The sequence below is a fragment of the Nocardia sp. NPDC004340 genome (genome assembly GCF_053602575.1).
Window position 1 is genome coordinate 171,973 of record NZ_JBSGDW010000002.1, and the last position, 55,708, is coordinate 227,680.

At 69.1% G+C, this 55,708-nt stretch carries 61 protein-coding genes (2 of these 61 running past the window's edge); 31 read left to right on the forward strand and 30 right to left on the reverse strand.

Annotated features, from left to right (window positions below):
* Positions 1 to 227, reverse strand: the beginning of a protein-coding gene (locus ACWEOI_RS08215) for an NAD(P)-binding domain-containing protein (protein ID WP_433667966.1). It extends 1,294 nt beyond the left edge of the window; the window shows 227 of its 1,521 coding nt (coding positions 1-227); its start codon is at positions 225 to 227; its stop codon lies beyond the left edge, outside the window.
* A 113-nt stretch (positions 228 to 340) separates the two neighbouring features.
* Here ACWEOI_RS08215 and ACWEOI_RS08220 point away from each other — a divergent pair, with 113 nt between their 5' ends.
* Complete coding sequence (locus ACWEOI_RS08220; RefSeq protein WP_433667967.1) at positions 341 to 985, forward strand: TetR family transcriptional regulator; 645 nt, start codon at positions 341 to 343, stop codon at positions 983 to 985.
* Positions 986 to 1,030: 45 nt separating this feature from the next.
* On the opposite strand, the gene ACWEOI_RS08225 is transcribed toward ACWEOI_RS08220, so the two are convergent.
* On the reverse strand, positions 1,031 to 1,777 hold the full coding sequence (locus ACWEOI_RS08225; protein ID WP_452359255.1) for a Crp/Fnr family transcriptional regulator: 747 nt from the start codon (positions 1,775 to 1,777) through the stop codon (positions 1,031 to 1,033).
* Between the two features lie 102 nt (positions 1,778 to 1,879).
* On the reverse strand, positions 1,880 to 2,785 hold the full coding sequence (locus ACWEOI_RS08230; protein WP_452359256.1) for a glycine betaine ABC transporter substrate-binding protein: 906 nt from the start codon (positions 2,783 to 2,785) through the stop codon (positions 1,880 to 1,882).
* Between the two features lie 404 nt (positions 2,786 to 3,189).
* On the opposite strand from ACWEOI_RS08230, the gene ACWEOI_RS08235 reads away from it, so the two are divergent.
* The 8 genes from ACWEOI_RS08235 (at position 3,190) to ACWEOI_RS08270 (ending at position 9,581) form a co-directional block, all read left to right on the forward strand.
* Positions 3,190 to 4,086, forward strand: coding sequence for an ABC transporter substrate-binding protein (locus ACWEOI_RS08235; protein WP_452359567.1), 897 nt, complete (start codon positions 3,190 to 3,192; stop codon positions 4,084 to 4,086).
* 16 nt (positions 4,087 to 4,102) lie between these two features.
* Positions 4,103 to 5,248: an ABC transporter ATP-binding protein gene (locus ACWEOI_RS08240; protein WP_452359257.1), complete on the forward strand. Its 1,146-nt coding sequence runs from the start codon at positions 4,103 to 4,105 to the stop codon at positions 5,246 to 5,248.
* Positions 5,245 to 5,886, forward strand: coding sequence for an ABC transporter permease (locus ACWEOI_RS08245; RefSeq protein WP_452359258.1), 642 nt, complete (start codon positions 5,245 to 5,247; stop codon positions 5,884 to 5,886). The genes ACWEOI_RS08240 and ACWEOI_RS08245 overlap by 4 nt, the downstream gene beginning before the upstream one ends.
* Entirely contained in the window at positions 5,883 to 6,593 is a 711-nt protein-coding gene (locus ACWEOI_RS08250) for an ABC transporter permease (protein ID WP_452359568.1), read from the forward strand. Before ACWEOI_RS08245 ends, ACWEOI_RS08250 begins: the two co-directional genes overlap by 4 nt.
* A 50-nt stretch (positions 6,594 to 6,643) precedes the next feature.
* Positions 6,644 to 7,066, forward strand: coding sequence for a CBS domain-containing protein (locus ACWEOI_RS08255; protein ID WP_433667976.1), 423 nt, complete (start codon positions 6,644 to 6,646; stop codon positions 7,064 to 7,066).
* 61 nt (positions 7,067 to 7,127) lie between these two features.
* Complete coding sequence (locus tag ACWEOI_RS08260) at positions 7,128 to 7,799, forward strand: response regulator transcription factor (RefSeq protein ID WP_452359259.1); 672 nt, start codon at positions 7,128 to 7,130, stop codon at positions 7,797 to 7,799.
* Positions 7,796 to 9,154, forward strand: a complete 1,359-nt coding sequence (locus ACWEOI_RS08265) for a sensor histidine kinase (protein ID WP_452359260.1) — start codon at positions 7,796 to 7,798, stop codon at positions 9,152 to 9,154. Before ACWEOI_RS08260 ends, ACWEOI_RS08265 begins: the two co-directional genes overlap by 4 nt.
* A gap of 91 nt (positions 9,155 to 9,245) precedes the next feature.
* Positions 9,246 to 9,581 carry a hemophore-related protein gene (locus ACWEOI_RS08270; protein WP_357087298.1) on the forward strand — a complete coding sequence of 112 codons (336 nt, stop codon included), beginning with the start codon at positions 9,246 to 9,248 and terminating at the stop codon, positions 9,579 to 9,581.
* Positions 9,582 to 9,641: 60 nt separating this feature from the next.
* Here the strand turns inward: ACWEOI_RS08270 and ACWEOI_RS08275 are convergent, their stop codons facing one another.
* The gene (locus ACWEOI_RS08275) at positions 9,642 to 10,433 is read right to left on the reverse strand and encodes a hypothetical protein (RefSeq protein ID WP_452359261.1); all 792 of its coding nucleotides are present in this window, start codon (positions 10,431 to 10,433) and stop codon (positions 9,642 to 9,644) included.
* A 118-nt stretch (positions 10,434 to 10,551) separates the two neighbouring features.
* On the opposite strand from ACWEOI_RS08275, the gene ACWEOI_RS08280 reads away from it, so the two are divergent.
* Entirely contained in the window at positions 10,552 to 11,196 is a 645-nt protein-coding gene (locus ACWEOI_RS08280) for a TetR/AcrR family transcriptional regulator C-terminal ligand-binding domain-containing protein (protein WP_433667985.1), read from the forward strand.
* Positions 11,197 to 11,522: 326 nt separating this feature from the next.
* A complete protein-coding gene (locus ACWEOI_RS08285) occupies positions 11,523 to 12,389 on the forward strand; it encodes an Ig-like domain-containing protein (protein WP_433667987.1) in 867 nt (288 codons plus the stop codon).
* 22 nt (positions 12,390 to 12,411) lie between these two features.
* Here the strand turns inward: ACWEOI_RS08285 and ACWEOI_RS08290 are convergent, their stop codons facing one another.
* From ACWEOI_RS08290 to ACWEOI_RS08315, 6 genes are all read right to left on the reverse strand, one after another.
* Positions 12,412 to 13,056 carry a response regulator gene (locus ACWEOI_RS08290; RefSeq protein ID WP_433667988.1) on the reverse strand — a complete coding sequence of 215 codons (645 nt, stop codon included), beginning with the start codon at positions 13,054 to 13,056 and terminating at the stop codon, positions 12,412 to 12,414.
* Positions 13,053 to 14,213 carry a sensor histidine kinase gene (locus ACWEOI_RS08295; RefSeq protein WP_452359262.1) on the reverse strand — a complete coding sequence of 387 codons (1,161 nt, stop codon included), beginning with the start codon at positions 14,211 to 14,213 and terminating at the stop codon, positions 13,053 to 13,055. The genes ACWEOI_RS08290 and ACWEOI_RS08295 overlap by 4 nt, the downstream gene beginning before the upstream one ends.
* A 126-nt stretch (positions 14,214 to 14,339) precedes the next feature.
* Complete coding sequence (locus ACWEOI_RS08300; RefSeq protein WP_452359263.1) at positions 14,340 to 15,557, reverse strand: NAD(P)-dependent malic enzyme; 1,218 nt, start codon at positions 15,555 to 15,557, stop codon at positions 14,340 to 14,342.
* A 468-nt stretch (positions 15,558 to 16,025) separates the two neighbouring features.
* On the reverse strand, positions 16,026 to 17,582 hold the full coding sequence (locus ACWEOI_RS08305) for an FAD-binding protein (RefSeq protein WP_433667993.1): 1,557 nt from the start codon (positions 17,580 to 17,582) through the stop codon (positions 16,026 to 16,028).
* Between the two features lie 51 nt (positions 17,583 to 17,633).
* Positions 17,634 to 17,900 carry a hypothetical protein gene (locus ACWEOI_RS08310; protein WP_357091388.1) on the reverse strand — a complete coding sequence of 89 codons (267 nt, stop codon included), beginning with the start codon at positions 17,898 to 17,900 and terminating at the stop codon, positions 17,634 to 17,636.
* A complete protein-coding gene (locus tag ACWEOI_RS08315) occupies positions 17,897 to 18,751 on the reverse strand; it encodes a PHP domain-containing protein (RefSeq protein WP_433667995.1) in 855 nt (284 codons plus the stop codon). The genes ACWEOI_RS08310 and ACWEOI_RS08315 overlap by 4 nt, the downstream gene beginning before the upstream one ends.
* A gap of 53 nt (positions 18,752 to 18,804) precedes the next feature.
* Between ACWEOI_RS08315 and corA the strand changes: the two genes are divergently transcribed.
* Positions 18,805 to 19,887, forward strand: a complete 1,083-nt coding sequence (gene corA / locus ACWEOI_RS08320) for a magnesium/cobalt transporter CorA (RefSeq protein WP_452359569.1) — start codon at positions 18,805 to 18,807, stop codon at positions 19,885 to 19,887.
* 87 nt (positions 19,888 to 19,974) lie between these two features.
* Here the strand turns inward: corA and ACWEOI_RS08325 are convergent, their stop codons facing one another.
* From ACWEOI_RS08325 to ACWEOI_RS08335, 3 genes are read right to left on the reverse strand one after another with little or no spacing between them, the layout of a single operon-like run.
* Positions 19,975 to 20,550 carry a suppressor of fused domain protein gene (locus ACWEOI_RS08325; RefSeq protein WP_357283338.1) on the reverse strand — a complete coding sequence of 192 codons (576 nt, stop codon included), beginning with the start codon at positions 20,548 to 20,550 and terminating at the stop codon, positions 19,975 to 19,977.
* Between the two features lie 4 nt (positions 20,551 to 20,554).
* Positions 20,555 to 21,049: a general stress protein gene (locus ACWEOI_RS08330; RefSeq protein ID WP_357091391.1), complete on the reverse strand. Its 495-nt coding sequence runs from the start codon at positions 21,047 to 21,049 to the stop codon at positions 20,555 to 20,557.
* Positions 21,050 to 21,061: 12 nt separating this feature from the next.
* The gene (locus ACWEOI_RS08335) at positions 21,062 to 22,018 is read right to left on the reverse strand and encodes an HpcH/HpaI aldolase/citrate lyase family protein (protein WP_357091393.1); all 957 of its coding nucleotides are present in this window, start codon (positions 22,016 to 22,018) and stop codon (positions 21,062 to 21,064) included.
* A 61-nt stretch (positions 22,019 to 22,079) separates the two neighbouring features.
* On the opposite strand from ACWEOI_RS08335, the gene ACWEOI_RS08340 reads away from it, so the two are divergent.
* The 9 genes from ACWEOI_RS08340 to ACWEOI_RS08380 all read left to right on the forward strand — a co-directional run bounded on the left by ACWEOI_RS08340 (position 22,080) and on the right by ACWEOI_RS08380 (position 30,540).
* Complete coding sequence (locus ACWEOI_RS08340) at positions 22,080 to 23,405, forward strand: magnesium transporter MgtE N-terminal domain-containing protein (RefSeq protein WP_433667996.1); 1,326 nt, start codon at positions 22,080 to 22,082, stop codon at positions 23,403 to 23,405.
* Positions 23,402 to 23,989: a DUF1003 domain-containing protein gene (locus ACWEOI_RS08345; protein ID WP_433667998.1), complete on the forward strand. Its 588-nt coding sequence runs from the start codon at positions 23,402 to 23,404 to the stop codon at positions 23,987 to 23,989. The genes ACWEOI_RS08340 and ACWEOI_RS08345 overlap by 4 nt, the downstream gene beginning before the upstream one ends.
* A 156-nt stretch (positions 23,990 to 24,145) precedes the next feature.
* On the forward strand, positions 24,146 to 25,570 hold the full coding sequence (locus ACWEOI_RS08350) for a lytic transglycosylase (protein WP_452359264.1): 1,425 nt from the start codon (positions 24,146 to 24,148) through the stop codon (positions 25,568 to 25,570).
* A 176-nt stretch (positions 25,571 to 25,746) separates the two neighbouring features.
* Entirely contained in the window at positions 25,747 to 26,613 is an 867-nt protein-coding gene (locus ACWEOI_RS08355; protein ID WP_433668001.1) for a lytic murein transglycosylase, read from the forward strand.
* Between the two features lie 69 nt (positions 26,614 to 26,682).
* On the forward strand, positions 26,683 to 27,819 hold the full coding sequence (locus ACWEOI_RS08360) for a P-loop NTPase (RefSeq protein ID WP_433668003.1): 1,137 nt from the start codon (positions 26,683 to 26,685) through the stop codon (positions 27,817 to 27,819).
* Between the two features lie 83 nt (positions 27,820 to 27,902).
* On the forward strand, positions 27,903 to 28,289 hold the full coding sequence (locus ACWEOI_RS08365) for a DivIVA domain-containing protein (RefSeq protein WP_379275568.1): 387 nt from the start codon (positions 27,903 to 27,905) through the stop codon (positions 28,287 to 28,289).
* The gene (locus tag ACWEOI_RS08370) at positions 28,286 to 28,858 is read left to right on the forward strand and encodes a DNA-3-methyladenine glycosylase I (protein ID WP_433668004.1); all 573 of its coding nucleotides are present in this window, start codon (positions 28,286 to 28,288) and stop codon (positions 28,856 to 28,858) included. The genes ACWEOI_RS08365 and ACWEOI_RS08370 overlap by 4 nt, the downstream gene beginning before the upstream one ends.
* 165 nt (positions 28,859 to 29,023) lie before the next feature.
* Positions 29,024 to 29,191, forward strand: a complete 168-nt coding sequence (locus ACWEOI_RS08375; protein WP_083869218.1) for a DUF3117 domain-containing protein — start codon at positions 29,024 to 29,026, stop codon at positions 29,189 to 29,191.
* 62 nt (positions 29,192 to 29,253) lie between these two features.
* Positions 29,254 to 30,540, forward strand: a complete 1,287-nt coding sequence (locus ACWEOI_RS08380) for a methyltransferase domain-containing protein (RefSeq protein WP_452359265.1) — start codon at positions 29,254 to 29,256, stop codon at positions 30,538 to 30,540.
* A gap of 40 nt (positions 30,541 to 30,580) precedes the next feature.
* Here ACWEOI_RS08380 and ACWEOI_RS08385 read toward each other — a convergent pair whose 3' ends face one another.
* Positions 30,581 to 31,486, reverse strand: a complete 906-nt coding sequence (locus ACWEOI_RS08385; RefSeq protein ID WP_452359266.1) for a LysR family transcriptional regulator — start codon at positions 31,484 to 31,486, stop codon at positions 30,581 to 30,583.
* A gap of 69 nt (positions 31,487 to 31,555) precedes the next feature.
* On the opposite strand from ACWEOI_RS08385, the gene ACWEOI_RS08390 reads away from it, so the two are divergent.
* Positions 31,556 to 32,059 carry a GNAT family N-acetyltransferase gene (locus ACWEOI_RS08390; protein WP_433668008.1) on the forward strand — a complete coding sequence of 168 codons (504 nt, stop codon included), beginning with the start codon at positions 31,556 to 31,558 and terminating at the stop codon, positions 32,057 to 32,059.
* Position 32,060: 1 nt separating this feature from the next.
* Here ACWEOI_RS08390 and glgA read toward each other — a convergent pair whose 3' ends face one another.
* Entirely contained in the window at positions 32,061 to 33,230 is a 1,170-nt protein-coding gene (gene glgA / locus ACWEOI_RS08395) for a glycogen synthase (RefSeq protein WP_452359570.1), read from the reverse strand.
* A 147-nt stretch (positions 33,231 to 33,377) separates the two neighbouring features.
* Here glgA and glgC point away from each other — a divergent pair, with 147 nt between their 5' ends.
* On the forward strand, positions 33,378 to 34,592 hold the full coding sequence (glgC, locus tag ACWEOI_RS08400; RefSeq protein ID WP_433668010.1) for a glucose-1-phosphate adenylyltransferase: 1,215 nt from the start codon (positions 33,378 to 33,380) through the stop codon (positions 34,590 to 34,592).
* A 98-nt stretch (positions 34,593 to 34,690) separates the two neighbouring features.
* Positions 34,691 to 35,881 carry a DUF7373 family lipoprotein gene (locus ACWEOI_RS08405; RefSeq protein WP_433668012.1) on the forward strand — a complete coding sequence of 397 codons (1,191 nt, stop codon included), beginning with the start codon at positions 34,691 to 34,693 and terminating at the stop codon, positions 35,879 to 35,881.
* A 33-nt stretch (positions 35,882 to 35,914) separates the two neighbouring features.
* On the opposite strand, the gene ACWEOI_RS08410 is transcribed toward ACWEOI_RS08405, so the two are convergent.
* The 6 genes from ACWEOI_RS08410 to ACWEOI_RS08435 all read right to left on the reverse strand — a co-directional run bounded on the left by ACWEOI_RS08410 (position 35,915) and on the right by ACWEOI_RS08435 (position 41,074).
* Complete coding sequence (locus ACWEOI_RS08410) at positions 35,915 to 36,397, reverse strand: hypothetical protein (RefSeq protein ID WP_433668014.1); 483 nt, start codon at positions 36,395 to 36,397, stop codon at positions 35,915 to 35,917.
* A 60-nt stretch (positions 36,398 to 36,457) separates the two neighbouring features.
* Positions 36,458 to 36,694, reverse strand: a complete 237-nt coding sequence (locus ACWEOI_RS08415) for a hypothetical protein (RefSeq protein WP_452359267.1) — start codon at positions 36,692 to 36,694, stop codon at positions 36,458 to 36,460.
* Positions 36,695 to 36,909: 215 nt separating this feature from the next.
* Positions 36,910 to 38,571, reverse strand: coding sequence for an ABC transporter permease (locus ACWEOI_RS08420; RefSeq protein ID WP_452359268.1), 1,662 nt, complete (start codon positions 38,569 to 38,571; stop codon positions 36,910 to 36,912).
* Positions 38,568 to 39,503 (reverse strand): ABC transporter ATP-binding protein, encoded by a 936-nt coding sequence (locus tag ACWEOI_RS08425; RefSeq protein WP_452359269.1) that lies wholly within the window; start codon positions 39,501 to 39,503, stop codon positions 38,568 to 38,570. Before ACWEOI_RS08425 ends, ACWEOI_RS08420 begins: the two co-directional genes overlap by 4 nt.
* A gap of 40 nt (positions 39,504 to 39,543) precedes the next feature.
* Entirely contained in the window at positions 39,544 to 40,179 is a 636-nt protein-coding gene (locus tag ACWEOI_RS08430) for a TetR family transcriptional regulator (RefSeq protein WP_433668019.1), read from the reverse strand.
* 247 nt (positions 40,180 to 40,426) lie between these two features.
* A complete protein-coding gene (locus ACWEOI_RS08435; protein ID WP_379273350.1) occupies positions 40,427 to 41,074 on the reverse strand; it encodes an O-methyltransferase in 648 nt (215 codons plus the stop codon).
* Positions 41,075 to 41,310: 236 nt separating this feature from the next.
* Between ACWEOI_RS08435 and sigE the strand changes: the two genes are divergently transcribed.
* Genes sigE through ACWEOI_RS08460 form a run of 5 tightly spaced genes read left to right on the forward strand, consistent with a single transcriptional unit; the run spans position 41,311 to position 45,377 of the window.
* Entirely contained in the window at positions 41,311 to 42,000 is a 690-nt protein-coding gene (gene sigE, locus ACWEOI_RS08440) for an RNA polymerase sigma factor SigE (protein WP_433668021.1), read from the forward strand.
* 55 nt (positions 42,001 to 42,055) lie between these two features.
* Positions 42,056 to 42,460: a hypothetical protein gene (locus ACWEOI_RS08445; RefSeq protein ID WP_357283308.1), complete on the forward strand. Its 405-nt coding sequence runs from the start codon at positions 42,056 to 42,058 to the stop codon at positions 42,458 to 42,460.
* A gap of 10 nt (positions 42,461 to 42,470) precedes the next feature.
* Positions 42,471 to 44,030, forward strand: a complete 1,560-nt coding sequence (locus ACWEOI_RS08450; RefSeq protein WP_433668023.1) for a trypsin-like peptidase domain-containing protein — start codon at positions 42,471 to 42,473, stop codon at positions 44,028 to 44,030.
* 13 nt (positions 44,031 to 44,043) lie between these two features.
* Positions 44,044 to 44,481: a Sec-independent protein translocase protein TatB gene (gene tatB, locus ACWEOI_RS08455; protein ID WP_379273354.1), complete on the forward strand. Its 438-nt coding sequence runs from the start codon at positions 44,044 to 44,046 to the stop codon at positions 44,479 to 44,481.
* Positions 44,482 to 44,540: 59 nt separating this feature from the next.
* Entirely contained in the window at positions 44,541 to 45,377 is an 837-nt protein-coding gene (locus ACWEOI_RS08460; RefSeq protein ID WP_433668025.1) for a hypothetical protein, read from the forward strand.
* Positions 45,378 to 45,411: 34 nt separating this feature from the next.
* Here the strand turns inward: ACWEOI_RS08460 and ACWEOI_RS08465 are convergent, their stop codons facing one another.
* The 6 genes from ACWEOI_RS08465 to dapE all read right to left on the reverse strand — a co-directional run bounded on the left by ACWEOI_RS08465 (position 45,412) and on the right by dapE (position 51,755).
* On the reverse strand, positions 45,412 to 46,335 hold the full coding sequence (locus ACWEOI_RS08465) for a glucosyl-3-phosphoglycerate synthase (RefSeq protein WP_433668027.1): 924 nt from the start codon (positions 46,333 to 46,335) through the stop codon (positions 45,412 to 45,414).
* Positions 46,332 to 47,204 (reverse strand): dihydropteroate synthase, encoded by an 873-nt coding sequence (folP, locus tag ACWEOI_RS08470; protein WP_433668028.1) that lies wholly within the window; start codon positions 47,202 to 47,204, stop codon positions 46,332 to 46,334. Before folP ends, ACWEOI_RS08465 begins: the two co-directional genes overlap by 4 nt.
* Positions 47,205 to 47,365: 161 nt before the next feature.
* Complete coding sequence (locus ACWEOI_RS08475) at positions 47,366 to 49,135, reverse strand: long-chain-acyl-CoA synthetase (protein ID WP_452359270.1); 1,770 nt, start codon at positions 49,133 to 49,135, stop codon at positions 47,366 to 47,368.
* Positions 49,136 to 49,234: 99 nt separating this feature from the next.
* A complete protein-coding gene (locus ACWEOI_RS08480; RefSeq protein WP_452359271.1) occupies positions 49,235 to 49,786 on the reverse strand; it encodes an LOG family protein in 552 nt (183 codons plus the stop codon).
* Positions 49,780 to 50,583 (reverse strand): TIGR00730 family Rossman fold protein, encoded by an 804-nt coding sequence (locus ACWEOI_RS08485; RefSeq protein ID WP_433668034.1) that lies wholly within the window; start codon positions 50,581 to 50,583, stop codon positions 49,780 to 49,782. Before ACWEOI_RS08485 ends, ACWEOI_RS08480 begins: the two co-directional genes overlap by 7 nt.
* Before the next feature lie 65 nt (positions 50,584 to 50,648).
* The gene (dapE, locus tag ACWEOI_RS08490) at positions 50,649 to 51,755 is read right to left on the reverse strand and encodes a succinyl-diaminopimelate desuccinylase (protein ID WP_452359272.1); all 1,107 of its coding nucleotides are present in this window, start codon (positions 51,753 to 51,755) and stop codon (positions 50,649 to 50,651) included.
* A 109-nt stretch (positions 51,756 to 51,864) separates the two neighbouring features.
* Here dapE and dapD point away from each other — a divergent pair, with 109 nt between their 5' ends.
* Complete coding sequence (gene dapD / locus ACWEOI_RS08495) at positions 51,865 to 52,827, forward strand: 2,3,4,5-tetrahydropyridine-2,6-dicarboxylate N-succinyltransferase (protein ID WP_452359273.1); 963 nt, start codon at positions 51,865 to 51,867, stop codon at positions 52,825 to 52,827.
* Positions 52,828 to 52,904: 77 nt separating this feature from the next.
* Here dapD and ACWEOI_RS08500 read toward each other — a convergent pair whose 3' ends face one another.
* From ACWEOI_RS08500 to ACWEOI_RS08510, 3 genes are all read right to left on the reverse strand, one after another.
* Entirely contained in the window at positions 52,905 to 53,216 is a 312-nt protein-coding gene (locus ACWEOI_RS08500; protein WP_433668038.1) for a hypothetical protein, read from the reverse strand.
* A gap of 100 nt (positions 53,217 to 53,316) precedes the next feature.
* Complete coding sequence (locus ACWEOI_RS08505) at positions 53,317 to 53,688, reverse strand: PPOX class F420-dependent oxidoreductase (RefSeq protein WP_357091451.1); 372 nt, start codon at positions 53,686 to 53,688, stop codon at positions 53,317 to 53,319.
* A 34-nt stretch (positions 53,689 to 53,722) separates the two neighbouring features.
* Positions 53,723 to 55,141: an acyl-CoA synthetase gene (locus ACWEOI_RS08510; protein ID WP_452359274.1), complete on the reverse strand. Its 1,419-nt coding sequence runs from the start codon at positions 55,139 to 55,141 to the stop codon at positions 53,723 to 53,725.
* A 147-nt stretch (positions 55,142 to 55,288) separates the two neighbouring features.
* Here ACWEOI_RS08510 and ACWEOI_RS08515 point away from each other — a divergent pair, with 147 nt between their 5' ends.
* Positions 55,289 to 55,708 carry the 5' portion of an oxygenase MpaB family protein gene (locus ACWEOI_RS08515; protein ID WP_452359275.1) on the forward strand. It continues 435 nt past the right edge of the window, so 420 of the gene's 855 nt are visible here — the first part of the coding sequence; the start codon lies at positions 55,289 to 55,291; its stop codon lies beyond the right edge, outside the window.

Genomic DNA, 55,708 nt, shown 5'->3' on the forward strand with positions numbered 1-55,708 from the left:
TACGAGTACAGCTGCGAGGGGACGTCGCAGGCCGCGCCCGGGTAGGTGTTGTCGCGCCAGGTGCCGCCGACATCGCTGCCGCGCTCCAGCACGAGATAGTCGGTGCGCCCCTGCTTGCTCAGCCGGATGGCCAGGCCCAGGCCCGAGAACCCGCTGCCGACGATGATCACGTGGGAGTGCCGGGCAGGCCGGTTGCCGACAGCTTTGTCTGTAACCTTGCGACTCATGTACCCGAGAATATGGTCCTATTGAGTAGGAGTCAATACTCTTATTGAGCAGTAGTCAATATTATTGACTCGAGTTCAGTAATCGTCGACCCTCGTTCAGTACCGTCGGACAAATGACCAAGGAGCGCGCCGTGAGCAGCAGACCGGACAGCCGGGCCAAACGCGTGCGCCTCAGCCCCGCCGAACGCCGCGAGCAGCTGATCACCCTCGGCGCCCGCATGCTGCGCGAGCGCGCCCTCGAGGACGTCTCCATCGGCGAGATCGCCGCCCAGGCCGGCATCTCCCGCGGCCTGCTCTTCCACTACTTCCCCACCAAGCACGACTTCCACCTGGCGATCGTCAATCACGCCAATGCCGAACTCCTGGAACGCACCACCCCCGACCCCACCCTGTCGCTGTTCGACATGCTGCAGGACGCGATCGAGCGCTACATCGCCTACGTCACCGAGAACCGCACCTCGTATCTGGCGCTGCTCCGCGGCCCCGCCAGTGCCAGCCCGGAACTCGTGGCCCTCGTCAACGCCACCCGCATGGCCCTCGTCGACCGCATCCTCGCCGAGGCCCCCATCCCGGCCGACGACCCCGACCGCCCCCGGCTCGGCCTGGCGGTCCGCGGCTGGATCGCCTTCGTCGAGGAGACCACCCTCACCTGGCTCCGCGAGGAACCCATCCCCCGAGAAGCCCTGGTGGACATGCTCGTCACCTCCCTGCCCGCCCTCGCCCTCAACGCAGATCTGGCCGCCGCCCTTCAACAGTGAGCGCCACCGCGGCGGCGAGCATGAGCTCGGCCGCGAACTGAAAAATCAGGTCACCCGGGCGTCTTTCCCGAAAACATCCGTCAACTCGGCTGCCCGCCGCAGGTTTTCGAGATCACGGACGATGACGTGCCGCTTCATCAGGCACACCGAGCCGTCCGCGCCCAGTTCCTTCATCGCCTTGCCCACCGCGTCCACCCGCGCCCCGACCAGATTGCCCAGCTCCTCGTAGGACAGCCGCACGGTGAGCTCCCACCCGGCCTCCACCCGCCGCCCGTACGACTCGACGAACTCGACGAGCAGGCGCGCCAGCCGCACCCGCACCTGATGGTCGCCGAAGTCCAGGCGACGCTGATCCGACCAGGCCAGCCGGTCGGCCAGGGAACGGCACAGCACCAGGGAACCGTCGTGATGGGTTTCCAGGAAGGTCATGAACGCCGTGCCCGGGATGCGGTGCACGATGGTGGGCGTGCACACGGTCGCGGTGTTGGAGCGCAGCGAATCCGGCACCAGCGCACCGAGTTCGCCGATCACGTCCCCGCTGACCCGGATCGCGAGCAGCCGGCCGTCGGCCGTGGTGATCTTCACGCACGCCGATACCGAGCGGTCGCGCGAGCGCAGCAGATACACCATGCTGCCCGGATCGCCCTGCCGCATGAGCACCGTGCCCGGCGGCCCGTACGTCCGCGTCCCGAGCCGGAGTAGCGACCTCCGGGAGCGCAGGCACAGCCGCTCCATGAAAGTGCCTGTGGGCCAGGGCCAATTGCCCAGATGATCGTCGCCAGGTGAGTTCACCGTCGTATCCAGTTCCGTACCGCCGTTGGAAGCTGCCCCCGAACCCTCCACGGTAAGCGACCGAAAGGGTTTGTGGCACAGCGCGGCGGTGGCGGACCCGGATCAGAGGGCGTGGGCGTCGAGCCAGGTGCGGGCCACGGCGGAGGGGATGGCGTTCTGGTCGCGGATCTGGTGGATCATGTCGGCGAGCTCGGTGGTGGTGAGTTCGCCTGCCACGTAGTTGAGTTTGCGGAGCTGAGGGTCGGTGAGAGCCGACTTGCGGAGGATGGGGGCGACCATGGCGGCGCGGAAGGCGTAGTCGGGGTCGGACAGGGCGGTGAGGTCGGCGCCGTCGCCGGGGAGGAAGGCGGCGGGGCCCGGGAGCACGGCCAACTGGATCTCGCCTTCGGAGAGGGCTTTTCGGAGGTCGGCGTGGGTGGTGAAGGTGACCGTGCGGGTGATGGCGCAGTGGTAGGTGGCGCGCAGGGGGGTGAGGACATCGCGGTCGGGGTCGAGGGGGGCGCGCTGGGCGTCCAGCGGGGCGCCGGTGTCGATGCCGACGATGAGGTCGTCGCAGCGGGGGCCGAGGTCCTTCAGGGAGGACGGGAGGGCCGTGGGGTGCGCGGCGGAGGCGACCACGGTGGGGCGCAGGTCGGTGCCGTCGGCGGGGTCGGAGGTGGTGACGCCCTGCGGAAGGGCTTTGGCGAGGGCCGCATTCACCGCGTCCGGCTTGGTGACGGTTGCGGTCGAGTCGAGGGCGGTGAGGATGTCGCCGGTGATGTCGCCGAACAGGGCGAGGTCGCCGGAGTCCAGGGCGGCGAGCAGATCACCGCGGGAACCCACCCGCTCCTCGACGCGGGTGTGCAGACCGGTGCGGGCCAACGCGCCCGCGTAGAGTTCGGCGATCATCCGGGACTGGGGCGAATCCCCTGCTCCCACCGTCACAACCGGACCGGTGTCCGCGCTGCCGCAGGCCACCGCCGTCACCGCGATCGCGGTGACGAGCGCGCCCCGGCCCAGTGTTCGCACGGCACAAACCAATCGGTTGGATCCGGTCCCGGACGTGCGCACGCGAGGCGACGGACGACGGCGGGCGGCGCGACGACCGAGCGCCTGCGAGGGGTGGGAGTCAGTGCCGGACACGCGCAACAGTCTGCCGCGCCGGCCCTCGCGGCGGTGAAACCGGGCCGGACATCGGGCGTGCCGTTTCCGCCGGAAGCGCGAAACCGACCGTAGGTAGGCACCGTTCGCGGGATGAGGCGGGCAATATGGACAGTTAGGTCTGTTCCAGGGGTGGTGACACCCCGCCCGCTGCAGGCATCCCGCTCGGAAGGACGACAGTGCAATCGCTCATCACCACGCGCGCCGATGGCAAGCGCATCTCCCGGACCGTACTTCGAATCCTGGCCGCGTCGGTCGCGCTGGCCGCCGCCATGGCACTGTCCGCCTGTGGCGACAACAAGTCCAATCCGCTCGGTGGGGGCGGCAGCTGCGGCGGCGACGCGAACAAGGTGACCGTCGGGTCCGCCAACTTCCCCGAATCCGAGACCGTGGCCGACGTGTACGCGGAAGCGTTGCGGGCCAACGGGTTCAGCGTCGACACCAAACTCAATATCGGCAGCCGTGAGGCGTACGTGCCCGCGTTGAGGCAGTGCGCCATCGACCTGATCCCGGACTACACCGGCAATCTGCTGCAATACCTGGACAAATCGAGCACCGCCACCACGCCCGACGAAGTGAACACCGCGCTCGCCAAGGCGCTCGGCGATCAGCTCGCCATCGGCACGCCCGCGCCCGGCGAGGACTCCGACGCCGTCGTCGTCACCAAGGCGACCGCCGAGAAATGGAATCTGACCAGCATCGCCGACCTGGCCGCGCACTCGGCCGAGGTGAAACTGGCCGCGCCCGCTGAATTCTCCGAACGGCCGGGCGGGCTACCCGGCCTGAAGAAGAACTACGGACTCGACATCGCCGCCGCCAACTTCGTGCCGATCGCCGACGGCGGCGGCCCCGCCACCGTGAAGGCGCTGACCGACGGCCAGGTCACCGCCGCCGACATCTTCACCACCTCCCCCGCCGTCGCCGCCAACAACCTGGTGGTGCTGACCGACCCCAAGCACAACTTCCCGCCCCAGAACGTGGTGCCGCTCTACAACACCGCCAAGAAGAGCGACAAGCTGACCAAGGTGCTCGACGCGACCTCCGCGAAACTCACCACCGCCGAACTCATCTCGCTCAATACCGCCGTCTCCGGCAGCAGCAAGACCGAACCGGCCGCCGCCGCCCGCCAGTGGGTCGCCGCGCAGGGGCTCGACAAGCCGATCGCATAAGGGGAGGCGGAACACGGTGTCCGACATCGAATTCACCGGCGTCAGCAAGACCTACCCGGACGGCACCACCGCCGTCCACGACCTGAGCCTGCGCATCGAATCCGGGTCGTTCACCGTGTTCGTGGGACCGTCCGGCTGCGGCAAGACCACCTCCATGCGCATGATCAACCGGATGATCAGCCCCAGTGTCGGCGCCATCACCATTGGCGGACAGGACATTTCCCGTGCCGACCCGGTCAAGCTGCGGCTCGGCATCGGGTACGTGATCCAGAGCGCCGGACTGCTGCCGCACCGCACCGTCGTCGACAATGTGGCCACCGTGCCGGTGCTGCGCGGGCAGTCCCGGCGCGCGGCCCGGCAGGCGGCGCTGGAGGTGATGGATCGCGTCGGACTGGATCGCGCTCTGGCGCAACGCTATCCGGCGCAACTGTCCGGCGGCCAGCAGCAGCGCGTCGGCGTCGCCCGGGCGCTGGCCGCCGACCCGCCCATCCTGCTCATGGACGAGCCGTTCAGCGCCGTCGACCCCGTCGTGCGCACCGAACTCCAGAACGAGATGCTGCGGCTGCAGGCCGAACTGCACAAGACCATCGTCTTCGTCACCCACGACATCGACGAGGCCATCAAACTCGGCGACCACATCGCCGTCTTCGGGCCCGGCGGGCGCCTGCAACAGCACGACGTCCCGCAGACCGTACTCGCCCGGCCCGCCACCGATTTCGTGGCCGGATTCGTGGGCCGCGACCGCGGCTACCGCGAACTGTCCTTCCGGCCCGCCGACGCCGTACCCCTGCACGACCTCTCCACCATCTCCCCCGAACAGGTGCCCGGCATCCGGTTGGACGAGGGCGAATGGCGGCTCGTCATCGACGAGGCCAAGAAACCCATGGGCTGGATCGACACCACCGGCGTGGAAGGCGTCCGCGCCGGACGCCCGCTCGCCGACAGCATGGCCTCGGGCGGCTCCCTGTTCCCGCCCGGCGGCGACCTGCGGCAGGCACTCGACGCCACCATCTCCTCCCCCGCGGAAATCGGTGTCGCCGTGGACGATTCCGGCGGCGTGCGCGGCGCCATCTACGCCCGCGACGTGCTCGAACAGCTGCACCGGCAGCGCACGGCCGAGGACGCCGAACGCAATCGGGTCTTCTTCGAGGAGACCCGGTGAGGTACCTGCTGGACAATTTCGGCGAGATCGCCGGATACGCCCGCACCCACCTGTCGCTGGCGCTGCTGCCGCTGGCGCTCGGACTGGTGATCGCGATCCCGGCGGGCGCGCTCGCGCATCGGGCGCGCTGGCTGCGGCGGATCACCACCACCGCGGCCGGGATCGCCTACACGATTCCGTCGCTGGCGTTGTTCGTGATCCTGCCGCCGCTGCTCGGCATCGGGGTCATCGATCCGCTGAATGTCGTTATCGCCCTGACCATCTACTCGGTCGCGCTGCTGGTGACGGCGGTACCGGCGGCGCTGGACTCGGTGTCCGACACCACCCTCGACGCGGCCGACGCCATCGGGTACCCGCGCTGGCGGCGGGTGCTCACCGTCGACTTCCCGCTCGCGCTGCCCGTCTTCCTCGCCAACCTGCGGGTCGTGGCCGTCACCAATATCTCGATGGTGACCGTGGGCGCGCTGATCGGAGTGGGCGGTCTCGGCAAGCTGTTCACGCAGGGGTATCAGCGCGACTATCCGGACGAGATCGTGGCGGGCATCATCGTCGTGCTGGTGCTGGCCTTGATCGTGGACCGGGCGCTGTACCTGCTGGGCAAGGTGGCGACGCCGTGGCTGAAAGGGGCTGCGCGGTGAACCTTTTCGTGGACGCCTGGCACTTCCTCACCGACGGCGCGAACTGGTCCGGGCCCGCCGGGATCGGGCGGCGGCTGCTCGAACACCTCTGGTACAGCCTGCTGGCCGTGGGGCTTTCGGCCGTGATCGCCGTGCCCATCGGACTGCTGATCGGGCACACCCGGCGCGGGTCGGCGCTCATCGTCGGATTCGCGAACTCCATGCGCGCTCTGCCGACCCTGGGCGTGCTCACCTTCGTGGTGCTGCTCATGGGGTTGGGGCTCACCCCGCCGCTGCTGGCGCTGCTCACCGTCGGCATTCCGCCCCTGCTGGCGGGCGCGTACGCGGGCATCGCGAACGTGGACCCCATCGTGGTCGACGCCTCCCGCGCCATGGGCATGAGCGAGCCGCGGGTGCTGCTCCGCGTCGAACTCCCCAACGCGCTGCCGGTGCTGCTCAGCGGCCTGCGCGCGGCCACCCTGCAGGTGGTGGCGACCGCGACCATCGCCGCCTACGTGAACCTGGGCGGGCTGGGCCGGTACATCTTCGACGGGATAAGCCTCTACCGGTACGACAAGGTTCTGGTCGGCGCGATCCTGGTGGCCGCGCTGGCGCTCACCCTGGACGGTCTACTGGCCTTCGTGGTGTGGCTGAGCGCGCCCGGGACCGGACGATTCGGCCAGCTCACCGGCAGGATCCGAAACAGGCGGATTGACCTTCCGGTGTGACTGGGGTCACGATGTCTCCTGGCACACCCATCCGAGACAGGAGGTTCGCAGTGAAGGCTCGCGACATCATGCACCGGAATGCGGAATGCATCCCCGCTGATGAGACGATCGACCGCGCCGCCCAGATGATGCGCAACATGGACGTCGGCGCCCTGCCGATCTGTGACGGCGACCAGATGATCGGCATGCTCACCGACCGCGACATCGTGGTCAACTGCATCGCCATGGGACACGATCCGGGCAAGGTCCGCGCAGGCGACCTGGCCCAGGGCCGGGTGTGGTCGGTGGACGTCGACACCGACCTCGGAACCGTCCTCGACGTCATGGAACAGAACCAGATCAAACGCATGCCCGTTCTCGACATGCGCAAGGGCAACAAGCTCGCGGGCATGATCTGCGAATCCGACCTCGCCAAGAACGTCAGCGACAAGCAGCTCGCCGCGTTCATCAGCGCCGTCGCGGTACCGCACTAAATCCACGGGAAAGCGTCCCGGTTCGCAGCGGATTCACAGGCAGCGACCGGAGAATTACCGCGTGCAACCGGGACGCATTCTTGTCATCGAAGACGCCGAGGCCATTCGCGCCGCGGTCGGAGCCGGGCTCACCGCCGCCGGGCACGACGTGCTCACGCGAGGCGACGGCGCGCTGCTGGAACAGGACCTCACCCGCTACCGGCCCGATGTGGTGGTGCTCGATGTCGGGCTGCCCGGGCGGGACGGGTTCGCGCTCCTGGAATCGGTGCGAGCACGCTCCGCGGCGGGCGTGGTCATGCTCACCGCGCGCGACGGCGTCGAGGACCGGGTCCGGGGGCTGCGCGCCGGATCCGACGACTACCTGGTGAAACCGTTCGACCTCACCGAACTCGTGGCACGCGTGGACGCGCTGCTGCGGCGCATGGGGAAACTCCAGCGCCGCACCGTGATCGGCGACCTCGAGGTGACCGTGGACACCGGCAGCGCGCGCCGGGGCGGACAGGAACTCACGCTCACGGCCACCGAGTTCAAGCTGCTGGCGTACCTCGCGGCGCAACGGGACCGGGTGGTGACCAAGACCCAGATCCTTACGGCCGTGTGGGGATACGACGACTACGACCCGAATCTGGTCGAAGTGCACGTCAGCGCGCTACGACGCAAGCTCGAGGAACACGGGGAACGGCTCGTGCACACGGTGCGCGGACTCGGATACACCCTGCGGGCGCCGAAGTGAGGACCGTCTCGCTGCGTGCGCGGGTAACCCTCACCGCCGCACTGGTTTCCGGCATCGTGCTGGTGCTGGTCGGGGTGAGCGTGCACGCCTTGTTCGGGCTGGTCGTCAACCGCAGCGAGAACGCGGTGCTCGGCGACCGGGCGCAGCTGGCCCGCGAACTCGCGCACAGCGGGGTGACACCGGAGGATCTGGTGTCCCGGGTCGACACCCGGTCCGTGCGGGTGCGGCTCGTGCTCGCCGACGGCCGCACCTTCGGCAGCCTCGATCACCGGATCGCCGAGGACAGCACCACCAAGACTCGCCTCATTCGCCTGAGCGGGTCCGGTGCGATCGACGGCAGCCGACTCACCTTGCAGATCGACACTCCCCTGCTGGCCCGCGTGCAATCACGGCTGGGACTACTGCTGACCGCGGCGACCACGTCCGCCATCGCGATCATCTCGCTCGCACTGTGGTTCGGGATCCGCCGCGCGCTCGAACCGCTCGACGCCATGACGCGGCTGGCCCGCGACATCGCGCACGGTCACCTCGGACGGCGGCTCGAACCGTCCCGCACCGACACCGAATTGGGGCGCACCGCGGCCGCATTCGACGAAATGCTGGACGCGCTGGAAGGGGCGTTGCGTGACACGGCGGCCGCCGAAGCCCGGGCCCGCGCCTCCGAGCAGCAGATCCGCGCGTTCGTCGGGGACGCCGCCCACGAATTGCGCACACCCATCACGGGAGTGCGCTCGCTCGCCGAAGCGGTCCTGCAACAGCCCACCGACACCGATCCCGAGGATCGACAGCGGATGTTGCTCCTCCTGGTTCGCGAAACGCATCGCGCGGGACGGTTGGTCGATGACCTGCTCGACCTGGCGCGCATCGACGCCGGGCTCCAGCTCCGGCGCGAGCCCGTCGATCTGCACGCGCTCGCCGACGCCCAGCTCGACCGCATGCGAATGCTGCATCCGGACACCGAATTCCATCTCACCGGCGATCCGGTCACCGCTTCCGCCGATCCCGAGCGCATCACCCAGATCCTCACCAATCTGCTGACCAACGCCTGCCAGGCCATGCGGGACCACGGCTCGGTCACCATCGACGTGCGCTCCGCTCCGGACCGATCCGCCTCCAGCACAGTCGAACTGACAATCTCCGACACCGGCCCCGGCATTCCCGCCGAAGCCCGCGAACGGATCTTCGACCGCCTGGTCCGCCTCGATTCCGCCCGCGACACCCGCCCCGACGGGTCCGGTCTCGGCCTGGCCATCGCCCGCGGTCTCGCCCGCGCCCACGGCGGCGACCTGGTCTGCGTCGACCCCGAGCCGATCGGCGCGCAGGGCGCGGTCTTCCGCCTCGCTCTCCCCGCCTGAAGATCACCTGAAGAAGCCCGCCGGCTTCAGGGAGGCTTCAGGTTCGGCGGGCAGATTCGACGGCGAACCCACCACACAACCTGGAGTGAGAATGAAACGCACCCTCGCCGTGGCCCTCGCCGGAGCCGCCGGAGCCGCCGCCATCGCCCTCGCGATCCCCGGCACCGCCTCCGCCGACACCCCCACCTGCGGTCCTGCCGCCGCGGCCGCCGCGCGCGCCGACTCCGCACCCAAGGTCGCCGCCTACCTGGCCGCGCATCCCGACGTCGCCGCCGAGATCGCCAAGGTCAAGGCGCTGCCCAAGGATCAGCGGCGGGCGGAGCTGAAGGCGTGGCGCGAGGCCAACCCGCAGCAGGCCCAGGACCTGAAGGCGGCACGCCAGGCTGTCATCGACTATCACAAGGCGTGCGGCAAGCAGCACAAGTAGTCGGTCATCGCGTGTGGGGCCCGGTCGAAACGACCGGGCCCCACACGCGTTCCGTGACCACTAGACCCTCGCGGCCACCGGTGCGGCCGCGATCAGCCAGTTGCCGAACTCCACGGCCAGATGCCACCGATGCTGCCGAATGAACCTCCCTGGCAAGGTCGCCGGAAACTGAACGGTGAGAAGCGCGTTCAGCGTGCCGCCCTGATCGCGGAACTGATGGCGGACGCCGCCGATGACCAGACCGTCATCGAGAACCGCTTGCCCCGCGATCTGAATCGGATACCGCGGGTCGACCGGAACGGTCAGGTCATCGGTCGTTGTGTAGTCGACCAGGAACCGGGTCGGCATGGGCGACCCACCGGTGGTCTCGACGACTTCCTGCCGTCCGTCGGGCAGCCCTCGGAGCAGATAGTGATCCGGGCAGGCGTCGACCATCTCGGCCTCACGGTTGTCGAGGACCAGATTCTCGAACCACGCGGCGAACCGTTCCGCGGAGTAACCCGGGACCTCCAGACGAATCGCGGAGTGCGCCGTCCGACCGCGGCTCATCGCCATCCCAGCGCGAGCGATCCGCTCCGACACGACCAGATCTCGCTCGAGCACTGCGTATAACCCGGCGTGCCCAAGGCGAATCTTCAAGTCCGTCAACGCGATTCGCTGCACGTCGAGGGGCGCACCGCGCAACGCCGCCATCGTGCGATCCGGCAGCAGTTCAGCGAGCGCGCGCTCCCCCAGCCGGGCGGCGAGCTTCCGCAGCACGGCACCGGCCCGCCGTGATTCCCACGCCCGCACCTGATCTCGCGTGATCCGCCGTCCACCCAGGTCCGCACGAATCTCGATGGGCTCGGCCATATCGCGTCCTCTCATCCCCATCCTTAACGCAAGCGAACCTAGCATTAAGCTCCGTTCAGCGGGAAGGCTAAAGCCAGGATTGTTAGCTTTTAACCTCCGAACCTGTTATGAACAGGGCATGGACCAGCCCGGAGACCGCGACCACCCGGAATCAAGCCCCCGCCGCAGGACCGGAGGCCGATCCGCCCGAGTCCGCCAGGCCATCCTCGCGGCCACCCTCGACCAGATCGCCGACCACGGTATCGAGGGCCTGACCATCACCGAGGTCGCCACCCGAGCCGCCGTCGCCGAAACAACCATCTACCGCCGCTGGGGCACCCGCACCGCCCTCATCGCCGACGCCGTCACCGAACTCGCCGCCGAAGCCAACCCCATCCCCGACACCGGCGTCCTCCGGGAAGACCTGCGCCAGTTGGCCCAGCAGATTGCCGACCTGATCTCCCGCCCCGGCATAGCCCGCCTCCTCGGCACCACGGTCGCCCTCTCCCCCGACCCGGAAGTAGCAGCCGCCCGCCACCACTTCTGGACCACCCGCTTCGACCAGAGCGCCGCCATCATCCACCGAGCCATCCGGCGCGGCGACCTCCCTCCCGATACCTCCCCCCGTGAGGTCATCGAAACCCTCTCCGCCCCTCTCTATTTCCGCCTCCTGGTCAGCGACCACCCCCTCGACACCACCTTCGTCGACCGCTGCACGGACCACGCCGTCACCGTCTACACCACCCCGCACAAAACCGAGGTGCAGCGCCCCACACCCCTGTGATATCGCTGTGGTGACCGGAAACGGTTCCGGCACAACAACAAAGTTAGGAACACACATCACCATGGGCGTTCTAGGTGTCCTCTTCACGCTGCTCAGCCAGGCCTTCGGCATCGTGACCAACGGCTCCGCCTACATGAACAGCCAGCACTAGAGGGAGGGGCTGTGCGTCGGCCCCACACCGGGGCCGGCATGCCCACCACCCATCTGACATGGGTTCATTTCGGAATTGGGTCCGTGAAAGTAAACGGCGTGATCTAATTCCGCCAACTCGGGTGAATCCTGCCTTGATGACGATGTCGAGGGCGCCCGGTGCGTGGGAGAAACACATGGTGGACAGAAGTATGCAGCGGGCGGCCGGGTCGGTGGCCGCGTTCGCGGTGGCGGCCGGGTTCGCGGTTGCGGCGATGCCTGGCATGGCCTCGGCCGCGTCCGGGACGGTGACCTGGAACGACGGGAACAGCAAGTTCACCCGGACGGTGTCCAACACCAACCCGATCGCCGGTGAGGTCGTGACCGTGTCGACGAAGTTCGAGCGGACCGGCATCCCGGTGGAGTACATCTACTCGATCAAGGACGCGCACCCGACCTGCCTGACCCCCGTCGCGGGCTCGGCGAAGATGGGCGGCGACCAGGTCTCGATCGACACCTCGGCGCCGGACGCGGTCAGCGCCTCGTTCTCCATCGTGAAATACCCTGTGTACCCGAACATCTCGCCGAAGTCGCAGACCTTCGAGGTGCAGTACACCGTCGGCGTCAACTGCGCCCGCGACACCCCGCTGGCGACCTCCATGAGCTACAGCGGCTCCCTCGGCTCCGGCAACTACACCGACAAGGGCCCGGCCCTCACCGTGTCCAGTGACGCCGTGTCGACCACCGTCCTCACCGACGTGAGCGGCGCCAAGATCAACACCCCGGTCACCCTGGAGGCCACCGTGTCCCCGGCGGCCGCCGGCGGCACCATCCAGTTCAAGGCCGGCGACCAGGTCCTCGGCGACATCCCGGTCAACGCGAACGGCAAGGCCACCATCGTGTGGACCCCGGGCGCGGCGGGCTCGTACACCATCGGCGCGAACTTCTCCGGCCGCACCGGCGTGGCCGCCTCGTCGACCACCAAGGTGGTCACCGTGGCCGACGACACCACCCCCACCCCGACCCCGACGCCCAAGCCGAGCACCGGGTCCTTCGGATTCTGATCACCGCCACGGACTCGGCCGGCTACCGGCCGAGTCCGTGCTGGTGCGCGAACACCACCGCCTGAATACGGTCGCGCACACCGAGTTTCGCGAGCACCCGGGACACGTGCGTCTTGATCGTCTCCTCACCGACACCCAGCGCGGCCGCGATCTCGCCGTTACTGCGCGCATCGGCCAGCAACAGCAACACCTCCCGCTCCCGGGCGGTCAACTGCGCCAACTCGGGCGGCTCCACCGGCGGCGCGATACCGACCGCGAAACGCGTTGCGAGCCTGCGCGTCATGGACGGGTCGATGACCGCGTCCCCACGCACCGCGACCCGGATCGCGGCCACGAGTTCTTCCGGGGGAAGACTTTTCAGCAGGAAACCGCTCGCGCCCGCCGACAGCGCCCGATGCAGATTCGCCTCGCTGTCGTACGTGGTGAGCAACAGCACCCGGGTGCCACCCGCGGCCACGATCGCCTCGGTCGCGGCCAAACCGTCCAGCTTGGGCATGCGGACATCGAGAATCGCCACATCGGGATGCGTGCGCGCGGCCGCCTCGATGGCCGCGCGGCCGTCCCCCACCTCGGCCACGCACTCCAGATCGGGATGAGCGTCCACCACCGCGCGCAGACCGGAACGGAAGACCGCGTGATCGTCGGCGATCAGGACCGTGATGCTCATGCGACTCCGATCGGGACGGAAACCCGGATATCCCAACGGGTTCCGGAGGAATCGGCACCGTGGACCACGGTCCCGTCGAACAGTTCGGCCCGGCGGCGGATGCCGTCCAGACCGCGATGCACATCCGAACCCGGCACCCGGGCGGTGATCGAATTGGTCTCGCGGATCTCCACCGAGCCGGGCCGATAGACGATTTCGACCTCGGCCCGCTCACCACCGTGACGCAGCGCGTTGGTCAGCATCTCCTGCACGACCCGATACAGCATGACGTCCAGCGACTCCGGCAGCACCGGCGCATCCCCCGAGACGGTCACGCGCACAATCAATCCGGCATCCCGCACCCGATGCACCAGATCGTCGATATCGGCCAGCCCGGGCTGTCGCTCACCGTCGTCCTCGCGGCCGTGCAGCAGATCCAGCTGCCGCCGCAGATCCACCATGGCCGCCCGGCTACTGGTCTCCACCGCATTGACCGACCGGGAAGCCGACTCGGAATCACTGCGCGACAAAGCCATTCGCGCCACCCCGGCGTGAATCCCGATCGCGCTCACATGATGCGAGATGACATCGTGCAGATCCCGCGCGATCGCCTCCCGCTCATCGGCCAGCGCCCGATCCAGCGCCACCCGCTGCTCCTGCCGCCGCAACCGCTCCCGCTGCTCCAATTCCGCGATATAGGCCCCGCGCGCCGCCGTGTACCGGCCCACCAGCCACGGCACCACCCCCGCCCCGAGCGCCGAGATCACCAGCCGCACAGGATTGTTCGTGCCCGCCAGCGCCGCCATCGCGTTCACCAACAACCCGCCGCCCGCCAGCAGCGTCACGGTCAGCACCGACACCACCCCGCTCAGCCACGCGCCCGCCTGATACCCGGCCACCAGGAACCCGACATCGAAAACCCTGGCGGTGAGCCCGTAATGGTGCGCGAACACCGCCACCGACACCTTCACCACCACCTGCGCCACCGCCACCGCGGCCGCCGTCGCCGCCGGAGCCGCCAGCGCCAGATCCGCGACCACCGTGGCCACGGTCAGCACGGTGGCCGCCACCGGGGCCAGGCCGAACCCGCCGCACATCACCATCTGCGCGCCGTCCAGCACGGCCGCCACCGCGGCCACCAGCAGCGACTGCCGGGCCAGTGACCTGGTCACATCCATGGCCGCACGGTACCGCCCGGACCCCTCCTCCCCCGTGTGGGGGACGACCGAATCCCGCGCCCGCGAACGCGAAAGGGGCGCCTCGTCGATGACGAAGCGCCCCTTCCGGCTCGGTTCAGCGTGCGATTACGCGACGCCCTCGGCGCGGGCGGCATTGCCCACGGCCTCGGCGACCGCCGGGGCCACGCGCGGGTCCAGCGGGCTCGGGATGATCTTGTCCGCGGACAGCTCACCGGCGACCACATTGAAGATCGCCTCGGCCGCGGCCACCTTCATGCCCTCGGTGATGCGGCGGGCGCCGGCATCCAGCGCGCCCTTGAAGACGCCCGGGAAGGCCAGCACATTGTTGAGCTGGTTCGGGAAGTCGCTGCGGCCGGTGGCCACGATGGACGCGTACTTGGCGGCGACGTCGGGGTGGATCTCCGGGTTCGGGTTCGACATGGCGAACACGATGGACTCCGGCGCCATGGACGCGATGAGCTCCTCGGCGATGGTGCCCGCCGACAGACCCAGGAACACGTCCGCACCCGCGAGCGCCTCGGCCGGACCGCCGGTCACATTGCGCGGGTTGGTGCGCTCGGCCAGCGCGGTCTTGTACTCGTTCAGGTCGCCGCGATCCTTGCTCACGATGCCCTTGGAGTCGAGCACGACGATGTCGGAGACGCTGGCGGCCAGCAGGATGTCGGTGCACGCGACGCCCGCGGCGCCCGCACCCGAGACCACGACCTTCATGCCGGACATGTCACGGCCCTGCACCGCGGCCGCGCCCTTGAGGCCGGCCAGCACCACGATGGCGGTGCCGTGCTGGTCGTCGTGCATGACCGGGCAGTCCAGCGCCTCGACGACGCGCTTCTCGATCTCGAAGCAGCGCGGGGCGGAGATGTCCTCCAGGTTGACCGCGCCGAAGCTGGGGCGCAGGCGGATCAGGGTCTCGACGATCTCGTCGGGGTCCTTGGTGTCCAGCACGAGCGGGATCGAGTCCAGCCCGGCGAACTTCTTGAACAGCGCCGCCTTGCCCTCCATCACCGGCAGCGACGCGCGCGGGCCGATGTCGCCCAGACCCAGCACGGCGGTGCCGTCGGAGACGACCACGACCAGGCGCTCGGCCCAGGTGTAGGTCTTGGCGAGGGACTCGTCCTCGGCGATGCCGAGGCAGACCTTCGCGACGCCCGGGGTGTAGGCGATGGACAGATCCCGCTGGGTCTCCAGCGGTGCGGTGAGTTCGACCGAAAGCTTGCCGCCAAGATGCCCGGCGAAAATTTCTTCCGTGGTGATGTCGGACAGGTTCGCGCCATTGGACGCGGGGGCCTCGGTGGCATTCACTGCTTCAGTCACGGGTGACACGCTTTCACTCCTGATCGGTTCGGACTCAACCGTTTGACGGTTACCGTTCGGTAATAGCTGTTTTTATGGTTTCGGTGCTCATATATATCTTTTCGCCGTGACGGAATGGTCGACGGCGGCACAGATCGTCGAGCGAGAACCGGAGGGGTGTGTCCGGACGAGACAGTCGGGGTGATCCCGGGTGAACCCGCGAGTCGGAGTTCGTGATCACCGAGTGTCCCGGGCCGGGCGGTGGCTGCGGCCGGGATCGGCCCATTCTGCCAGTCGCTGCGACGGGGTGCCAAATCGACCCCGGGTCCGTCGCGTCGCCTCACCATCGTTGAAGAGTAAGTCAGCCGCGTCACGCGCAGGTGAACGGAAACTCGCTGGTGGGAACCCGAACTCGGAGAACTGTCACAACCCGGTCGCGGGGACGGCTGTGAGGTTGTCATGGGGGCTGCACGACCGATCAGTAACCTACCGCCCGGTTCACGCCGGCGCCGCCTCGGCTACCACGGGTTGCGGTCGTACCCACACGGATTCGAGACCGCCGGAGAGCAACCGTACCCGCCAGTCAATTCCCGCACCGGGGTGGTCGGTACGCCGGTGCATTCCCCGGGTCTCGGTTCGAGCGAGCGCCGAATATTTCGTCCAACGCGCCACCGCGAGCAGCGCCGCGGCCTGCCTGGCCCACAGCCGATCGGGACCTTTTCCGCCCAGCGCCAACTCCGCACCCGGCCACAGACCATCCAGTTCGCCGATGCTGTCACGCAGGCTGCCGTCACTCCGCCAGTAGCTGCGCCGCAGGGGCAACGTGTGCTCCTGAACCAGCCCCACCACCGCGCGCGGATCCAGGCGGGACTTGTCCCCCAGACCCACACCCGGCACCGGCCGCGCCTTGCCCAGCTTGCGGCGGGACTCCGCGAAACCGGCCGCACCGGCGCCCGCCCACACCCCGGACGAAATGGACCACGCACCGTTCTGGCCGCCGAAACCGCTGACCGCGCCGGTGATCGGCTCCCGGGTGGTGACATCCCCCGCGCCATAGAGGCCCGCCACGGTGGTGGCGCAATCCGGTCCCACCAGGCGCAATCCACCCGTGCCGCGCACCGTGCCCTCCAGCACCGCGCCCATCGGCACCTGACCGGTCGGGCTCGGGCCCAGCCGCAGCAGCTCCGCGCGAACCGCCTCGGGCAGCTCGTCCAGCGCGGCGTACACCCGGCGGCCATCCGCGATGGCCGCGAAAGCCTGTGCCCGCGAACCACACCCCTGACCCCACAGCACCGACCGCGATTCGTCGTACAGGGTCGCGAAATGCATGACCTGATCCGAGGCGAACACCGCCGACACCGGGCGCCCCCCGAACGGCCACGAATCGGCCACCGGGGCCAGCGAATACGCGTTGGAGAACTCCATGCCCGACAGTTCGGCCCCGGCCTCCGCGCCCATGAGCAGGCCGTCCCCGGTGTCCACGTCGGTGCCCGCGCCGCCGGAGAGGAAGGCGCAGCCTCCGGTGGCCAGCACCACCGCGCGAGCGCGAACGATCCAGTTGGGCGACTCACCGTGCAGCGCCACGCCCGCCGCGCCGGACACCACGCCGTCCTTGTCGGTGATCAGCTGCAATGCCGGATGGTGGTCGAGGATGCGGACCCCCGCGATCACCATGCTGCGCCGCAGCCTGCCCAGATATTTCGCCCCGTCGAGGTAGACCCGCGCCGGGCGCTCGGCGTGTTCGCCCTGGAAGTGGAAGCCGCCGTGCACGAGCTGGCCGACCCGCCGGTGTGTCTCCTCCAGCACCCGGTACATCCAGTCCGGTTCACCCAGCCCGCCGCCGTGCGCGAAGTTCTGCCGCACGGCTTCCTCGCGGGCCGCGCCCGACGGGATGTTCCACAGGGTGACCCCGCCCCGCGCCGTCGGTCCGCTGGATCCACAGCGGGCCTTGTCGACGACCAATACCCGCGCGCCCGCGGCGGCCGCGGCAAGGGCGGCCCAGCATCCGGCCGGGCCACCTCCCAGCACCAGCACATCGGCGTCGAATTCGGTCATATCGACAAATGTTCGACGACAGTTCAACTCACCGCAACTGTTATGCGTATTTCAATTCCACCACTGCGCCCACAGCAGATATCCCGCTATCCCGAAAACAACCAAGCATCCGAAAAAAGCGGCAAAACCTTGACGTCTATCCGCATAAATCTGGGCGGCGACAACCGCGAGTGCGGCGGCCACATGCCATGTCACCGACTCCGCTCCGGGGCCCGGAAAACCGCGCCGAGCACCGATGCTCGCGGCCCCGGCGACCGTGACCGCCAGCACCACCGTGCCCCCGGCGACGATTCCGCTCAGACCCCGGAACACCTTCACGCGGTGATCACCGGAACCCCACTGGCTTTGCCCACAATTTCCTCGAATTGTGTTGGGTCGGTGGTGAATTCGCCGAGCCGAATGGTCTTGTTGGCGCCGTGGTAGTCGGAGGACCCGGTGGTCAGCAGCCCCAGCTCCGCGGCCAGCCCGCGCAGCACCTCACGGTCGGCCTCGTTGTGATCGATGTGGTCGATCTCCAGACCGCCCAGCCCGAACTCGGTCAGCTCACGAATGTGGTCCAGCGCCAGCAGCCGTCCCCGCTTGCGGGCGCGCGGATGCGCCACCACCGACACCCCGCCCGCCGACGCCACCATCTCGACCGCCCGCCGCAACGGCGTGTCGGCCTTCTCGACGTAGTACCGGCCGTGCGGGGCCAGCAGATCCTGGAAGGCGGCGTCCACCGTCGGCACCACGCCCGCGGCCACCAGCGCCCGGGCCAGATGCGGGCGGCCCGCCGACGGGCCCACCGAGGCCATCACTTCGTCCGGATCGATGGGCAGGCCGTCCGCGGCCATCTGCTCGGCCATGGCGCGCAACCGCACCACCCGCTCGGCGCGCAACCGCTCCCGCTCCTGCGCGAAGGACTCGTCGGTCGGATCGAACAGGTAGGCCAGCAGGTGCACCGGCACCGGGTAACCGTCCTCGCCGAGCCCCACACACGACATCTCCATGCCCCGGACCAGCGTCAAACCCGGCGGCAAGGCGTCGACGGCCTCGGCCCAGCCGGAGGTGGTGTCATGGTCGGTGAGGGCCACCACGTCGAGACCGGCGGCGGCAGCCTTCGCGATCAGTTCGGCCGGGGTATCCGTGCCGTCGGACGCGTTGGAATGGGTGTGGAGATCGATGCGCACCCCACCTATCTTGCCTGCGGCGCAAACGATCACCCCGACCCGGGACGATTAGCATCGTTGATGTGTCCTCGATCCCGCCGCTGTCCTCGTTTCACTGGCCCGGACGGTCCGGCGAGCCGGATCCCGCCAAGCCCACCCTGCACAACCAGATCGTCGACTGCGCGGTCTACGTGGACGGCCGACGACTGTGGGAGCACTGCACCTACCGCAACGCCCTCGCCGAAGTTCGTGAGCGCGGCCAAGGCTTCGTCTGGCTGGGGCTGTGGGAACCCAGCATGCAGATGATGACCGACGTCGCGAACACCTTCGGCCTGCACGCCCTGGCCGCCGAGGACGCCGTCCACGCCCGCCAGCGCCCGAAACTCGAACGGTACGACGACATCCTGTTCCTGGTCCTGCGCACCGTGCAGTACCACGAGCACGAACTCAACACCGTCGCCGAGATCGTGGACACCGGCGAGATCATGGTCTTCACCGGACCCGGCTTCGTCATCACCGTGCGGCACGGCGACCACAGCCAACTGGCCGGCGTCCGCAAAGCCCTCGAAGCCGACCCCGCCCAGCTCGCGCTCGGGCCCGGCGCGGTGCTGCACGCGGTCGCCGACCATGTCGTCGACACCTATGTGTCGGTCACCGCCGACATCGAGGAAGACGTGGACGCCATGGAGGAAGAGGTGTTCACCCCCGCCAACAAGCTTCAGATCGAGGCGATCTACCAGCTCAAACGCGAAGTGGTGGAACTACGCCGGGCGGTGAAGCCGCTGGCGTTGCCACTGCAGGTGCTCACCCACGACACCACCCTGCCGCTGCCCAAGGAGATCCGCCGGTACCTGCGCGACGTCACCGACCACCACACCGCGGTCACCGAGCAGATCCTCGACTTCAACGAATCCCTCAGCGCCCTCATCAATGCCGCGCTGGCCAAGGTGAGCGTCCAGCAGAACATGGACATGCGCAAGATCTCCGCGTACGCCGCCATGGCCGCGGTGCCGACCATGATCGCGGGCGTCTACGGCATGAATTTCGATTTCATGCCCGAGCTCCGATCCCATTACGGCTACCCGATCGTGATAGCCGTGATGCTCGTCCTCTGCGGGATCCTCTACGTCAATTTCCATCGGAACAAGTGGCTTTGAGCAACCTCTTGGATTCCCGTGCCCCATCGACCGGTCGACGGGGCACGGCGACGAGGAGGTGGGGGCGGGTGCCGGGAACGGCAGTCGTCAGAGGCTCGCCGCCGGGCGGGCCGGGTCGCGGACGTCGATGCCCGCCTCGGCCCACGCGTCGCGCAGGGCCGCCGCGCCGCGGATGCGCACCCATGCCGCCTCGGTCGCCGTGATCGGCGCGACCGTCAGGAAGCGCACCGGGTCCGCGGGATCGGGCAACACCACCTCCGGGATCTCGCTGTCGCCCAGCAGGACCGCCGTGAACGGCGCGTTGGCCCAGATCGGCTCGCCCAGGTCCAGCAGCGCGTCCGCCTGCAGCACAACGCCTTCGACCGCGGGCGCGGCCACCAGCACGCCGAGGGTCCGGGTCAGCCCCGAACCGGCGCCCGCGCCGCCGCGCAGGGTCAGCACCAGCTCCGCGCGCGGTCCCCGCACGGGATCGGCGAGCGCCGCCGCCGGATCGGTCATCGGATGCCGGGAGCCGCCCAGCGTCGAGTAGTGCACGAACTCGCCGTCCGGGATGCGCAGGATGTCGATGGGCTCCAGACCCAGGAACGTCACCGACGCCGCGTCCGCGGACTCCACCCCGAAGTGACCGAGCACCGCGGCCCGGACCTTGTCCAATACCTCCATCGATTCAGATGGCCAGTCTGGCGAGCATGTCGCGCGCCTGCTCGGCGGTCTTCGGATCGCACAGCACGTCGTAGCGGCCCGCCACCAGCTGCATGGTGGAGGCGAAGTCGCGCTGGCCCCGGGTCGCCGCGTACGGGATGGACGCGGAGATGAGACCGAAGATGATGCCGCCGACCAGGCCGACCACCAGCGGACCGAGGGTGCCGCCGGTGGTGAACATGCTCAGCAGCAAGCCCAGGAACAGGCCCAGCCAGGCGCCCGAAACCATGCCGCCGCCAATAACTTTGCCCCAGGTCAGCCGGTACAGCACGCGCTCGACCTGCATGAGGTCGACACCGACGATGGTCACGCCCTCCACCGGGAACTGGTTGTCGGCCAGATAGTCGACCGACCGCTGCGCCTCCGCGTAGGTTGGGTAGGAGCCGATCGGCCAGCCCGACGGCGGCGTCGGCAGGGCGGGCTGCCGGCCCCGGCTCGCATTCCCCATGGGATTCGTCATGACTCCATCATGCTATTTCGTGCCGACAGGCGCAGGTTCGAAACGCGTGGTCCGCGCCATTCCGGCGGCCCGGCCCTTATCAGCGATCACCTGAGCCATCTTGGCGCTGGCCTCGTCGATCATCTCGTCCCCGAGCATGACCGCGCCGCGCGCGCCGCCCTCGGCGGAGGTGTGGAAGGCGTACGCGTCGAGGATCTCCTCGGCCCGGTCGTAGTCGGCCTGGCGCGGGCTGAAGATCTCGTTGCACGCGGTGATCTGATCCGGGTGCAGCACCCACTTGCCGTCGAATCCCAGGGCCGCCGTGCGGGCGGCATTGCGGCGGAAGCCGTCGATATCGCGGACCGCCAGGTAGGGGCCGTCGATGGCCTGCAGGCCGTGGGCGCGGGCCGCGAGCAGGATCGTCATATAGATGTGGTGGTAGGCGTCGCCGGGCTCGTAGCCCTCGGGCTGCTCGCCCACCACGAGGGTGCGCATATTGATCGAGGCCATGAAGTCGGCCGGGCCGAACACCAGGGTCTGTACCCGCGGGCTCGCGGTGGCGATGGCGTCGATATTGCGCAGGCCCAGGGCGTTCTCGATCTGCGGTTCGATGCCGATCCGCCCGACCGGCAGGCCGTTGGCCTTCTCCAGCTGGGTCAGCAGCAGGTCCAGCGCCTGCACCTGGCCGGCGTCGGTGACCTTGGGCAGCAGGATGGCGTCGAGTTCGGAGCCCGCGCCCTCCACCACCGTGATGACATCGGCATACGTGTACTCGGTGGTCCAGTCGTTGACCCGCACCACGCGGATCTGCGAACCCCAGCCGCCGGAGTTGAGAGCAGCCACGATGTTCGCCCGCGCGGCCGCCTTCGCCGCCGGCGCGACCGCGTCCTCGAGATCCAGGAACACCTCGTCGGCGCCCAGCCCCTTGGCCTTCTCGATCATGCGCGGGTTACTGCCGGGTACGGCCAGCACCGATCGACGCGATGTCATGGGTCACTCCTTCTCGTGGCGCGGCGATTCCGACGCGCTGGACCCACTAGCCTTATCAAACATGGCAGCGACGAAGGTTTTCGCCGCCCGGTTGGCGGGCTTGGTGGTACTGGGACCGGACGGCGAGTCTATCGGCCGCATCCGTGACATCGTGATCTCGATACGGTACGACCGTCAGCAGCCCCGGGTGCTGGGTGTCATCGTCGAACTGCCCACCCGGAAACGGATTTTCGTGCCCATGCTGCGGGTGCAGGCCATCGAACCGGGCTCGATCACCCTCACCACCGGCACCATCAGTGTGCGCCGCTTCGAGCAGCGGCCGGGCGAACTGCTGGCCATCGCGCAGATTCTCGACTCCACCGTGCGTGTCGCCGACCCCGAGCTCGAGCATCTGGCGGGCGTGGACGTGGTGGTGGTCGACCTCGGCATCGAGCAGGGCCGCACCCGCGACTGGGTGGTGTCCCGGGTCGCGGTGCGCGAACGCCGCCGCCTCGGTGTGGGTTTCGGCCGCCGCGGCGCGGTGCACGTGGTCGACTGGGCGCAGGTGCGCGGGCTCACCCAGACCGAACTGAACATGCCCGGCCAGGACGTCACCCAGCTGCTGGGACAGTTCGAGGGCATGCGGGCCGCCGACGTCGCGCACATGCTGCGGGAACTGCCCATGAAGCGCCGCATCGAGGTGTCCGCGGCCTTCGACGACGAACGCCTCGCCGACGTGGTCCAGGAGCTGCCCGAGAACGACCAGGTGGAACTGCTCGAGCAGCTCGGTGTGGAACGCGCCGCCGACCTGCTCGAGGCCATGGACCCCGACGACGCGGCCGACCTGCTGGGCGAGCTGCCCGCGGGCGAGGCGGAATCGCTGCTGGCGCTGATGGATCCGGAGGATTCCGAACCGGTCCGCCGCCTGCTCGAGCACGCGCCCTACACCGCGGGCGGTCTGATGACCCCGGACGCGGTGGTGCTGACCGCCTCCACCACCGTCGCCGAGGCGCTGGCCCGCATCCGAGATCCCGAACTCACCCCGGCGCTGGCCTCCATGGCCTTCGTGGTGCGCCCGCCCACCGCCACCCCGACCGGCCGGTACCTGGGCTGCGTCCACTTCCAGCAACTGCTGCGGGAACCGCCGGCGAACCTGGTCGGCGGCATCGTGGACACCGATCTGGTGCAGCTGCGCCCCGATGCCCCGCTCACCGCGGTCACCCGATATTTCGCCACCTACAACCTGGTGTGCGGACCGGTGGTGGACGCGGAGAATCATCTCCTGGGCGCCGTCAGCGTCGACGACGTGCTCGACCACCTGCTCCCCGAGGACTGGCGTGAGCAGGACGAGGACAATCACGATGTGCACGGGATGCCCGTGATCGAAGGGACGGGAGGCCGCGCATGAGCGAACGGCTCGACAAATCCAGTGCGCGCCAACGCCTGGAGACGCCCCTCGAGAATCGCTTCCGCGGCCTGGACTGGGACGCCGAGGCACTCGCGGTCACCAGCGAGCGGATCGCCCGATTCCTGGGCACCGGACGCTATCTGGTGATCCAGACCGTCCTCGTGGCGGTGTGGATCCTGCTCAACGTGTTCGCGCTGCGGCTGCAGTGGGACCCGTACCCGTTCATCCTGCTGAACCTCGCGTTCTCCACCCAGGCCGCCTACGCCGCGCCGCTGATCCTGCTGGCGCAGAACCGCCAGGACAACCGCGACCGGGTCTCGCTCGAGGAGGATCGGACCCGAGCGGCCCAGACGAAGGCCGACACCGAGTTCCTGGCAAGGGAGCTGGCCGCCCTGCGACTCGCCGTGGGTGAAGTCGCCACGCGCGACTACGTGCGCAGGGAACTGGACGACATCAAGGAAACGCTGGTCAGATTGGAGAAACTGGCCGCCGACGGGGAGATCGTCCAGGCGCGGAAAGCAAAGAAGGGTACCGAGCGAAAGGCCAATGAGGTCGCAATTTCGGCACAGAAAGATGGCGACTGACCACAGAAGTTGTACCGAACAAGCTGACTCATGGGTAACCTGGATCACGTTGTTCCGAGCGACCGACCCAGACACTGCCGCAGCACACGTGTCACCACGGGGCTCCGGCCGCACGACTGAGGGGATTGTGTGGTGGCGAAGAGAATTTCTGCTCCGGTGACAGCGTCTGCGCTGTTGATAGCGGGCCTGGTCACCGCCGGTTCCGCCACCAACACGACGGTCCATTCCGTCGCCCCGCAGGCCGCGCCGGACGCGTTGCTCGCGGCCTCCGCCGCGCACAACGCGAGTCTGAACACACCCGTCGACACGCCGTCGGATCGGCTCGTCGGACTGGTTCCGGCGGCTCCGGAGGCGCCCCGCAAACTCAGCGCAATGACTCCGCCCGCGGACGGCATGCCGCTCTTCGGCGGCACCGTCCCGCTGCGCGACATCGCCCTGCCCGGGGGCGGCGGACTGCTCGGCATCCCGGAGATCGTGCTGGCCGCCTACCGCAATGCCGAACTGGCACTGCAGTCTTCGGACCCCAACTGCCATCTGCCGTGGTACCTGCTGGCCGGTATCGGCCGCATCGAGTCCAACCACGCCAACAACGGCCGCACCGACGCCGCGGGCACCACGGTCACCCCGATCTACGGTCCGGCGCTGGACGGGACACTGCCCGGCAACGAGATCATCAAGGCCGCCGACGGCAAGTACGTGCGCGCCGTCGGGCCCATGCAGTTCCTGCCCAGCACCTGGTCGGTGTACGCGGCCAACGGAAAGGGCAGCGGCACACCCGATCCCAACAACGTCTTCGACGCCGCGCTGGCGGCCGGCAAGTACCTGTGCTCGGGCGGCCTGGATCTGGCCGACTCGCAGCAGCAGCTGCGGGCGGTGCTGCGCTACAACAATTCGATCTCCTACGCGGCCAATGTGCTCAGCTGGGCCAACGCCTACCGGACCGGCGGCGCGCCGCAGCAGGTGAGCATCTCGCCGGATCTGGTGCCCAACAACTACGTTCCGGTCAACGGCCCGGACATCACGGTGGCCTCCACCACGATTCCGGCCGGACCCGCGCCGGAGGGCACCCAGCAGACGGTCGTGACCACCACACCCGGCGCGACCCAGGTGATGATCACCATCGCGGGCCTGCCGCCGATCCCGTGCGGCATCTTCTGCCCGGCCACCCCGGCCGTGCCCGCCAATCCCTGTGAACAGGTGGCGGTTCCGGCCCCGCAGCCGGATCAGAAGCCCGCCGACACGCCCGCCGAGGATGGCGCGAAGCCGGAGGACGCGCAGCCCGCCGACCAGAAGCTGGGCCCCGACGGCAAGCCGTTGCCGAAGGATCAGCCCATCATCACCACCTGCACCGCGCCGGTGCAGCAGGCCGAGAACAAGCCGCAGGATCAGCCGCAGCAGGGTGTTCAGCAACCGCAGGAACAGCAAACGGTGACGCCGTCCACGACGCCGGAGGCGCAGCCGCCGCAGCCCGCGGACGTCGCCCCGCAGGCCGTCGATCCGACCACCCCGGCGCCCGGTATCACGCTGCCGTTCGGCATCACGATCCCGCTCCCGGCCCCGGCCCCCGCGCCGGTTCCGTAACGAAGGTGTGATTCGCGAGTTTCGGCGCGTCGCTCCGGAACTCGCGTTTGACTAGGCATTCCTTCAAAACCTGAAAGTTGATCACGAAGGTGTAACAAGAAGGTCTCGGATGAGGTAACGTGACCTGTGTTGCATCTCCCCGGTATCAACCGATGGCAATGGAGGGTCACCACACAGTGGGTCGTCACCGTAAACCCCCGGTCCCCAGAGTTCGTCGTGGATCGGTCATCGCATTGACCGGGCTCGTGCCCGCAGGGCTCGCCACAGTTACCGGAGCGGGTGATGGCCACCTCACCGACAAGCTCGCGGCAACCTTCCAGCACCAGTTCGGCGACGACGAACAGCTACCCGCGCCGGAGGCGGCCCCGCCCGCCGCCCCGGCCCCCGAACCCCTCCTGCACGAGGCCAAACAGGTTGCGCCCGTGGGCCCGCCGGAGATCAAGTCCGTCGCCCTGCCCGAAGGCCGGGTGCCCGCCGCCCGCGCCGCCGGACCGCTCGGCATGCCCGGCATCGCCCACGACGCCTACCAGAACGCCGAACGCGTGCTGGCCGTGGAGAACCCGACCTGCAACATGCCGTGGAACCTGCTGGCCGGCATCGGCCGGGTGGAATCCACGCACGGCTTCGGCGGCAAGGTCGACGAGGACGGCAATCCGCTGCAGCCCATCTACGGCCCGGTGCTGGACGGAAGCCTGTACGGCAACAACGTCATCCAGACCTCCGACGGCGGCGACCTGGACGGCCTGTCCGGCAGCTACCGCCGCGCCGTCGGGCCCATGCAGTTCCTCCCCGAGACCTGGCGCAAGTACGCGGCCGACGGCAACGGGGACGGCATCGCCGATCCGCAGAACATCTACGACGCCACGCTCACCGCGGGCAAGTACCTGTGCTCGGGCGGCCTCGACATGCGTGACCCGGGCCAGCAGACCCGGGCCATCCTGCGCTACAACAACTCGATGGCCTACGTCGCCAACGTGATGGCGTGGGAGACCGCGTACGGCTCCGGCATCTCTCCCGCGGCCGCCGCCCTCCCCCGCATCTGATACCCACCAGCATCTGACATGAGTGTGCCCCGCATCGGGGCGCGAAACCGGCGTCCTAGACTTGGGCCCATGCCAGTGGTTACGGAATCGGATGTGCGGGGCGCGCTCGCGAAGGTGAACGACCCGGAGATCCGGAAACCGATCACCGAGCTGGGCATGGTGAAGAGCGTCGATGTCGGCGTGGACGGCGCGGTCAAGGTCGTGATCTACCTGACCACCTCGGCCTGCCCGATGAAATCCGCCATCCAGGAACGGGTCACGAAGGCCGTCAACGACGTGCCCGGAGTCGGCGCCGTCAGCGTCGACCTGGACGTGATGAACGACGAGCAGCGCACCGAGCTGCGCCGCAAGCTGCGCGGCGACGCCGCCGAGCCGGTCATCCCGTTCGCCCAGCCCGGATCGCTCACCCGCGTGTACGCGGTCGCCTCCGGTAAGGGTGGCGTCGGAAAGTCCTCGGTCACCGTGAATCTCGCCGCCGCCATGGCCGCGAAGGGTCTCTCGGTGGGTGTGCTCGACGCCGACATCTACGGCCACAGCGTGCCGCGCATGCTGGGCACCCAGCAGCGGCCCACCCAGGTCGAGCGGATGATCATGCCGCCCATCGCGCACGACGTGAAGGTCATCTCGATCTCCATGTTCACCGAGGGCAACACGCCCGTGGTGTGGCGCGGCCCGATGCTGCACCGCGCGCTGCAGCAGTTCCTGGCCGACGTCTTCTGGGGCGACCTCGACATCCTGCTGCTGGACCTGCCGCCGGGCACCGGCGACGTGGCCATCTCGCTAGCCCAGCTGATCCCCAATGCCGAGATCCTGGTCGTCACCACCCCGCAGCTGGCCGCCGCCGAGGTCGCCGAGCGCGCGGGCAGCATCGCCCTGCAGACCCGGCAGCGGATCGCGGGCGTCATCGAGAACATGTCCTGGCTGGATCTGCCGGACGGCTCGCGCATGGAGCTGTACGGCTCGGGCGGCGGTCAGACCGTGGCCGACAACCTGACCCGCACCATCGGCGCGAATGTGCCGCTGCTGGGCCAGATCCCGATCGAGCAGCAGCTGCGTGAGGCGGGCGACGAGGGCACCCCGATCGTGCTGCGCGCGCCCGAGAGCCCCTCGGGCAAGGCGCTGCTCGACATCGCCGAGAAGCTCTCGGTCCGCCGCCGCGGCCTGGCGGGCATGTCGCTGTCCATCGACACCACCCGCCACCTGTAGCGAAGGGGCAGTGCGGAATTCGACGGCCGAATTCCGCCGGGGTGTGGGCGGACGCCCGCGACGGTGACCCCTAAGCTCGGGGCATGCTCACCATGCTGCTGTACGTGCTGATCGTCGGACTGGTCGCCGCCCTGCTGTTCCTGGTGGCCAGTGCGATCTTCGGACGGTCCGAGGAGCTCGGGCCGCTGCCGGAGGGCACCACGGTGACCGTGCTGCCCGTGGCGGGTATCAGCGGGACCGATGTGCGGGCGCTGCGCTTCCAGCAGGTGTTCCGGGGGTACAAGGCGGGCGAGGTCGACTGGGCGCTGACCCGGCTGGCCGCCCGCATCGACGAACTCGAGGGTCAGCTGGCGCGGGCGACGGCCCCGGCGGCCGCGCCCGAGGAGACGCCACGCCCGGACGGCGAACGGGAAGTTCCCGAAGTGCTGACCGCCGATCCCGCCGAGCCGGGCCCCGAGGCCACTCGATGACCGTTCCCGTGGAATCCGACGGACGAATTCGGTGCGGTTGGTCGGAGGGGTCGCAGCTGTACCGGGATTACCACGATCAGGAGTGGGGTCGCCCGCTGCACGGCGATGACGCGCTGTTCGAACGGGTGTGCCTGGAGGCCTTCCAATCGGGGCTGGCGTGGATCACGATTCTGCGCAAGCGGCCGGCGTTCCGGGCGGCATTCGCGGACTTCTCCATCGAGCGGGTGGCGGGGTTCGGGGAGGCCGATGTGGAACGCCTCCTGACCGATCCGGGCATTGTTCGCAATCGAGCCAAAATCGAGGCCAGCGTGCACAATGCGCGGGTTGCCCGGGATCTCGACGAGAGTCTCGACACGCTGCTCTGGAGCTTTGCCCCGGCCCCGCGGAAGCGGCCTCGGAAAATGTCCGATGTGCCCGCTGTCACGCCCGAATCCACCGCTCTCGCAAAAGAACTCAAGCGGCGCGGGTTCAAATTCGTCGGACCCACCACGGCGTACGCACTCATGCAAGCGACAGGGATGGTAGACGATCACATCGCCGATTGCTGGGTGAATGTGGGGACACGCTGAACGGCACGTCGGTCGGTTTTTGGAACTCAGGTACCCGCCCCGATCCGCGATAGGGAAGAATGGGCAAGGTGTAGCCCGCCACATACCGGCGGGCTGCCTGGTTGGTGACAACTGGAGTTCCATGAAAGTGCGCAGCAGACCGCGCAGATCTGGAGGGAGCAGAGGATGGCGGCCATGAAGCCCCGCACCGGGGACGGTCCCCTCGAGGCAACCAAGGAAGGGCGTGGAATCGTGATGCGGGTTCCACTCGAGGGTGGCGGGCGTCTGGTCGTCGAGCTCACGCCGGATGAAGCCGCGGCGCTCGGTGACGAACTCGTCAAGGTCACTAGCTGATCGCTGCCGGTGAGCCCAACCCGGGGGCTCCTCCCCGGAGCCCCCGGCTTACCGGTATCGCGGTGAACGACAACACACAGAACCCCATAATCGGCACGGCCCAGCCCGCTCCCGCGGATCGGCTCCTGGCCTGCGCCGACTTACTGGCCTGCCCACAGTGCGGCCACCCCCTGGCGGTCGGCGTCGACCCGGCTGCCGACGACTCGCCGACCCGAACCCTGCGCTGCCGGCTCGGCCACAGCTACGACCTGGCCAAACAGGGCTACGTCAGCCTCCTCACCGGCGCGTCCACCAAGATGACCGGCGACACCCCGGCCATGCTCGACGCCCGCGCCGCCTTCCAATCCGCCGGCCATTTCACCCCGATCGCCGCCGCCCTGGCCGCCGCGATCGCGACGCCCCTGCCCGGCCGCGCTGCCGACACCCCGATATTCGGAGCGGACTCGCCCCCGGCTGCCCCCACCGCCGCCCGACCGGCCGCACGCCGCGAAGACGACCCCGCGGCCACGACGAGCCTCCGCAACCCACGCGAATCCGGCACAGAACTGACGCCCCGCCTCGGCCGACCCCGCGCCGGTATCACCACGCCCGGAATGTCCGTCGCCACAGCCTCCGCGGCACGACTGGCCGCCACGCTTCTGTCCCCCGGCACGGCCGCGGCGGGCGGCGGGCGCACCGAGGCCCCCACCACTGAGAGCACGGTCGGCGGCCCAGTCCGGCCGGGGCCGGACCCGGTGGCGGAATCGCCGACGCCCGTTCGGACCGAAGCGGCCGATCACGGCCTGGCGGTCCTCGAGATCGGCGCGGGCACCGGCTACTACGTGGCCACGGTGCTGGACGCGCTGCCCACAGCACGCGGCATCGCCCTGGATGTCTCGAAGGCGGCGGCGCGGCGGGCGGCGCGGGCGCATGGACGGGCGGGGTCGGTGCTGGCGGACGCGTGGCGCGGGCTGCCCGTACCCGACGGGGTGATGAGCGCGGTGGTGTCGGTGTTCGCGCCACGCAATGCCGACGAGGTGGCACGCGTGCTGGCCGCGGGCGGGCGGTTCGTGGTGGTGACACCGACCTCCCGGCATCTGCGCGAGCTGATCGAGCCTTTGGGGATGGTGAGTGTGGACGCGGCCAAGGAGGATCGGCTCGCCGAATCCCTCGGGGAGCGTTTCGAGCTCGTCGGGCGCGAGGCCGTCGAGTATCCGATGTCGCTCACGCACGAGGATGTGGCGCGGGTGGTGGCGATGGGACCGTCGGCGTTCCACGGGGACCAGGGCCGGGCCGAAGCGATTGCGGCGCTGCCCGATCCGGTCGCGGTGACGGCTTCGGTGACGGTCTCGGTGTACCGACCGCGCTGAGCCGGGCGGATTCGCTTCCGGAAGCGCGTGGCGCCCACGGCTATTCGCGTGGTGCGGCCGGGCGATTCGGAAGCAATGCGAGCAGATTGTGGACCAGTGGCCGGTCGTCCCCGGCGCGGGTCGCCGTGTAGATGGTGGTGGCGGCTTCGGTGCCGGTCAGGGGGATGATGCGGACCGAGTCCGGTGCGGTGAAGGTGGCGCTGCGCGGGGCGATGGTGATGCCGAGGCCCGCGGCTACCAGGTAAAGGATGATCGTCCAGTTCGTGGCTTCCTGGACGATGTGGGGTCGGCGGCCTGATTCCAGGAGCGGCGTGAGGTTCTTCTTGTAGGCGAGTTCACCTGCCGCGCGGGGGAAGAAGACCAAGGGATGGTCGGCTAGTTCGGCGCCGGTCAGGGTGGGGCGGTCGGCGTCGGGGTGGTCGGCGGGCAGGACCGCCACGAACGGCTCGGTGATGAGCGGGGTGGTGACCGTGCCGGGCTGGTCGTCGGGATCGCGGACGATGGCCATGTCGAGAGTGCCGGAGGCCAGGCGGGCCATCAGGTGGCTGGTGAACCCTTCGGTCAGCTCGACGTGGACGAGCGGGAAGCGTTCACGGAATTCGCGGACGCCGCGCAGGGGTTCGAGCGGCAGGACCGAGGGGACGAAACCGAGGTGCAGGGTGCCCTGGCCGCCCTGGCCGATCCGGATCACCTCGGCGAGGTCGCGGTCGGCGTGGCCGAGCAGGGCGGCGGCGCGGTCGCGCAGCACGATCCCGGCCGGGGTGAGGGCGACGGTGCGGGAGGTGCGGTCGAAGAGCCGGGTGCCGAGCAGGGTTTCCAGGCGCTGGATCTGCTGGGTGAGGGCGGGCTGGGCGATGTGCAGGCGGGTCGCGGCGCGCCCGAAGTGCAGTTCCTCGGCGACGGCCTGGAAATAGCGCAGGTGCCGCAGCTCCACCCCGGTGTTCATAAGCTGATGATATCGATCGCAGCTATCAAGTATTGGACGTTATGGTTCGACGTCCGACATGCTTTTGTGGTGACTCAGCAGACGGAAGCCGACGCCCCCGAGCTCGATTCGATCGTGGTCGCGCCCATGGCCGGGCCCGAGGACGCGCGCGCCTTCAGGGACCTGAATCTGGAGTGGATCGAGGCCTTCTTCACAGTCGAGGCCGCCGACCTGGCCACCCTCGACAATGCCGAGGCCATCGTCGCGAACGGCGGCGAGGTGCTCATCGCCCGGCTGGACGGCGAGGCCGTCGGCTGCGTGGCGCTGGTCCAGGAGCATCCGGGCGTCTTCGAACTGTCGAAAATGGCTGTGTCGCCGCGCTTCCGGGGCCGGGGCATCGGCCGCGTGGTGCTGCGGGCGGCCATCGACCAGGCCCGCGAGCTGGGTGCGGAGCAGTTCTTCCTGGCCAGCAATGCCCGTCTGGCGAGCGCCGTGCACCTGTACGAGTCGATGGGTTTCGTCCACGTCCCGCCGTCGGAGTTGCCGCCCAGCCCCTACGACCGCGCCGACGTGTTCATGCGCTACCCGCTCTGATTCAGCCCTTGCGAACCTGGTCGTAGATGCGCGCGGTGCGGGCCGCGATCTGCGTCCAGTCGAAGTGGTCGATGGCCCGGACCCGCCCGGCCGTCCCCATGGCGGCGGCGCTGACGGGGTCGGCGGCCACCATGTTCACGGCCCGGGCGAGGCCGCGTTCGTAGTCGTGGGGCGCACGCTCGTCGTAGTGGACCAGCCGCCCGGTCTCCCCTTCGACCACCACCTCCGGAATGCCGCCGACATCGGAGGCGACCACGGCGGTCCCGCAGGCCATGGCCTCCAGGTTCACGATCCCCAACGGCTCGTACACCGAGGGGCACACGAAAACCGTTGCGGCGGCGAGCACCTGCCGGACCAGTTCGGTCGGCAGCATCTCCTTGATCCAGAACACCCCGTCGCGATCGTCGCGCAGCGCGCGGACCGCGGTCGCCACCTCCGATTCCATGGCGGGGGTGTCGGCGGCGCCGGCCAGCAGGACGAGCTGGATGTCGGGGTCCAGGTGGCGGGCGGCGGCCAGCAGATGCGGCACGCCCTTCTGCCGGGTGATGCGCCCGACGAAGGCGGCGATCGGCCGGTCCTGCGACACGCCGAGTTCGGTGAGCACATCGCGGGAGCCGAGCGCGGGCCCGCCCGGATGCCAGACCCGGGCGTCGATGCCGTTGTGCACCACGTGGACTTTCCCGGGGTCGATATCGGGGTAGGCGTCGAGGACGTCGGCCCGCATGCCCGCGCTGACCGCGATCACGGCGTCGGCGTAGGTCACGGCATTGTGCTCGGACCACGACGAGAGCCGGTAGCCGCCGCCGAGCTGTTCGGCCTTCCACGGCCGCCGCGGTTCCAGCGAATGCGCGGTCAGCACATGCGGAATCCCGTACAGCTGCGCGGCCAGATGTCCGGCCAGCCCGGTGTACCAGGTGTGCGAGTGCACGACGTCGGCGAAGCTGGCGGCGTCGGCCATCCGCAATTGCGCCGACATCATCTGGACCGCGGAGTTGGCGGCGTAGAGCATCGGATCCGGTTGGTGCACCACCGCATCCGCGCGCGCGACCCCCATGCAGTGCACGGTGACGTCGCACAGTTCCCGCAGCCTGGGCACCAGTTCGGTGACGTGCACCCCCGCCCCGCCGTACACCTCGGGCGGGTATTCACGGGTCATCATGGCCACTCGCAGTCCACGAGCTCCGTCGGAGCGGTAACTCACGGGTCCAAAATAATCGCTCAGGTTCCGGCCAACCAATCGACGTGGCCAGCAAGATCGCGATGAACACGGCACATGCTGGACATTCCACGTTCGGGTGCACCCGGTAGTTTCAGTGGTGTGAGGAGCCAGCCGCACGTACTCGGGATCGTGCTCGCCGGTGGCGAGGGCAAGCGACTCTTTCCGCTCACCAAGGACCGCGCCAAGCCCGCGGTGCCGTTCGGGGGCGCGTACCGGCTCATCGACTTCGTGCTGTCGAATCTGGTGAATGCCGGTTACCTGCGGATTTGTGTACTGACCCAGTACAAGTCGCATTCCCTGGACCGGCACATCTCGCAGACCTGGCGGTTGTCGGGGTTCGGCGGGGAGTACATCACCCCGGTGCCGGCGCAGCAGCGGCTGGGGCCGCGCTGGTACACCGGCTCGGCGGACGCGATCATGCAGTCGCTGAACCTGATCTACGACGAGGACCCCGAGTACATCGTGGTGTTCGGCGCGGACCACGTGTACCGGATGGATCCCGAGCAGATGGTGCAGGCGCACATCGAGTCCGGGGCGGGCGTGACGGTGGCGGGCATCCGGGTGCCGCGCAGCTCGGCCGGCGCCTTCGGCTGTATCGACTCCGACGAATCCGGCCGCATCATCGGCTTTCTGGAGAAGCCGGTGCACCCGCCGGGCACCCCCGACGACCCGAACGTCACCTTCGCCTCCATGGGCAACTACGTCTTCACCACCAAGGTGCTGGTGGACGCCATCCGCGCCGACGCCGACGACAACGACTCCGACCACGACATGGGCGGCGACATCATCCCGTCCCTGGTGCGCGGCGGCGCGGCCGCGGTCTACGACTTCTCCACCAATGTGGTGCCCGGCACGACCGACCGCAGCCGCGGCTACTGGCGCGATGTCGGCACCATCGACGCCTTCTACGACGCCCACATGGATCTGGTGTCGGTGGACCCGGTGTTCGACCTCTACAACAAGCACTGGCCGATTCGCGGTGCGGCCGAGAACCTCCCGCCCGCCAAGTTCGGCCGCGGCGGGCTGGCGCAGGAGTCGATCGTGGGCGCGGGCAGCATCCTTTCGGCGGCGACCGTCCGCAATTCGGTGCTGTTCTCCAACGTGCTCGTGGAGGATGGTGCCACGGTGGAGGGCAGCGTGCTCATGCCGGGAACCCGGATCGGTCGCGGCGCGGTGGTGCGGCACGCCATCCTGGACAAGAACGTGGTCGTGACCGAGGGCGAGATCATCGGCGTCGACCTCGAGCGTGATCGGGAGCGCTTCGCGGTCAGCAATGGCGGCGTCGTGACCGTGGGCAAGGGCATCTGGGTCTGATCGCGACACGGTATAGGAGTGGACAGTCGGCGGTCGTTGGCCCGAAAATCTTTCGATAGGGAGCGCTGCCGACGCAGGGCCGCGCGGGAGGGATCATCATGGGCCGTCCGGCGCGTGTCGTCACCGCACTCACCTGTCTCGCCTTGATCGCCGCACTGGCCTCCGGTTGCGGCCGCTCGGGCACCGCCGTCGCCGGCGAACTGGATGTCCGCACCCTCGACACCGGGACGTATCCGGTGAACCGCTACACCTACGACCGCAACAACGGCGGCAAGGGCGCGGCGCTCGAGGGCATTCGCATGACCGCCGCGGTGGCTCCCGCGGTGAAGATCGATCCGGCATTGAACATCGGCCGTGGCGGCGCGGTGCTGGCCAGCGTCGACGATGTGCTCAATGTCAGTCACCTGGCTTCGGCGGTGAAGAACGTGCTGGTGAATCGCGGCTTCGTGGCCGGTTTCGCGGCCAGCGGCTCCGATCGTGAGGATGTCAACGACAATCCGGATCCGAACGGCACCACCATCACCACCCGCGTGCTGCGTTTCCCGACCGCGGATGCCGCGAAGCTGGCGGCCCGCGAGCTGGAGGACGCCGACTTCAGTGTGGCGCTGAACGTCAATCAGAAGCTCACCCTGCCCGACTATCCGGACGCCTACGCGCACTGGCGGCCGGGCGTGCCCACCATCGGAGTCGCGATGGCGCACAAGGATTTCGTGATCTCGCTGTTCATCCTGCGGCCCACCGCCGATCTGCAGGGCCTGCTGTCCTGGTCCAAGAAGACCCTGGACGCGGAGGTCCCGGTGCTGGACGCGTTCGCGGCGACCCCGAACGATCAGATCGCGCAGCTGCCGGTGGATCCGGACCGCCTGCTGGCCCGCACCCTGGTGATGGACCGCGACCACCGCACGGTGGATCCGGACAAGTTCGCGGTGTTCCCGGCCAACTGGCTGGTGCTGCCGTCGGATGATCTGGGGTTCTGGACCAAGCTGGTGGCCGATACCGGCGCGAGCGAGATGTCGGTCGCGGACGGCAGTTTCGTGATTCGGGTGCGCGACGCGCAGGCGGGCGCGGATCTGATGGCCGGGATGATCCGGAATCTGCAGGAGACCACCACGACCGCCGTGGACGACAAGGTGCCGGATTCCCAGTGCGTGCACCGCTCCTCGGACAAGAAGCCCAGCCGCTGCTATGTCCGCTACAAGCAGTACGTGGGCGTCGCGGACGGGGCCAATGACGCAGAGGCGAAGAAGAAGGCGGTCGCGCAGTACGCGCTGCTGGCCAACAGCTTGTAGCGAATCCGGATGCGGCGCTTCGGGCGCCGCATCTCAGAAGCGGAGACGGTCCGCGTCCAGCAGTCGCCACGCCGCAGGCCGATGCGCGCGGTCGCCGCTGGCAACGTCCGGCTCTGCGCAACAACGGCATTCCGATTCCGCTGCCGTGCAGTCGGGTTCGCTGTCGGCCGGGTACGGCGTGGCCGCGCTGCGGGAGACGGTGTGCCGGGCCCGGGTGAGCCCGCCGCGCGGCGTGCTGTCGTCCCGGAACCGGTAGTCGCGAAAACCGAACGGCTGCAGCAGCGCTCGCAGGAATTCCGCGCCGTCGCCGGGCAGCACGGTGCGCTGCTCGCCGAGTATGTCGACACCCTGGTGGTACCAGACCCGCGCGACCAGGCCCTCGATCGGATCCACCGCCCGGAAGGTGGCGCGGCCGTCCGCGGCGAGCCGGAATTCGGCGATGCGCCGCCACTGCCCGCCGTCGCGGAAGTACAACCCGACCACGGCCGGTACCCGCTGACCCATGGGAACCCCCACTCGTCGAACTATTCTCGTGGAGTATCCGGCGACGCCGCCCGGAAACCTCTACGCGACCGATCAGTTCGTGGTACCGGGTCTCATCGGGAATCCGGGCGCGGGTGTGCCGGTGCCGCAGAACGGCTGACACGAGCCCGTCGTGGTCGGCACGTAGCGTGATTCGCGGTCGTCGAATCGGGCGCCGCTCACCAGCATGAGCACCAGGAGCGCCGCGCCCAGGATGCCGCCGAACACGACCAGGGCAGGCCACAGCCATCCCGTCGGCAGGTGCACCCCGAGGGCCAGTCCCTCGAACATCTCCCCCACCTCCTAGCGAGAAAATCGATCCCCTTCTGGGGTACACCCCCGGCCCGGCCCGAATCCACCCCTGGACACTGCCCCTGCACCGCCACCACCGCCCTCCCGCCACACCCGCACCGGCAGCTGATGATTCGCTGCCCGGTCGTCCGTGTCCCGGGCACGCGAACGGCCGCCCCGGATGTCCGGAGCGGCCGTTCGCGGTGCGGTCGCCGTCAGGCCGAGCGCAGGTCCCGGCGGCGGAATGCGATGAGCCCCACCGTGATCAAGGCCACGTCGACCAGTAGCAGCACCACGATCGGGGTGGCGGTGAACGCCGCACCCGGCACCTTGGGCGCGTGCTCGAAGGGGTTCAGATCGCGCAGCCATTGCGGCGCACCGGACAGCGAGCCGAGCAGGAACGCGGCGATCGCGGCGGTCAGCACACCCCAGGCGACGGAACTCCAGCGCGGCAGCAGTCCGAACAGGGCCACGGTGATGGCCGCGAAGGTCCACACCGCGGGCACCTGCACCAGAGCGGCGGCCAGGGTCTGCCCCAGCTTGCCGCCGACGTCCCCGGCGGCACGGCCGTAGACCAGCCCGGCGAGCCCGGCCGACACGATCAGGGCCAGCAGCGGCCCGAGCAGCCCGTACGCCAGATGCGATGCCACCCAGCGGGTTCGCGATACCGCGCCGGTGAGCAGGGTCTCGGCGTGCGCGGTGCTCTCCTCGGCGTGCAGCCGCAGCGTGGCCGACACCGCGTACGCGGCCGCGCCGACCGCGACCATGGTGAACGCGTAGTTCACCATCGCCTTCTCCAGCGAGTCCGAGCCGCCCATGCGGGTGATCAGGTCCTTGATGGTCTGGCTGGTGCCGAGCTCGTCGCCGATGCCGTGGATCACGCTGCCGATCAGCAGCCCGTACAGCCCGAGCCCGATGGTCCAGGCCAGCAGGGTGCCGCGCTGCAACCGCCACGCGAGTCCGAACGGACCTCTCAGGCCGGGCCCGGCGGCGGCCGCGCCGGGTCGTTCGGCGATCAGGCCCGCGCCGATATCCCGGTGTGCCAGTAGGTAATACGCGGCCACGGTCAGCACCGCGGTGGCGGCCAGGTGCAGCAGCAGGATGGCGAAGTGGTCGCCCGCGTACGGCCGCACCTGCAGCGACCAGCCCTGCGGCGAGAGCCAGGTGAGCGGACTGGTCGGCCCGTCTCCGGCGCGCGCGTCGCCGATGGCCCGCAGCGTGTAGGTGACGCCCAGCACCGCGAAGGCCAGCCCGCGCGCCACCCGCGCGCTCACCGACAGCTGCGCGGTGACCGCCGCGACGGAGGCGAATACGATGCCGGACGCGGCCAGCGCCAGCCCGAACGCCAGCGACCCGGTCTTCGCGACCGACGTGCCCGCGAGACTGACGAATCCGAGCAGCCCCGTGGCCAGCGCCGCGCCGTAGGTCATGATCAGCACCGCGGTGAGGCCCGCGAAGCGTCCCACCCGGGTGGCGGCCAGCAGTTCGGTGCGGCCGGTCTCCTCGTCGGCGCGGGTGTGCCGGATGACGGTGAGGATGGTGGCGATGCCGATGAGCGTGTGGAACATCCCCGCCTTCCAGATGCCCACGGCCCCCAGGTCGGTGGGGTTGTAGACGGGCCCGTACATGGCGAGCTGGGCGGGGCTGGCGAGGATGCTGGCCGCGAAGTGCGCCAGATCCTGCGGTGTGCCGTACACCTTCTCGATGCTCTTGATGTAGACGCTGCCCAGCGGCAGCGACAGCAGCAGCACCCACAGCGGCAGCACGATCCGGTCGCGCCGCAGATACAGCCGCAGCAGCTGCCCCGTGCCGGTGAAATCCGCGGCGCGCAAAGGTGATTCGGCGATGCGGGGCGCGGTGGCGGTGACGGCGGTCATTTCGACACCTTCTCGCGCTCGTCGGCGGGCGCGCCGCCGTCGAGCGAATAGTGGCGCAGGAACAGTTCTTCCAGGGTCGGCGGCTGGCTGACCAGGCTGCGCACCCCCGCGTCACCGAGCACCCGGATGAGTTCGCCGAGGTGTTCGCTGTCGACCTGGCAGTGCAGGGTGTTGCCCTCGACGCTGATGTCCTCGACGCCGGGCAATCGGCTGAGATCGCCTGGGCTGCCGGTCATCTCGGCGGTGATGGAGGTGCGCGACAGATGCCGCATCTCCGCGAGCGTGCCGGTCTCCACCGTCTTGCCGGCCCGGATGATGGTGACCCGCTGGCACAGCTTCTCCACCTCGGACAGGATGTGGCTGGACAGCAGCACCGTGGTGCCGCGCGCCACCGCCTCGGCCACGCATTCGCCGAACACCTGCTCCATCAACGGGTCCAGGCCGGAGGTGGGTTCGTCGAGCAGCAGCAGTCGCGCGTTCGACGAGAACGCCGACACCAGCGCCACTTTCTGCCGATTGCCCTTGGAGTAGGTGCGCGCCTTCTTGGTCGGGTCCAGCTCGTAGCGCTGGATGAGTTCGGCACGCCGGGCCTCGTCGATGCCGCCGCGCATGCGGGCCAGCAGGTCGATGGTCTCGCCGCCGGACAGCGAGGGCCACAGCGTGACATCGCCGGGCACGTAGGCGATGTCACGGTGCAGCGCCACGGCGTCGGTCCACGGGTCGCGGCCCAGCACCCGGGCCTCGCCCGAGGTGCGGGACAGGATGCCGAGCAGGACGCGGATGGTGGTGGACTTCCCGGCCCCGTTCGGCCCGAGGAAGCCGTGCACCTCGCCGTGCGCGACCTCGAGGTCGAGGCCGTCCAGCGCGCGCACCTGCCCGAAATTCTTGTGCAGGTCCCGGACTTCGATCGCCGGGGTGGCGGGATTGGTCATCGAATCTCCTTGTAGGAAAACGATTGTGGGAAGCCGAGGGCTATTCGGCTTGCTGTTGGAGGTAGGCGTCGAGCATGGTGCGGTCCGCCAGCAGGCCGGCGCTGTAGAGCTCGAGCGCGGGCAGCATCATGTGATCGGCGTACTCGCGCAACGCCTTCCGGAAGTCCACGGGCCCGTCGTGCTCGGCCGCGTACAGCTGCAGGAACATCATCATGCCGCCGCCGTTCTGGGTGGCGATGTAGCGCGCCATGGCCGGGATGTCGGAAACAGCCCGCACGGTGCCGGACGCGATCCCGGCCCGCAGGTACAGCTCGGTGTCCTCGACCATGTGCTCGAAGAAGTTCCGCAGCAGTGGCCCGCCCGCCTGGAGACTGCGCATCAGGTAGGCCATCAGCGGCGCGAATTCCTCGATCTCGGCGAGCTGCCGCATCGTCGCGGTGGGCGAGGGGTCCTGGACCGACTCCAGTTTGGCGGCCTTGACGGTCGCGCGTACCTGGTCGTCGCACGCCTCCCGGAGTCCGTCCTTGGACCCGAAATAGTGGATGACCAGCCCGGGCGACACCCCGGCGGCGGTGGCGATGGCACGCACGCCGACCCCGAACCCTTGCTCCCCGAACACGGTGATCGCGGCGTCGCGAATCCGCGCCCGGGTGGTCAGATCGTCGATTGAACGCACGTTCAATAGATTAAACACTCGTTCAATGCGAGCGCAAGAGGGAGCGCGGGACCCATTCGGTCCGATTGGTCATCAGAGAAATCTGGCGTGCGCATCGGGGATTTTCCGCGCGCGGACAAACGCCTGTGAGCAATGATCCCCGTGCGGACTATCGCCGGGCGGAACACCCCGGCGACGTCGAAATCATCACCGGGCGTGGGGTTCTCGCCCCGCGCGCTGGAATCTCAGCCGCGCGAGGCACCGGATCTCAGCCGCGCGAGGCGCAGAGCAGGCCGTCCCCGACCGGGATCAGCACGCTGGTCAGATCCGGATCCTCGGCGATCGCCCGGGTGGCGGCGCGCACGGCCGTGGTCTGCGGGTCGCGCTGGTTCGGATCCGGCACCCGCCCGCCCAGCAGCGCGTTGTGCAGCAGGATCGCCCCGCCCTCGCGCAGCAACCGCACCGCCTGCGCCACGTACTGCGGGTGCTCGAGCGGCGCCGCGTCGATGAAGACCAGGTCGTAGGCGCCGTCGGCGAGTCGCGGCAGCACGTCGAGGGCGCGGCCGTTGATGAGCCGCGTACGCGCGGGCGCGATCTCGGCCGACCGGAACGCCTCGCGGGCCGCGCGCTGATGCTCGGGCTCGGAGTCGATGGTGGTCAGCGTGCCGTCCTCGCGCATGCCGTCGAGCAGCCACAGCCCGCTCACCCCCGCCCCGGTGCCGACTTCGACCACGGCACGCGCCCCGAGCAACTGGGCGTACATGCTGAGCAGCGCGCCGACCGCCGGCGCGATCGGGGCGGCGCCGAGTTCGAGGGCGCGTTCGCGCGCGCCGACGAGGATGTCGTCCTCGGCGACGGATTCCTCGACGTATTCGAGGTTGCGCTGCAGGTTCTGTGCCGCGGGAGTCAGGCTCACGCACTAGAGGCTAATGGCGATACACCGGTAAGGCGTGGCGGTGACCGGCCGGTGTGGCGATTTTTCTCAGGTGTCCCTCAGCCTCTGCATACGGCTGCCACATCACGACCGGCCAGAGTAATGCTCACGCCAGGCCAGCGACCGCGGTCTCGGGGAACGGGAACAGCCGATCGAACGGATGGGTTGACACCGGTAACCGAGGTTCACGGTCCCGAGTAGGAGGTAACCCCATCCACATGGTCGACGCGGCGCGTGAACACGCCAACACCCTGCACCCGCAGATTCAGCCGCACGACAGCGACTCCCCGCTGGACGGTGCCTTGCTGCTGTCCCCCGCCGACGACGAGGCCGCCCTCACCGGGACCGCCGCCTTCGACGCCACCGGCGATCGCAATGTCATGCCCACCTGGGACGAACTGGTCCGTGAGCACGCCGACCGCGTGTACCGCCTGGCCTACCGCCTCACCGGTGACCCGCAGGACGCCGAGGACCTGACCCAGGAGACCTTCATCCGGGTCTTCCGTTCGCTGCAGAACTACCAGCCCGGCACCTTCGAGGGCTGGCTGCACCGCATCACCACGAACCTGTTCCTGGACATGGTCCGCCGCCGCAACCGCATCCGCATGGAGGCGCTGCCCGAGGACTACGACCGCGTCCCGTCCGAGGGTCCCGATCCGGAGCAGGCCTACCACGACGCCAACCTGGACCCGGATCTGCAGTCCGCGCTGGACTCGCTGGCCCCGGAGTTCCGTGCCGCCGTGGTGCTCTGTGACATCGAGGGTCTGTCGTACGAGGAGATCGGCGCGACGCTGGGCGTCAAGCTCGGCACCGTGCGCAGCCGCATCCACCGAGGACGTCAGGCACTGCGCGAGCAACTCGAGCATAATGGGGTGGAGCGGCGCATCGCCGCCGAGCAGATCGGGTGACCCGCGGGCAGCGCTCGCCCGAAGAACTCGAATCGTCCGGAAGGGTGTGCAGCGTATGAACGGCGAGGACCGACCGCACCGTCGTCCCCCGCGTTTCGCCCCCACCGAGCATCTGGCCAGTGAGGCCATCGCCGCCTACGTGGACGGCGAACTACGGATGAACGCGTATCTGCGTGCCGCCCACCACATCTCCGTGTGCCGCGAGTGCGCGGCCGAGGTGGACGCCCAGCAGCAGGCGCGGATCGCGCTGCGGCAGTCCTCGGATCAGATCTCCGCGCCGCTGAGCCTGCACGACACGCTGAGCCGGATTCCGCGGGCGCTGTTGCAGGAGTGCGCCAATCACCCCGCGCCGGATCCGGCCGATCGGGATCGGGGTCCGCTGGCGCGCGGCATGAGTTCCTTCGGGCTGCGCCAAGATTCGTTCGACAGCAGACGGTGGACCTCGTGGTGGCGCAAGTAGAGTCCATAGCGTGACCACCGAATCGAAGAACACCGGGCCCGAGCCCGACCGGGAGGCGACCTCCGATTCGGCGGCCGATCGGGGGAACCTGCGGCCGTCGGACGCACCGGTGCTGGGGCCGCGGCCGGTGTACCGGCCGCATGTGGACAATCACACCGCGCGCGCTTTCCGCCGCCCGAACGGCCAGAACGGCTCGTTCGCGGCCCGCACCGCGGGTGCGGCGGCCGCGGCAGCGGCGGGGGGCTCCGAGATTCAGAACCGGCCGCCGGATTCGGTGCTGGCCGAGGCGTTCGGGCGTCCGGAGGGTTCGTCCGAACTGTTGCAGCGTGATCCCGAGGCCAAAGGCGAGAGCGCCGCGCCGAGCGTGCCCGCCGACCCGTGGCGGGATCCGAATTCGGCCGCGCGCCTGGGCACTCCGGCCGTGCCGCAGCCCCCGGCGCCGCCGCTCACCCCCGGACCCAAACTGGGTGCGCGGGAGGTGCTGTTCGGTGGCCGGGTGTCGTGGCGGGCGCTGTCGCTGCTGGCGGCCATCGCCGCGGTGATCGGCTTGATCGGTGGTTTCGTCGGGGCCTTCACGGGTTCGTCGGCGTCGGCGCTGACCTCCCGCAAGGTGACGCTGCAGTCCGCGCCCGCGGCCCCCGAATCGCACAACCAGATCACCAAGGTGGTCAACGCGGTGATGCCCGCGGTGGTGACGGTCCGCGCCTGGCTGGGCGACACCGGTTCCACCGGTTCGGGCGTGGTGATCGACGGCGAGGGCTACATCGTCACCAACAACCACGTGATCTCGCTGGCCGCCAATGACAAGTCGGGCAAGGCCAAGCTGGACGTGGTGTTCTCCGACGGCCAGCGGGTGCCGACCCGGATCGTCGGGCGCGACGTCAAGACGGACCTGGCGGTGCTCAAGGTCGACGTGAAGAACCTGTCGGTGATCCAGCTCGGCAATTCCGGTGACGTGCAGGTCGGCGACGAGGTGCTGGCGCTGGGCTCCCCGCTGGGCCTGGAGAAGACGGTCACCTCCGGCATCGTGTCGGCGCTGCACCGGCCGGTGAAGGTGGGCGGCGAGGGCACCGACACCGACGCCACCCTGGACGCCGTGCAGACCGACGCCGCGATCAACCACGGCAACTCCGGTGGCGCGCTGGTGGACATGCAGGGCCGGCTGATCGGCATCAACTCGGCCATCAAGTCCGAGAGCGGCGGTTCGGTGGGCCTGGGCTTCTCGATCCCGGTCGATCAGGTCAAGCGCATCTCGCAGGCGCTGATCCACAACGGCGAGGTGTTCCACCCCATGCTGGGCGTGAGCGCCAAGACCAAGCTGGTCGCCAATGACGTGATGAGCGGCGCGGCGGTGGCCGACGTGCAGGCCGGCGGCCCGGCCGCCAAGGCGGGCATCGTCGAGGGCGACGTCATCGTGAAGGTCGGCGACCGCGACGTGTCGGGTCCGGAGGAGCTCACCGTGGCGGTGCAGTCCCACGAAATCGGTCAGACCGTGAACGTGAAACTCATTCGTGACGGCCGCGAGGTCGATGTTCCGGTGACGCTGGAAACGGATCAGAAAGACAAGTAGGTAGCCTGTACTCGTGTTCAGCAATATCGGCTGGGGCGAGATGCTCATTCTGCTTGTCGCCGCCCTCGTGATTCTGGGTCCGGAGCGACTGCCGGGTGCCGTTCGCTGGACCGCGCACGCCTTGAAACAGGCTCGCGATTACGCCACCGGCGCTTCCCAGCAATTGCGCGATGAGCTCGGCCCGGAATTCGACGAGATCCGGAAACCGTTGGAGCAGTTGAACGAACTGCGGAGTATGAATCCCCGTTCGGTGGTGACCAAACACCTGCTGGACGGGGACGACTCGATCCTGAACAGCTTCACCGACCTGACCAAATTCGACAAGCCGGGCAGCGCCGCGAACAGCGGAAACGGTTCCAGCAATACCGGATACGGCCCAATTTCCATGCCGCCGGAACAGAAACCACTGGAGCGCAACGAACGTCCGCCGGTGGATCCCGACGCCACCTGAGATCAATTATGTCTACCGGACTTGACGCATGATGCTGTCCAGCTATCTAGACTGCGCACATGTCGGCCGACGAGGTGGCCCGGGTATTCGCGATCGAGGACAAGGTCGAACGCCTGAAAGCCGCCACCGAAGGCGTGGCAGCCGCGCAGCAGCAGATCAATGAGCTGACGCGCATCCGCCGCGCAGTCATCCGCGAACTACATGCCGAGGGCTGGACGTTCGCCAGAATCGGTGCGGCCGCGGGCCTTTCCCGCGCCCGCATCCATCAGGTGAGCACGCAGGGCCCGGTACCCGAGGGCCTGTTCTTCGGCCACGGTCCGCTCACCATCCTCACGCCGGACGTGCGCAGCACCACCCGCTCCATGGCCCTGGTCGGCGCGCCCGACGCGGCCGCGCCGCACCGGCTGGTGGAGCTGCTGCGCGAGCTCGGCTTCACCGCGAATGTCCAGCGGTTCCTACCCGGCCGCCCGCTCGATCTGGACCGGGACGGCCTGATCGTGCTCGGCGGGCCCGAACTGTCACCGAGCCTGCGCTATCTGGTGGCCGCCGATCCCCGGCTGCGCCGCACGGTGGCGCGGGCCGGCCGGGTGCGGCGGGGCATCGAGGACCGGGCCGCGCGGCGGGTCTACCGCCCAGGCGGCACCGAGCCCTACGACATCGCCTACCTGGCCCGCCTCCCCCGCCCGGACGGCAAGGGCAGCGTGCTGGTCATCGACGGCCTGCATCCGCCCGCCTCCTTGGGGGCGATCCGGCTGCTGGCCACCCGGCTCGCGACTTTGCACGAGCGGGCGGCCACCCACCCGTTCTCAACGGTGGTGGGTGTCCGCTACGACCGCTCCACGGGGGAACCGATCGAGGCGGACCTGCTCACTCCGATCTATCGCCACGATCGCTGACATGGGTCGGGTCCGAGACCTCGGGCCCGGCGTCTCAGGCCGCGGCCTCCTCGGAGCGCAGGGTGTTCATCGGCGGGCGGTCGGCGAGCGAGACGTCCGTCGTATTCGCGATGAATTCGCCTGCCACCATGGGGAATTGGGTCAGCGCGGCGCCCGAGTCCTGGATGCCGCTGCGGCCCAGGACGGTGCCCAGGATCTGGCGGCTCATGACGCCCAGGTCGGCCAGCGGGCGGTTGCGGTGCTGGCGGACACCGAGATTCACCTGTCCGATGGCGGAGATGCCGAGCAGGTCGTAGGTGTCGAGCAGCAGGCCGATCTCCACGCCGTAGCCCGGAGCGAAGGGCACCGCGGTGAGCAGTTCGCGGGTGCCCGCGTACTCGCCGCCCAAGGGCTGCAGCACATTCGAGAGTTCAGGGCGCAGCGCGGCCAGCAGCGGCCGGGCCACCAGTTCGGTGACGCGGCCACCGCCGTGGTGGTCGACGGATTCGCCGGTGCGCAGCGGGCGGCGGTAGTACGCCTTGACCAGGTGCATGCCGTCGACCGTGAGCAGCGGGCCCAGCAGCTTCGGCACGAAGTTCGGATCGGGGTCGATGAGGTCGGAGTCGACGAAGGCGATGAGGTCGCCGCTGGTGACGGCCAGCGACCGCCACAGGCATTCGCCCTTGCCGGGGACCGGGTCGAGTTCGGGGACGGCCTGTTCCCGGGTGACCACGCGGGCTCCGGCGGCCTGTGCGCGGGCGGCGGTGGCGTCGGTGGACCCGGAGTCCAGGACGACGAGTTCGTCCACCAGCGTGCCGAGCAGGGGCCGGATGCTGGCCACCACGGCGGCCACGGTGGCCTCCTCGTTGAGGGCGGGCAGGACGACCGAGACGGTGCGGTCACCCTTGGCCGCGACGAGTTCGGGGACCGACCAGTCGGGACGGTCGAAGGTGTTGGTGTTCACCCAGTCTGTTTTCATGCGAGACCTCGCAAAGTACGGGCGGGTGGGCGGTGACCCTGAATGGCGGCGATCATGTCCACGACCCGGCGGGTCTGGGCCACCTCGTGCACTCGGAAGACGCGAGCACCCGCGGCGGCCGACCAAGCAGTCGCTGCCAATGTGCCCTCCAATCGTTCGGACAGCTCGACACCAAGAGTCTCTCCGATGAAATCCTTATTGCTCAGCGCCATCAAGACGGGCCATCCGGTTTTCACAAGAACGTCTATCGCCCGCAACAATTCGAGCCCGTGGTAGGTATTTTTCCCGAAATCATGGGTCGGGTCGATCAGAATCGAGTCCTTGGCCACCCCGGCCGCCGCAGCATTTTCGGCCGCGGCCACCACCGTCTCGGTGACCTCGGTCACTACATCGGCGTACCGCACCCGGTGCGGACGGGTCCGCGGAATCGCGCCCCCGGTATGTGAACAGACGATTCCCACACCCAGTTCGGCGGCCACGCCGACCAGTTCCGGGTCCGCGCCCGCCCAGGTGTCGTTGATCAGGTCCGCGCCCGCGGCGACCGCGGCCCGCGCCACGCCGGCCCGCCAGGTGTCGACGCTGATCAGCAGCTCGGGATAACGCTCGCGGATAGCGGCCACGAACGGCACCACCCGGCGCGACTCCTCCGCGGCGTCCACGTCCGACCCGGGCCCGGCCTTCACCCCGCCGATGTCGACCAGATCCGCGCCGCCCGCGACCGCGGTGTCCACGGCCCGCAGGGCGGCCTCGTCGGTGAACGTCGCGCCCTTGTCATAGAAGGAGTCCGGCGTCCGGTTCACGATCGCCATGACAAGCGCCCGATCCGTCGCCACCGGCTTCCCGCACAATGTCGGCAACGGCGCACACATGCCCCCGACTGTACTGTGTCTAATTTGCCCCTCCGCTTCGCTCCGGGGCGGTTCGCGGCCCTGGAGGTCTCGTTCTTCCCTCCCTCCGCTCCTCCGCTTCGCTCCCCCGCTCCACTCAGTCCAGAACGAGACGGGCCGCGAACACCCAGCGAGTCTAAGAATCAACCGCGCGGAACGTTGCCTGCAGCGACGTCGGCCACATACTCGGGATAGGCCGGAACATAGCCGTCAGTGCGGCCCGCGAGGACGTAGAGCGTGCTCTCGACGTCCGGGGCATAGCCCTGCTTGCGCAGTTCGACCTTCCGGTTCTTGAAGGTGGAGGTCTGCTCGAGTTCCGGCACTACGCGGATGAACAGCGGGACCGCGTAGGTGGGCAGGCGGTCGTAGAGGGCCTTGGCGGCGACCTTGCCGTCGAAATGCGCGTCCTCGTGCAGGGTCACCGCGGCCATGCCGGCCTTGCCGTCCGTGCCGGGGATGTCGACCCCGTAGACGACCGCCTGGGTGACCTCGCCGATGCCGTCGAACGCGCCCTCGACCTCGGTGGTGGCCACGTTCTCGCCCTTCCAGCGGAAGGTGTCGCCGAGCCGGTCCACGAAGGCGATGTGGCCGAAGCGCTGGTCGCGGACCAGGTCGCCAGTGTCGAACCAGCAGTCGCCGTCCGCGAAACCGTCACGCACCAGCTTGGATTCGGTGGCGGAGGCGTCGGTGTAGCCGTCGAACGGCGAGCGGTCGGTGACCTTGGCCAGCAGCAACCCGACCCCGCCCGCGGGCACCCGGCGCAGCCGGCCGTCGGGGTGGCGCAGCGCTTTGCCGGTGGCGTCGTCGTATTCCACGATGGCGAAGGGCAGCGGGGTGAATCCGGCGGTGCGGGCGACCGAGAAGGCGTTGATGAAGGCGACGTTTCCCTCGCTGGCGCCGTAGAACTCGACGATCCGCGCGATGCCGAACCGCTGCTGGAACTCGTCCCACAGTTCGGGCCGCAGGCCGTTGCCGACGCACAGCCGGATGGTGTGCTGCCGGTCGGTGGGCTTGGCGGGCTGGTTGAGCAGGTAGCGGCACAGTTCGCCGATGTAGACGAAGGCGGTGGCCCGATTGGCGATGGCCTCGTCCCAGAAGCGGGTGGCCGAGAACTTGCGGCCCAGCGCGAAGGTGGCGCCGCCCGCGATCACCGAGGACAGGGCCACCGTGAGGGCGTTGTTGTGATAGAGCGGCAGGCAGCTGTAGAGGGTGTCCTTGCCGTCCAGTCGCACGCCGAGCCCGCCGATCCCGGCCATGGACTTGGTCCAGCGCATGTGGGTCATGACGCTGGCCTTGGGCAGGCCGGTGGTACCGGAGGTGAAGATCAGGTAGGCGCGTTCCTTGGCCGTGATCTGTTCGGTGACAGCGGGATTCGAGGGGTCGGCGGTGGCGGCCTCGGCTTCCAGCTGTTCGGTCCACAGCAGGGCGGGTCGCGTCTCGGTGAGGGTGTCCAGCGCGTCGGCGCACTCCTCGCCGATGATGTCGAGCACCGAGTTCAGCAGGCCGAAGCTGTGCTGCAGCACCACATCTCGCTGATTGTGGTTGAGCAGGCCCGCGGTGGCGCCGAGTTTCACGGTGGCGAGCACGGTGAGCAGCGCCTCGGGCCGGTTCACCATGAGGATGCCGACCACGTCGCCGCGCGTGACGCCGTGCGCGGCGAGCACCTTCGCGTACCGATTGACCAGCGCGTTGGCCTCGCCCCAGGTGTATTCGCGCCCTTCGAATCTCAGGAAGGGCCGGTCCGGGTGCTTGGCCGCGCCGCGCTGGAAGAACAGCCCGATCGAGGCCTGGTCGCCGGGTTTCACCATCAGGTGCCCGACATTGCGGACCATGCCGGGGGCTTGCATCGCCATGCCGGGCAGGGCGCGAACCAGGTCGAGCAGGCTCACCGTCGATCGGGCGTCGGTACTCACTTCGTTGTGCTCCTCACCGGGTCGTGCGCACGCCCCGCTCTCGTGTGCCTACCCTGACCGATTCGTCCGATCTTGTCGAGTGAAACCGTGGAGTTCCGGTCAGCGGGTGAGACGCAGTCCGGCGAAGGCGGTGTCGAAGCTCTTGGTCACCAGCACCCGGTCGATGGCCTCCAGTCCGGCGTAGCCGCGCACCCGCAGCTCCCCGATCCAGTCGAACAGGCCGCGGTAGTGGTCCTGCGGGTCGAGCACCACCACCGGTTTGGCGTGCACGCCCAGGTAGGCGCCGGTCCAGGTTTCGAAGAGCTCCTCGAGCGTGCCGATGCCGCCGGGCAGGGTGAGGAAGGCGTCGGCGCGTTCGTCCATCACCTGTTTGCGCTCGCGCATGGTGTCGGTGACGACCAGCTCGTCGGCGTCGGTGTCGGCGACCTCCTTGTGCACCAGGTGCTTGGGGATGACCCCGACGGTGTGCGCCCCGGCGGCCCGCGCCGCCTGCGCGACCGCGCCCATCATGGATACGTTGCCGCCGCCGGACACCAATTGCCAACCGCGACGGCCGATCTCGGTGCCGACCCGGGTGGCCAGGTCCAGCGCCGCCGGATCGTCGACGCTGGCCGAGCAGTACACGCAGACCGCGTAGGCGTCGCTCACCACTGCTCCTCCACCCCTGTCTCGTCCATCTCCCGGCGCGCCCGCGCGGCCAGGGTGACGATCTCCACCACCTCGTCGACGCTGTCGGTGACGTGCAGCAGCCCCAGGTCGCCGGCCGCGATCTTGGCCGTGCCGAGCAGCGAGTCGCGCATCCAATCCACCAGTCCCGCCCAGTATTCGGTGCCGAACAGGATGATCGGGAAGCGGGTGATCTTGCGGGTCTGCACCAGGGTCAGCGCCTCGAACAGCTCGTCGAGGGTGCCGAAACCGCCCGGCATGCACACGAACGCCTGCGCGTACTTGACGAACATGGTCTTGCGCGCGAAGAAGTACCGGAAGTTGATGCCGAGGTCGACCCACTCGTTGAGGTGCTGCTCGAACGGCAGCTCGATGCCGAGGCCGATCGAGTAGCCGCCCGCCTCCGACGCGCCCCGGTTGGCCGCTTCCATCGCGCCCGGCCCGCCGCCGGTGATGACCGCGAAACCGGCATGGGCCAAGGCGCTTCCGATCGCGACACCGGCCTCGTACTCGGCCGAGTCGGCGGGCGTGCGGGCGGAGCCGAAGACGGCCACCGCGCGCGGCACCTCCGCCAAAGCGCCGAAGCCCTCGACGAATTCGGCCTGGATGCGCAGGACGCGCCACGGGTCGGTGTGCACCCAGTCGACCGGACCGCGCTCGTCGAGCAGATGCTGATCGGTGGTTCCGATCCCCTTCTTGCGGTCCCGCCGCAACATGATCGGGCCCCGGAATCGTGGTGTCTTCGACAAACCCGCACCCTCGTTTTCGCCGTCAGCAGACATACAGGCAACCGTACAGCGAGCGCATGACCGCTGTCGGTCGCCCGTTCAGCGTGGTGCTGAACAGTTCATCGGCTTTTCTCGCCGGTGAGGTAGCTGCGCAGCATCGAGGCCACCTGGGTGATCTGCTCGACGGGCAGGTGCTCGTCACGCTTGTGCGCCAGGTTCGGGTCGCCGGGACCGAAATTCACCGCGGGCATGCCGCGCGCGGCGAACCGCGAGACATCGGTCCAGCCGTACTTGGCGCGCACCCCGCCGGAGCCGTGCGTGTGCACGATCTCGATGAGGTCCTTGGCCGCCGGATTCGACAGGCCGGGCAGGGCGCCGGGCGCGCCGTCGGTGCGCTCGAATTCCAGTTCCAGTCCGGCGAACACCTCACGCACGTGCTCGGTGGCCTGGTCCAGGGTGCGGTCGGGGGCGAAGCGGAAGTTCACGTCCACGGTGGCGACGTCGGGCACGACATTGCCCGCCACGCCGCCCTCGACGCGGACCGCGGACAGGCCCTCGCGGTAGGTGCAGCCGTCGATCTCGACCTCGCGGGCCTGATATCCGGCCAGCCGCTCCAGGATCGGGGCGAGGCGGTGAATGGCGTTGTCCCCCAGCCAGGCTCGCGCGGTGTGGGCGCGCACGCCGGCGGTGGTGAGCCGCACCCGCAGGGTGCCCTGGCAGCCCGCCTCGATCCAGCCGCCGGACGGCTCACCGAGAATCGCGAGGTCGCCCTCCAGCCATTCGGGCAGTTCGCGTTCGATGCAGCCCAGCCCGTTGTACTCGGCCGCGATCTCCTCGCAGTCGTAGAAGATGAGGGTCAGGTCGTGCACCGGGTCGGCGACGGTGGCGGCCAGGTGCAGGAAGACCGCGTCGCCGGACTTCATATCGACGGTGCCGCAACCCCACAGCTGTCGTTCGCCGTCGGCGGTGGTCTCGAAGTGGCCGGGCACATTGTCGGCGATCGGCACGGTGTCGAGGTGCCCCGCGAGGATCACGCGGCTGGGCAGGCCCCGATTGGTTCGCGCCAGCACGGTATTGCCGTGGCGCAGGATCTCGAATCCGGTGGTCTGTTCGCGCAGGGCCTTTTCGACGATGTCGGCGATGACCTTCTCGTTCCGAGAGACGCTCGGAATATCCACGAGCGCGGCGGTGAGTGAAATCGGGTCGGCTCTCAGATCGATGGTCACTCGATCCACCCTAAAGGAGGAATAACCGCAGTTCTTCGCACGGTGGCTGCGTTGGCACAAATCGGCACCGCATGCGGTATGAATTCGCAGCCCGGTAACGTGTGGGAACGTGAGTACTCAGGGAGCAGCAGCAGTCGGCATCGCCACCATCACCGTCAATGGGACGGTCCTCGACACCTGGTACCCGTACCCGACGCTCGGCGAATTCTCCGCCGACGAGGTGGGCACGGTGCGGCTGGACGCCTCCGATCCCGAGTACGCCAAGTTCGCCGCCTCGGCGGGCGTCGACGAGGACCGGCGGGTCGAGACCGTGGTGGTCCGCACCGTCATCGCCGACCTGTCCGCCGCGCCGATCGACACCCACGACGCCTACCTGCGCCTGCACCTGCTCTCGCACCGCCTGGTCCGCCCGCACGGCGCGAACCTCGACGGCGTCTTCGGGCTGCTCGCGAACGTGGTGTGGACCAACCACGGTCCGTGCTCGACCGAGGAGTTCGAGCTGACCCGCCTGAAGCTGCGGGCCCGCGGCCAGGTCACCGTGTACGGCGTCGACAAGTTCCCGCGCCTGGTGGACTACGTGCTGCCCTCCGGTGTCCGCATCGCCGACGCCGACCGCGTGCGCCTGGGCGCGCACCTGGCCTCGGGCACCACCGTCATGCACGAGGGCTTCGTCAACTTCAATGCCGGCACGCTCGGCAATTCCATGGTGGAGGGCCGTATCTCGGCCGGTGTGGTGGTCGGTGACGGCTCCGATGTCGGCGGCGGCGCGTCCATCATGGGCACCCTGTCCGGCGGCGGCAAGCAGGTCATCTCGCTGGGCGAGCGCTGCCTGCTGGGCGCGAACTCGGGCCTGGGCATCTCGCTCGGCGACGACTGCGTGGTGGAGGCGGGCCTCTATGTCACCGCGGGCACCAAGGTGGCGCTGCCCGACGGCCAGATCGTGAAGGCCGGTGAGCTGTCCGGCAAGTCGAACCTGCTGTTCATCCGCAACTCGCTGACCGGCGCGGTCGAGGTGCGGCCTCGCAAGGGCACCGGCATCGAGCTGAACGCGGCCCTGCACGCCAACGACTGAGTCGTAACAGACGAAAACCCCTGCCGGCTTGGGCCGCAGGGGTTTTCGTCGTTTCGGGGCTCAGCCGCGGGGCGCGCTCACTTGTAGAGGGCGCACCACGGAGCGGGCTGTCCGTCGAGCGGAGGGATCGGGCCGGTGTTGTTGCACTGGCCCGAACCGGTCTGGAGCGCCTTGATCAGGTTCGAGGAACCGGCCGCGGACGGATCGAACGATCCGGTGCCGGTGGGCCCGGTGTTCACCGATCCGGTGGTGGTGGTCCCGGCGACCGGCTCGGCGGGCTGAAGCATCGGGGTGAGCGACAGTGGCGCGGCGGTCGCCGCGGCGGCGGGGGCCAGCAGTCCGGCGAGGACGGCGGTGGCGGCCATGGTGGTGCGCAGTGCGGTGGGCATCGTTCGGCCTTCCTGGATGACGAGAAACAACCTCCAGGACGCTAGAGGCGGCCCCGATCCGCGGCCAGACCCCGAAACCCTCGGCAGCAGAACCTCGGTGTCAGTCGATGCCGAAGGCGATGACGCGCTCCGGGGTGATGCGGATGATCTCCGGGGACAGGCCGGGGTAGAACGGTTCGACATCGCGCAGAGCCTGTGCGGTGCCGCGGATTTCGAGGCAGCGCACGGTCCACGGGTCGACGGACGGGACGTCGTCGACGACGAAGGCGATCCGGTCCTCCTTCGACAGATTGCGGAACTTCTGGCTGGCGCCCATATGGTGGCCGCCGATGTCGATGGTGCCGAGCGCCGCGTTGTAGCGATAGCCGACCGGATTGTTCTGCGGGGAGCCGTCGGGCCGGACGGTGGCGAGCCGTCCGAGCCGCTGACTGTTCAGGTAGTCGATCTGCGCGGGCGACAGGGATGCGGTCATGTCGATCACGCTAGAACCTCGACCGCGCTTCAGGTCAAGACAAGAGCTTCTTCTGCACCTTGCCCATGGCATTGCGCGGCAGCGCGTCCACCAGGCGCACCTCGCGGGGCCGCTTGTGCACCGAGAGTTCCCCCGCCACGTGGGCGATGAGCTCGTCGGCGAGCGCGGCGTCCGCGGCGTCGCGCGGCACCACGTAGGCGACGATGCGCTGTCCGAGGTCCTCGTCCGGGACGCCGATGACGGCGGTCTCGGCCACCGCGGGATGCCCCAGCAGGGAGGTCTCGATCTCGCCCGCGCCGATCCGGTAACCGCCGGATTTGATCAGGTCCACCGATTCCCGGCCCACGATGCGGTGGAAGCCCTCGGCGTCGATGACGGCCACGTCACCGGTCTTGAACCAGCCGTCGGCGGTGAAGTTCTCGGCGGTCACCTCCGGCTTGCCCAGGTAGCCGGCGAACAGCATGGGGCCCCGAACCTGCAGTCCGCCAACGCTTTCCCCGTCGTGCGGCACCGGCGCGCCGGACTCGTCGCGCAGCCGGGTCTCCACCCCGGCGACCGGGGTGCCCACCCAGCCGGGGCGACGTTCGCCGTCGGGCCGGGTGGAGAGGGTGATCATGGTTTCGCTCATGCCGTAACGCTCGATCGGGGCGTGCCCGGTGAGGTCGGCCAGCCGCTCGAACACCGGCACGGGCAGCGGGGCGCTGCCCGAGATCAGGATGCGCGCTTTCGCCAATTCCCGTGCGGCGTCGGGCTCTTCGACGATCCGCGACCACACGGTGGGGACGCCGAAGTACATGGTGCCGTGCGCGTCGGCGTAGGCGCGCGGGGTGGGCTTGCCGGTGTGGACCAGCGGGCTGCCCGCCCGCAGCGGACCGAGCAGGCCCAGGATCAGGCCGTGCACGTGGAACAGCGGGAGGCCGTGCACCAGAACGTCGTTCGAGGTCCAGCCCCACGCCTGGATCAGGGCGTCCAGCCCGGCGGCGATGGCGGCGCGGCTGAGCATCACCCCCTTGGGCGCGCCCGTGGTGCCGGAGGTGTAGAGCACGAAAGCCGTTGCGGTCCCGGCGGGTTCGGCGTAGCGGTGCCAGGATCGGGCGTGCTTGCGGACCGGGATCACCTGCAGTTCGGAGCCTTCGGGGGCCTTGCCCAGCCAGGCCTGCGCCTCGGAGTCGCGCAGGATGTGGGCGAGTTCCGCGCTGCCCGCGTCCGGCGGGACCGGGACCACGGTGACCCCGGCGATCAGGCAGCCGATCACCGCGAGCACGGTGGTGACGGTCGGCTCGGCCAGCACCGCGACCCGGCGGGCCTGGGCGACGCGTTCGGCGACCGAGGTGGCCGCGCCGAGCAGATCACTGCGCGACAGGGTCTCCCCGTCGATGGTGACGGCATCGGGGATATCGGCTCCGGCGGCGATGGCGACCGGATTCAGCGAACTCAGCAAGAGCGGCGACACGGGCTCACGCTACCCGAGGCCGCGGTCCGCCGACCCGCCGCGCGGCGCGCAACGGTTCGCTTGCGAAGCCGTCGCGCCGGTTGACAGACCACCCGAGTGGGTAAGACAGTTTCTGTACAACCTTCTCACCCGAGGATGTGGTCAACGATGACCAGGCCGCTGCCCCACCCTGTCGAATCCGGCGCGCCCGCACCGGAGATCGATGTCCGCCGCTACCTCGACGGCGCGGCCGGTTTCTTCGGCGCCGCCGCGAACGTGATCATGCAGCTCTCCAATCCCCCGGTCGGCTACGGCGTGGTGGAGAGCCCGGTGGAGTCCGGGAACGTCATGGTCCACCCGTTCAAGCGGTTGCGCACCACCCTGACCTACCTGGCCGTCGCGCTGCTGGGTACCGAGGAGGACCGCGCCGCCTACCGCGAGGCGGTCGACGCCGTGCACAAGTACGTCCGTTCCCGCCCGGACAGCACCGTGAAGTACAACGCCTTCGATCCGAGACTCCAGCTCTGGGTGGCGGCCTGCCTGTACTGGGGCGCACGCGACATCTACGAGCGCATGCACGGCCCGATG

What these genes read in the sequence shown, in the direction of transcription:
- ACWEOI_RS08275 (WP_452359261.1), bottom strand. Translation starts at nt 10,433, where the DNA reads ATGGCCGAGCCCATCGAGATTCGTGCGGACCTGGGTGGACGGCGGATC.
- ACWEOI_RS08285 (WP_433667987.1), top strand. Translation starts at nt 11,523, where the DNA reads ATGGTGGACAGAAGTATGCAGCGGGCGGCCGGGTCGGTGGCCGCGTTC.
- ACWEOI_RS08325 (WP_357283338.1), bottom strand. Translation starts at nt 20,550, where the DNA reads ATGGAGGTATTGGACAAGGTCCGGGCCGCGGTGCTCGGTCACTTCGGG.
- ACWEOI_RS08465 (WP_433668027.1), bottom strand. Translation starts at nt 46,335, where the DNA reads ATGAAAACAGACTGGGTGAACACCAACACCTTCGACCGTCCCGACTGG.
- ACWEOI_RS08500 (WP_433668038.1), bottom strand. Translation starts at nt 53,216, where the DNA reads ATGCCCACCGCACTGCGCACCACCATGGCCGCCACCGCCGTCCTCGCC.
- ACWEOI_RS08385 (WP_452359266.1), bottom strand. Translation starts at nt 31,486, where the DNA reads ATGAACACCGGGGTGGAGCTGCGGCACCTGCGCTATTTCCAGGCCGTC.
- ACWEOI_RS08405 (WP_433668012.1), top strand. Translation starts at nt 34,691, where the DNA reads ATGGGCCGTCCGGCGCGTGTCGTCACCGCACTCACCTGTCTCGCCTTG.
- ACWEOI_RS08365 (WP_379275568.1), top strand. Translation starts at nt 27,903, where the DNA reads ATGCTCACCATGCTGCTGTACGTGCTGATCGTCGGACTGGTCGCCGCC.
- ACWEOI_RS08280 (WP_433667985.1), top strand. Translation starts at nt 10,552, where the DNA reads ATGGACCAGCCCGGAGACCGCGACCACCCGGAATCAAGCCCCCGCCGC.
- ACWEOI_RS08370 (WP_433668004.1), top strand. Translation starts at nt 28,286, where the DNA reads ATGACCGTTCCCGTGGAATCCGACGGACGAATTCGGTGCGGTTGGTCG.
- ACWEOI_RS08220 (WP_433667967.1), top strand. Translation starts at nt 341, where the DNA reads ATGACCAAGGAGCGCGCCGTGAGCAGCAGACCGGACAGCCGGGCCAAA.
- ACWEOI_RS08425 (WP_452359269.1), bottom strand. Translation starts at nt 39,503, where the DNA reads ATGACCAATCCCGCCACCCCGGCGATCGAAGTCCGGGACCTGCACAAG.
- ACWEOI_RS08330 (WP_357091391.1), bottom strand. Translation starts at nt 21,049, where the DNA reads ATGACGAATCCCATGGGGAATGCGAGCCGGGGCCGGCAGCCCGCCCTG.
- ACWEOI_RS08460 (WP_433668025.1), top strand. Translation starts at nt 44,541, where the DNA reads ATGTCGGCCGACGAGGTGGCCCGGGTATTCGCGATCGAGGACAAGGTC.
- ACWEOI_RS08340 (WP_433667996.1), top strand. Translation starts at nt 22,080, where the DNA reads ATGGCAGCGACGAAGGTTTTCGCCGCCCGGTTGGCGGGCTTGGTGGTA.
- ACWEOI_RS08235 (WP_452359567.1), top strand. Translation starts at nt 3,190, where the DNA reads ATGGCACTGTCCGCCTGTGGCGACAACAAGTCCAATCCGCTCGGTGGG.
- ACWEOI_RS08345 (WP_433667998.1), top strand. Translation starts at nt 23,402, where the DNA reads ATGAGCGAACGGCTCGACAAATCCAGTGCGCGCCAACGCCTGGAGACG.
- ACWEOI_RS08420 (WP_452359268.1), bottom strand. Translation starts at nt 38,571, where the DNA reads ATGACCGCCGTCACCGCCACCGCGCCCCGCATCGCCGAATCACCTTTG.
- ACWEOI_RS08335 (WP_357091393.1), bottom strand. Translation starts at nt 22,018, where the DNA reads ATGACATCGCGTCGATCGGTGCTGGCCGTACCCGGCAGTAACCCGCGC.
- folP (WP_433668028.1), bottom strand. Translation starts at nt 47,204, where the DNA reads ATGTGTGCGCCGTTGCCGACATTGTGCGGGAAGCCGGTGGCGACGGAT.
- ACWEOI_RS08375 (WP_083869218.1), top strand. Translation starts at nt 29,024, where the DNA reads ATGGCGGCCATGAAGCCCCGCACCGGGGACGGTCCCCTCGAGGCAACC.
- ACWEOI_RS08305 (WP_433667993.1), bottom strand. Translation starts at nt 17,582, where the DNA reads ATGACCGAATTCGACGCCGATGTGCTGGTGCTGGGAGGTGGCCCGGCC.
- ACWEOI_RS08360 (WP_433668003.1), top strand. Translation starts at nt 26,683, where the DNA reads ATGCCAGTGGTTACGGAATCGGATGTGCGGGGCGCGCTCGCGAAGGTG.
- ACWEOI_RS08290 (WP_433667988.1), bottom strand. Translation starts at nt 13,056, where the DNA reads ATGAGCATCACGGTCCTGATCGCCGACGATCACGCGGTCTTCCGTTCC.
- ACWEOI_RS08485 (WP_433668034.1), bottom strand. Translation starts at nt 50,583, where the DNA reads ATGTCTGCTGACGGCGAAAACGAGGGTGCGGGTTTGTCGAAGACACCA.
- ACWEOI_RS08505 (WP_357091451.1), bottom strand. Translation starts at nt 53,688, where the DNA reads ATGACCGCATCCCTGTCGCCCGCGCAGATCGACTACCTGAACAGTCAG.
- sigE (WP_433668021.1), top strand. Translation starts at nt 41,311, where the DNA reads ATGGTCGACGCGGCGCGTGAACACGCCAACACCCTGCACCCGCAGATT.
- ACWEOI_RS08415 (WP_452359267.1), bottom strand. Translation starts at nt 36,694, where the DNA reads ATGTTCGAGGGACTGGCCCTCGGGGTGCACCTGCCGACGGGATGGCTG.
- ACWEOI_RS08295 (WP_452359262.1), bottom strand. Translation starts at nt 14,213, where the DNA reads ATGGATGTGACCAGGTCACTGGCCCGGCAGTCGCTGCTGGTGGCCGCG.
- ACWEOI_RS08445 (WP_357283308.1), top strand. Translation starts at nt 42,056, where the DNA reads ATGAACGGCGAGGACCGACCGCACCGTCGTCCCCCGCGTTTCGCCCCC.
- ACWEOI_RS08270 (WP_357087298.1), top strand. Translation starts at nt 9,246, where the DNA reads ATGAAACGCACCCTCGCCGTGGCCCTCGCCGGAGCCGCCGGAGCCGCC.